Origin of the sequence: Pseudomonas sp. Z4-20 (assembly GCF_051131955.1) — a bacterium.
Classification (GTDB): Bacteria; Pseudomonadota; Gammaproteobacteria; order Pseudomonadales; family Pseudomonadaceae; genus Aquipseudomonas; species Aquipseudomonas marvdashtae.
The window spans coordinates 5,550,001-5,605,971 of sequence record NZ_CP071641.1; the positions used below are offsets into that span (position 1 = coordinate 5,550,001).

General features: G+C 58.6%; 58 protein-coding genes and 1 rRNA gene (2 of these 59 cut by a window edge). 27 read left to right on the forward strand and 32 right to left on the reverse strand.

From position 1 onward, the window contains the following. The 3 genes from J3P82_RS25195 to J3P82_RS25205 all read right to left on the reverse strand — a co-directional run. A 16S ribosomal RNA gene (locus tag J3P82_RS25195) occupies positions 1-740 on the reverse strand; it reaches 797 nt to the left of the window's first position. Positions 741-1,369: 629 nt separating this feature from the next. Further along, a complete protein-coding gene (locus J3P82_RS25200; protein ID WP_434559486.1) occupies positions 1,370-2,590 on the reverse strand; it encodes a CaiB/BaiF CoA transferase family protein in 1,221 nt (406 codons plus the stop codon). A 13-nt stretch (positions 2,591-2,603) separates the two neighbouring features. Then, entirely contained in the window at positions 2,604-3,785 is a 1,182-nt protein-coding gene (locus J3P82_RS25205; RefSeq protein ID WP_434559488.1) for an acyl-CoA dehydrogenase, read from the reverse strand. A 158-nt stretch (positions 3,786-3,943) separates the two neighbouring features. On the opposite strand from J3P82_RS25205, the gene J3P82_RS25210 reads away from it, so the two are divergent. The 10 genes from J3P82_RS25210 to J3P82_RS25255 all read left to right on the forward strand — a co-directional run bounded on the left by J3P82_RS25210 (position 3,944) and on the right by J3P82_RS25255 (position 13,768). Then, entirely contained in the window at positions 3,944-4,843 is a 900-nt protein-coding gene (locus J3P82_RS25210; RefSeq protein WP_434559490.1) for a LysR family transcriptional regulator, read from the forward strand. Positions 4,844-5,271: 428 nt separating this feature from the next. Further along, positions 5,272-6,393, forward strand: a complete 1,122-nt coding sequence (locus J3P82_RS25215) for a Re/Si-specific NAD(P)(+) transhydrogenase subunit alpha (protein ID WP_434559492.1) — start codon at positions 5,272-5,274, stop codon at positions 6,391-6,393. Positions 6,394-6,408: 15 nt separating this feature from the next. Next, entirely contained in the window at positions 6,409-6,732 is a 324-nt protein-coding gene (locus tag J3P82_RS25220) for an NAD(P) transhydrogenase subunit alpha (RefSeq protein WP_003187010.1), read from the forward strand. Further along, positions 6,732-8,168, forward strand: coding sequence for an NAD(P)(+) transhydrogenase (Re/Si-specific) subunit beta (locus tag J3P82_RS25225; RefSeq protein WP_434559494.1), 1,437 nt, complete (start codon positions 6,732-6,734; stop codon positions 8,166-8,168). The genes J3P82_RS25220 and J3P82_RS25225 overlap by 1 nt, the downstream gene beginning before the upstream one ends. A gap of 197 nt (positions 8,169-8,365) precedes the next feature. Continuing rightward, a complete protein-coding gene (locus J3P82_RS25230; protein WP_434559496.1) occupies positions 8,366-9,859 on the forward strand; it encodes an acetyl-CoA hydrolase/transferase family protein in 1,494 nt (497 codons plus the stop codon). Positions 9,860-10,179: 320 nt separating this feature from the next. Then, a complete protein-coding gene (locus tag J3P82_RS25235) occupies positions 10,180-10,395 on the forward strand; it encodes a DUF1127 domain-containing protein (RefSeq protein ID WP_434559498.1) in 216 nt (71 codons plus the stop codon). A gap of 337 nt (positions 10,396-10,732) precedes the next feature. Then, positions 10,733-11,050, forward strand: a complete 318-nt coding sequence (locus tag J3P82_RS25240) for a DUF2388 domain-containing protein (RefSeq protein WP_434559500.1) — start codon at positions 10,733-10,735, stop codon at positions 11,048-11,050. 104 nt (positions 11,051-11,154) lie between these two features. Continuing rightward, positions 11,155-11,463 (forward strand): DUF2388 domain-containing protein, encoded by a 309-nt coding sequence (locus J3P82_RS25245; protein ID WP_434559502.1) that lies wholly within the window; start codon positions 11,155-11,157, stop codon positions 11,461-11,463. Positions 11,464-11,489: 26 nt separating this feature from the next. Then, positions 11,490-11,810, forward strand: a complete 321-nt coding sequence (locus J3P82_RS25250) for a DUF2388 domain-containing protein (protein WP_186708198.1) — start codon at positions 11,490-11,492, stop codon at positions 11,808-11,810. Continuing rightward, a complete protein-coding gene (locus tag J3P82_RS25255; protein ID WP_434559504.1) occupies positions 11,807-13,768 on the forward strand; it encodes a DUF4105 domain-containing protein in 1,962 nt (653 codons plus the stop codon). Before J3P82_RS25250 ends, J3P82_RS25255 begins: the two co-directional genes overlap by 4 nt. A gap of 73 nt (positions 13,769-13,841) precedes the next feature. Here J3P82_RS25255 and trpA read toward each other — a convergent pair whose 3' ends face one another. Together trpA and trpB are read right to left on the reverse strand one after the other, a co-directional pair. After that, complete coding sequence (trpA, locus tag J3P82_RS25260; RefSeq protein WP_434559506.1) at positions 13,842-14,654, reverse strand: tryptophan synthase subunit alpha; 813 nt, start codon at positions 14,652-14,654, stop codon at positions 13,842-13,844. Next, positions 14,654-15,886, reverse strand: coding sequence for a tryptophan synthase subunit beta (gene trpB, locus J3P82_RS25265; RefSeq protein WP_434559508.1), 1,233 nt, complete (start codon positions 15,884-15,886; stop codon positions 14,654-14,656). Before trpB ends, trpA begins: the two co-directional genes overlap by 1 nt. A 112-nt stretch (positions 15,887-15,998) precedes the next feature. On the opposite strand from trpB, the gene J3P82_RS25270 reads away from it, so the two are divergent. Continuing rightward, entirely contained in the window at positions 15,999-16,916 is a 918-nt protein-coding gene (locus J3P82_RS25270) for a LysR family transcriptional regulator (protein ID WP_434559510.1), read from the forward strand. Here the strand turns inward: J3P82_RS25270 and J3P82_RS25275 are convergent. Continuing rightward, positions 16,889-17,215 (reverse strand): DUF883 family protein, encoded by a 327-nt coding sequence (locus J3P82_RS25275; protein ID WP_186611411.1) that lies wholly within the window; start codon positions 17,213-17,215, stop codon positions 16,889-16,891. The genes J3P82_RS25270 and J3P82_RS25275 overlap by 28 nt on opposite strands. 156 nt (positions 17,216-17,371) lie before the next feature. On the opposite strand from J3P82_RS25275, the gene J3P82_RS25280 reads away from it, so the two are divergent. Both J3P82_RS25280 and J3P82_RS25285 read left to right on the forward strand, forming a co-directional pair. Further along, positions 17,372-17,587: a dodecin gene (locus tag J3P82_RS25280; RefSeq protein ID WP_003177209.1), complete on the forward strand. Its 216-nt coding sequence runs from the start codon at positions 17,372-17,374 to the stop codon at positions 17,585-17,587. Between the two features lie 115 nt (positions 17,588-17,702). Continuing rightward, a complete protein-coding gene (locus tag J3P82_RS25285) occupies positions 17,703-17,927 on the forward strand; it encodes a DUF1161 domain-containing protein (protein WP_434559512.1) in 225 nt (74 codons plus the stop codon). A gap of 55 nt (positions 17,928-17,982) precedes the next feature. Here J3P82_RS25285 and J3P82_RS25290 read toward each other — a convergent pair whose 3' ends face one another. After that, positions 17,983-18,984: an LLM class flavin-dependent oxidoreductase gene (locus J3P82_RS25290; protein ID WP_434559514.1), complete on the reverse strand. Its 1,002-nt coding sequence runs from the start codon at positions 18,982-18,984 to the stop codon at positions 17,983-17,985. Between the two features lie 236 nt (positions 18,985-19,220). Between J3P82_RS25290 and J3P82_RS25295 the strand changes: the two genes are divergently transcribed. Together J3P82_RS25295 and J3P82_RS25300 are read left to right on the forward strand one after the other, a co-directional pair. Continuing rightward, positions 19,221-19,652 (forward strand): OsmC family protein, encoded by a 432-nt coding sequence (locus J3P82_RS25295; protein ID WP_434559516.1) that lies wholly within the window; start codon positions 19,221-19,223, stop codon positions 19,650-19,652. A gap of 138 nt (positions 19,653-19,790) precedes the next feature. Next, positions 19,791-20,024: a DUF1161 domain-containing protein gene (locus tag J3P82_RS25300; protein ID WP_434559518.1), complete on the forward strand. Its 234-nt coding sequence runs from the start codon at positions 19,791-19,793 to the stop codon at positions 20,022-20,024. A 6-nt stretch (positions 20,025-20,030) separates the two neighbouring features. On the opposite strand, the gene J3P82_RS25305 is transcribed toward J3P82_RS25300, so the two are convergent. Further along, the gene (locus tag J3P82_RS25305; RefSeq protein WP_434559520.1) at positions 20,031-20,456 is read right to left on the reverse strand and encodes a hypothetical protein; all 426 of its coding nucleotides are present in this window, start codon (positions 20,454-20,456) and stop codon (positions 20,031-20,033) included. A gap of 40 nt (positions 20,457-20,496) precedes the next feature. Continuing rightward, a complete protein-coding gene (locus J3P82_RS25310) occupies positions 20,497-20,910 on the reverse strand; it encodes a hypothetical protein (RefSeq protein ID WP_186633032.1) in 414 nt (137 codons plus the stop codon). Positions 20,911-20,968: 58 nt separating this feature from the next. Between J3P82_RS25310 and J3P82_RS25315 the strand changes: the two genes are divergently transcribed. Together J3P82_RS25315 and J3P82_RS25320 are read left to right on the forward strand one after the other, a co-directional pair. Beyond that, complete coding sequence (locus J3P82_RS25315) at positions 20,969-22,060, forward strand: aminopeptidase (protein WP_434559522.1); 1,092 nt, start codon at positions 20,969-20,971, stop codon at positions 22,058-22,060. 493 nt (positions 22,061-22,553) lie between these two features. After that, entirely contained in the window at positions 22,554-23,336 is a 783-nt protein-coding gene (locus J3P82_RS25320) for a S1 family peptidase (RefSeq protein WP_434559524.1), read from the forward strand. A gap of 147 nt (positions 23,337-23,483) precedes the next feature. On the opposite strand, the gene J3P82_RS25325 is transcribed toward J3P82_RS25320, so the two are convergent. Both J3P82_RS25325 and J3P82_RS25330 read right to left on the reverse strand, forming a co-directional pair. Further along, entirely contained in the window at positions 23,484-24,191 is a 708-nt protein-coding gene (locus J3P82_RS25325; RefSeq protein ID WP_434559526.1) for a hypothetical protein, read from the reverse strand. Then, positions 24,188-25,798: an RNA-directed DNA polymerase gene (locus J3P82_RS25330; RefSeq protein ID WP_434559528.1), complete on the reverse strand. Its 1,611-nt coding sequence runs from the start codon at positions 25,796-25,798 to the stop codon at positions 24,188-24,190. Before J3P82_RS25330 ends, J3P82_RS25325 begins: the two co-directional genes overlap by 4 nt. 1,165 nt (positions 25,799-26,963) lie before the next feature. Between J3P82_RS25330 and J3P82_RS25335 the strand changes: the two genes are divergently transcribed. After that, positions 26,964-27,326, forward strand: a complete 363-nt coding sequence (locus J3P82_RS25335; protein ID WP_434559530.1) for a DUF6124 family protein — start codon at positions 26,964-26,966, stop codon at positions 27,324-27,326. Positions 27,327-27,462: 136 nt separating this feature from the next. On the opposite strand, the gene J3P82_RS25340 is transcribed toward J3P82_RS25335, so the two are convergent. Genes J3P82_RS25340 through J3P82_RS25350 form a run of 3 tightly spaced genes read right to left on the reverse strand, consistent with a single transcriptional unit; the run spans position 27,463 to position 29,748 of the window. Beyond that, complete coding sequence (locus tag J3P82_RS25340) at positions 27,463-27,996, reverse strand: hypothetical protein (RefSeq protein ID WP_434559532.1); 534 nt, start codon at positions 27,994-27,996, stop codon at positions 27,463-27,465. After that, on the reverse strand, positions 27,993-29,288 hold the full coding sequence (locus tag J3P82_RS25345; protein WP_434559534.1) for a PAAR domain-containing protein: 1,296 nt from the start codon (positions 29,286-29,288) through the stop codon (positions 27,993-27,995). The genes J3P82_RS25340 and J3P82_RS25345 overlap by 4 nt, the downstream gene beginning before the upstream one ends. A gap of 25 nt (positions 29,289-29,313) precedes the next feature. Then, positions 29,314-29,748: a DcrB-related protein gene (locus J3P82_RS25350; RefSeq protein ID WP_434559536.1), complete on the reverse strand. Its 435-nt coding sequence runs from the start codon at positions 29,746-29,748 to the stop codon at positions 29,314-29,316. A gap of 647 nt (positions 29,749-30,395) precedes the next feature. On the opposite strand from J3P82_RS25350, the gene J3P82_RS25355 reads away from it, so the two are divergent. After that, a complete protein-coding gene (locus J3P82_RS25355) occupies positions 30,396-30,758 on the forward strand; it encodes a DUF6124 family protein (protein WP_434559538.1) in 363 nt (120 codons plus the stop codon). A 59-nt stretch (positions 30,759-30,817) separates the two neighbouring features. On the opposite strand, the gene J3P82_RS25360 is transcribed toward J3P82_RS25355, so the two are convergent. The 4 genes from J3P82_RS25360 to J3P82_RS25375 all read right to left on the reverse strand — a co-directional run bounded on the left by J3P82_RS25360 (position 30,818) and on the right by J3P82_RS25375 (position 33,982). Continuing rightward, positions 30,818-32,040, reverse strand: a protein-coding gene (locus J3P82_RS25360) for an IS3 family transposase (RefSeq protein WP_434557930.1) whose coding sequence is annotated in 2 segments (ribosomal slippage) — positions 30,818-31,689 and positions 31,689-32,040 — 1,224 coding nt in all. Because the reading frame shifts where the segments join, the coding sequence is not laid out codon by codon here. A 135-nt stretch (positions 32,041-32,175) separates the two neighbouring features. Continuing rightward, positions 32,176-32,451 carry an HU family DNA-binding protein gene (locus J3P82_RS25365; protein ID WP_003213368.1) on the reverse strand — a complete coding sequence of 92 codons (276 nt, stop codon included), beginning with the start codon at positions 32,449-32,451 and terminating at the stop codon, positions 32,176-32,178. 191 nt (positions 32,452-32,642) lie between these two features. Then, positions 32,643-33,791, reverse strand: coding sequence for an NAD(P)/FAD-dependent oxidoreductase (locus tag J3P82_RS25370; RefSeq protein ID WP_434559540.1), 1,149 nt, complete (start codon positions 33,789-33,791; stop codon positions 32,643-32,645). 23 nt (positions 33,792-33,814) lie between these two features. Continuing rightward, complete coding sequence (locus J3P82_RS25375) at positions 33,815-33,982, reverse strand: rubredoxin (protein WP_003437744.1); 168 nt, start codon at positions 33,980-33,982, stop codon at positions 33,815-33,817. A gap of 176 nt (positions 33,983-34,158) precedes the next feature. On the opposite strand from J3P82_RS25375, the gene J3P82_RS25380 reads away from it, so the two are divergent. Both J3P82_RS25380 and ubiA read left to right on the forward strand, forming a co-directional pair. Beyond that, the gene (locus J3P82_RS25380) at positions 34,159-34,722 is read left to right on the forward strand and encodes a chorismate--pyruvate lyase family protein (RefSeq protein ID WP_434559542.1); all 564 of its coding nucleotides are present in this window, start codon (positions 34,159-34,161) and stop codon (positions 34,720-34,722) included. Continuing rightward, positions 34,722-35,612: a 4-hydroxybenzoate octaprenyltransferase gene (gene ubiA, locus J3P82_RS25385; protein ID WP_434559544.1), complete on the forward strand. Its 891-nt coding sequence runs from the start codon at positions 34,722-34,724 to the stop codon at positions 35,610-35,612. The genes J3P82_RS25380 and ubiA overlap by 1 nt, the downstream gene beginning before the upstream one ends. A gap of 155 nt (positions 35,613-35,767) precedes the next feature. Here ubiA and J3P82_RS25390 read toward each other — a convergent pair whose 3' ends face one another. Then, positions 35,768-36,151: a COG4315 family predicted lipoprotein gene (locus tag J3P82_RS25390; RefSeq protein ID WP_434559546.1), complete on the reverse strand. Its 384-nt coding sequence runs from the start codon at positions 36,149-36,151 to the stop codon at positions 35,768-35,770. Between the two features lie 152 nt (positions 36,152-36,303). On the opposite strand from J3P82_RS25390, the gene phoB reads away from it, so the two are divergent. The 3 genes from phoB to J3P82_RS25405 all read left to right on the forward strand — a co-directional run bounded on the left by phoB (position 36,304) and on the right by J3P82_RS25405 (position 39,875). Continuing rightward, positions 36,304-36,993 carry a phosphate regulon transcriptional regulator PhoB gene (gene phoB, locus J3P82_RS25395; RefSeq protein ID WP_003177195.1) on the forward strand — a complete coding sequence of 230 codons (690 nt, stop codon included), beginning with the start codon at positions 36,304-36,306 and terminating at the stop codon, positions 36,991-36,993. A gap of 132 nt (positions 36,994-37,125) precedes the next feature. After that, entirely contained in the window at positions 37,126-38,412 is a 1,287-nt protein-coding gene (phoR, locus tag J3P82_RS25400) for a phosphate regulon sensor histidine kinase PhoR (protein ID WP_434563961.1), read from the forward strand. Positions 38,413-38,534: 122 nt separating this feature from the next. Further along, positions 38,535-39,875, forward strand: a complete 1,341-nt coding sequence (locus J3P82_RS25405; RefSeq protein WP_434559548.1) for a hemolysin family protein — start codon at positions 38,535-38,537, stop codon at positions 39,873-39,875. 58 nt (positions 39,876-39,933) lie between these two features. On the opposite strand, the gene J3P82_RS25410 is transcribed toward J3P82_RS25405, so the two are convergent. From J3P82_RS25410 to J3P82_RS25445, 8 genes are all read right to left on the reverse strand, one after another. Further along, on the reverse strand, positions 39,934-40,830 hold the full coding sequence (locus tag J3P82_RS25410; RefSeq protein WP_434559550.1) for a peptidoglycan DD-metalloendopeptidase family protein: 897 nt from the start codon (positions 40,828-40,830) through the stop codon (positions 39,934-39,936). Between the two features lie 149 nt (positions 40,831-40,979). Then, positions 40,980-41,930: a response regulator gene (locus J3P82_RS25415; protein WP_434559552.1), complete on the reverse strand. Its 951-nt coding sequence runs from the start codon at positions 41,928-41,930 to the stop codon at positions 40,980-40,982. 166 nt (positions 41,931-42,096) lie between these two features. After that, on the reverse strand, positions 42,097-42,858 hold the full coding sequence (gene phoU / locus J3P82_RS25420; RefSeq protein ID WP_030139132.1) for a phosphate signaling complex protein PhoU: 762 nt from the start codon (positions 42,856-42,858) through the stop codon (positions 42,097-42,099). A gap of 114 nt (positions 42,859-42,972) precedes the next feature. Next, positions 42,973-43,806 (reverse strand): phosphate ABC transporter ATP-binding protein PstB, encoded by an 834-nt coding sequence (pstB, locus tag J3P82_RS25425; RefSeq protein WP_039593593.1) that lies wholly within the window; start codon positions 43,804-43,806, stop codon positions 42,973-42,975. 93 nt (positions 43,807-43,899) lie between these two features. Continuing rightward, complete coding sequence (gene pstA, locus J3P82_RS25430) at positions 43,900-45,570, reverse strand: phosphate ABC transporter permease PstA (RefSeq protein ID WP_434559554.1); 1,671 nt, start codon at positions 45,568-45,570, stop codon at positions 43,900-43,902. 15 nt (positions 45,571-45,585) lie between these two features. Next, positions 45,586-47,619, reverse strand: coding sequence for an ABC transporter permease subunit (locus J3P82_RS25435; protein ID WP_434563963.1), 2,034 nt, complete (start codon positions 47,617-47,619; stop codon positions 45,586-45,588). 407 nt (positions 47,620-48,026) lie between these two features. Then, the gene (locus tag J3P82_RS25440; protein WP_434559556.1) at positions 48,027-49,025 is read right to left on the reverse strand and encodes a phosphate ABC transporter substrate-binding protein PstS family protein; all 999 of its coding nucleotides are present in this window, start codon (positions 49,023-49,025) and stop codon (positions 48,027-48,029) included. Between the two features lie 167 nt (positions 49,026-49,192). Further along, positions 49,193-50,491, reverse strand: a complete 1,299-nt coding sequence (locus J3P82_RS25445; protein WP_434559558.1) for an MFS transporter — start codon at positions 50,489-50,491, stop codon at positions 49,193-49,195. A gap of 373 nt (positions 50,492-50,864) precedes the next feature. On the opposite strand from J3P82_RS25445, the gene J3P82_RS25450 reads away from it, so the two are divergent. Next, complete coding sequence (locus J3P82_RS25450) at positions 50,865-51,269, forward strand: acyl-CoA thioesterase (protein WP_030139126.1); 405 nt, start codon at positions 50,865-50,867, stop codon at positions 51,267-51,269. A 57-nt stretch (positions 51,270-51,326) separates the two neighbouring features. After that, on the forward strand, positions 51,327-52,226 hold the full coding sequence (locus tag J3P82_RS25455; RefSeq protein ID WP_434559560.1) for a D-hexose-6-phosphate mutarotase: 900 nt from the start codon (positions 51,327-51,329) through the stop codon (positions 52,224-52,226). 59 nt (positions 52,227-52,285) lie between these two features. Here J3P82_RS25455 and J3P82_RS25460 read toward each other — a convergent pair whose 3' ends face one another. The 4 genes from J3P82_RS25460 to purE form a co-directional block, all read right to left on the reverse strand. Further along, positions 52,286-52,822: a DUF3299 domain-containing protein gene (locus tag J3P82_RS25460; RefSeq protein WP_434559562.1), complete on the reverse strand. Its 537-nt coding sequence runs from the start codon at positions 52,820-52,822 to the stop codon at positions 52,286-52,288. An 88-nt stretch (positions 52,823-52,910) separates the two neighbouring features. Continuing rightward, positions 52,911-53,156, reverse strand: a complete 246-nt coding sequence (locus tag J3P82_RS25465; RefSeq protein ID WP_186633148.1) for a GlsB/YeaQ/YmgE family stress response membrane protein — start codon at positions 53,154-53,156, stop codon at positions 52,911-52,913. Positions 53,157-53,258: 102 nt separating this feature from the next. Beyond that, positions 53,259-54,344: a 5-(carboxyamino)imidazole ribonucleotide synthase gene (locus J3P82_RS25470; protein ID WP_434559564.1), complete on the reverse strand. Its 1,086-nt coding sequence runs from the start codon at positions 54,342-54,344 to the stop codon at positions 53,259-53,261. Positions 54,345-54,356: 12 nt separating this feature from the next. After that, positions 54,357-54,848 (reverse strand): 5-(carboxyamino)imidazole ribonucleotide mutase, encoded by a 492-nt coding sequence (gene purE / locus J3P82_RS25475; protein WP_003187060.1) that lies wholly within the window; start codon positions 54,846-54,848, stop codon positions 54,357-54,359. A 350-nt stretch (positions 54,849-55,198) separates the two neighbouring features. On the opposite strand from purE, the gene J3P82_RS25480 reads away from it, so the two are divergent. Then, complete coding sequence (locus J3P82_RS25480; protein WP_434559566.1) at positions 55,199-55,768, forward strand: hypothetical protein; 570 nt, start codon at positions 55,199-55,201, stop codon at positions 55,766-55,768. 42 nt (positions 55,769-55,810) lie between these two features. Here J3P82_RS25480 and J3P82_RS25485 read toward each other — a convergent pair whose 3' ends face one another. Next, positions 55,811-55,971, reverse strand: the 3' end of a protein-coding gene (locus tag J3P82_RS25485) for a LysR substrate-binding domain-containing protein (RefSeq protein WP_434559568.1). It continues 751 nt past the right edge of the window; the window shows 161 of its 912 coding nt (coding positions 752-912); its start codon lies off the right edge, out of view; the stop codon is at positions 55,811-55,813.

Sequence of the window (55,971 nt, forward strand, 5' to 3'; positions counted from 1 at the left end):
CAGTCCAGGTGGTCGCCTTCGCCACTGGTGTTCCTTCCTATATCTACGCATTTCACCGCTACACAGGAAATTCCACCACCCTCTACCATACTCTAGCTCGACAGTTTTGAATGCAGTTCCCAGGTTGAGCCCGGGGATTTCACATCCAACTTAACGAACCACCTACGCGCGCTTTACGCCCAGTAATTCCGATTAACGCTTGCACCCTCTGTATTACCGCGGCTGCTGGCACAGAGTTAGCCGGTGCTTATTCTGTCGGTAACGTCAAGACACCAACGTATTAGGTTAATGCCCTTCCTCCCAACTTAAAGTGCTTTACAATCCGAAGACCTTCTTCACACACGCGGCATGGCTGGATCAGGCTTTCGCCCATTGTCCAATATTCCCCACTGCTGCCTCCCGTAGGAGTCTGGACCGTGTCTCAGTTCCAGTGTGACTGATCATCCTCTCAGACCAGTTACGGATCGTCGCCTTGGTGAGCCATTACCCCACCAACTAGCTAATCCGACCTAGGCTCATCTGATAGCGCAAGGCCCGAAGGTCCCCTGCTTTCTCCCGTAGGACGTATGCGGTATTAGCGTCCGTTTCCGAGCGTTATCCCCCACTACCAGGCAGATTCCTAGGCATTACTCACCCGTCCGCCGCTCTCAAGAGGTGCAAGCACCTCTCTACCGCTCGACTTGCATGTGTTAGGCCTGCCGCCAGCGTTCAATCTGAGCCATGATCAAACTCTTCAGTTCAAACATCTTTGGGTTTTGAGAAAACCCTAAACTTGGCTCAGCAATCGTTGGTTACATCTTTGATTTCTCGCGGAGTAACTTGTGATGCTGATAATCTGTTGACTAGCAGTCTGACTCCACAAGCACCCACACGAATTGCTTGATTCAGTTGTTAAAGAGCGGTTGGTTGAGTCTTTCGTCTCAACCGAGGCGCGCATTCTACAGCGCCTTGCGTATCTGTCAAGCGGTTATTTTTAGAAGTTTTCAAAGTTTCCTTATCAACTTCAACCACTTGCGCTTCCGATCTCTCGTTAGCGGGAGGCGAATTCTACAGCGTTAGTCGCTGCTGTCAACACCTCTTTTTCTCCGCTTTCGACCGAGAAGATCGAACCGCCGATAGAGCCAAACAACGCCGCTCTACCCGCTCCTTCCGTGCCTCGATGAACTGAAGCACGCTCACATCGAAACCTACTTAACTCGTTGAAACTCAAGGAGTTTTCCGTTTCGACTGCGCCGGAAGTGGGGCGAATTATAGACACCCAGGATTTGCCGTCAACCCTTTATTTCGCTTTAATTTCAATGAGCTGCCTGAGCTCCCGAAAACCGTGGACGCCTGCCTAGATAAGCAGCACCGTCTATATAGAAGGAAATCATAGAATGCCTGCGTCCTTGAAAGCCGTGACGGTCGCCGTGTCCATCCCCAGTACTCGCTGGAGCACTTCCAGCGTGTGCTCACCTAATAATGGAGGCGCACTTCGGTATTCGACAGGCGTTTCGGACAGACGAATCGGGCTGGCGACTTGCGGTACCCTGCCCGCCAGCGCGTGAGGCAGTTCTATTGCCAACCCGCGAGCTTTCACCTGAGGATCAGCAAACATTTGAGCCAAATCGTTGATCGGCCCGCACGGCACGCCAGCCTGCTCAAGCTGAATAACCCATTCAGCCGTCGTCTTGAATACCGTCGCCTGGCGAATCAACGGAATCAATTGTGCCCGATTCGCCACCCGCATCTTGTTTGTCGCAAACCGAGGGTCATCGGCCCATTGTGGCTGACCGGCAACCTCAGCGAATTTTCGAAACTGGCCGTCATTACCCACCGTAAGAATGAAGTCACCGTCGGCAGTAGGAAAATCCTGATAAGGCACAATGTTCGGATGCGCATTTCCCAACCGCTTCGGCGCAATACCTGTAGTCAGGTAGTTCATCGCCTGGTTAGCCAAGCAAGCCACTTGAACATCCAGCAATGCCATATCGATATGTTGCCCTCCACCCACATTATCGCGGTGAGCCAATGCTGCGAGGATGGCAACGGTTGAATACAGGCCTGTAAGAATGTCGGTCAGCGCAACGCCAACTTTCACCGGTCCAGCGCCTTCGTCTCCCTCCGGCCGGCCGGTCAGGCTCATCAAGCCTCCCAGCCCCTGGATCATGAAATCATACCCGGCCCTTTTGGCGTACGGTCCCGTCTGGCCAAACCCAGTAATCGAGCAATAGATCAAATGCGGGTTGATCAGTTTCAGCGAGTCGTAATCCAGGCCATAGGCCGCAAGCCCACCCACCTTAAAGTTTTCGATCAGGATGTCGGACTTGGCCGCCAACTCTTGGATCAGCTTCTGCCCCTCGGGACGCGTGAAATCGATAGTGACGGATTGCTTGTTGCGATTGGCCGACAGGTAATAGGCCGCCTCGGTCGTATTCTCGCCGTGGACGTCCTTCAAGAAGGGCGGGCCCCATGCGCGTGTATCGTCGCCATTGCCGGGGCGCTCGACCTTGATGACGTCAGCCCCCAGGTCCGCCAGGATCTGCCCAGCCCAAGGCCCGGCCAGCACCCTGGATAAATCCAATACCCGCAGATGCGAAAGCGCGCCCATGGTCGTTTTCCTATTAATAGAACGCCTGGATACCGGTTTGCGCACGCCCCAGGATCAGCGCATGAACGTCATGGGTGCCCTCGTAGGTGTTCACGACTTCCAGATTCACGAGATGACGAGCAATGCCGAACTCGTCGGAGATACCGTTACCGCCGAGCATATCCCGCGCCATACGCGCAATATCCAGGGACTTGCCGCAAGAGTTGCGCTTCATGATCGAGGTGATTTCAACCGCAGCCGTGCCCTCATCTTTCATACGCCCCAAACGCAAGCATCCTTGCAGAGCGAGAGTGATTTCGGTCTGCATATCGGCCAGTTTCTTCTGGATCAACTGGTTGGCCGCCAGCGGGCGTCCGAACTGTTGCCGGTCAAGCGTGTACTGGCGAGCGGTGTGCCAGCAGAACTCGGCTGCGCCCAACGCCCCCCAGGAAATGCCATAACGCGCCGAATTCAAACAAGTGAATGGCCCTTTCAAGCCACGCACATCTGGAAATATGTTCTCTTCCGGGACGAATACGTTATCCATGACGATCTCACCAGTGATCGAAGCCCGTAGACCGACCTTGCCATGAATGGCCGGGGCACTCAGGCCCTTCCAGCCCTTTTCCAGAACGAAGCCGCGGATATCACCCGCGTCATCCTTACCCCAGACCACAAAGACGTCGGCGATTGGACTGTTAGTGATCCACATCTTGCTACCCGTCAAGCTGTAGCCACCGTCCACCTTGCGTGCGCGAGTGATCATCGCGCCTGGGTCGGAACCATGATTCGGCTCTGTCAGACCAAAGCAGCCGATCCATTCCCCGGAGGCCAGCTTCGGCAGATACTTTTGCTTCTGTGCCTCGGTGCCGAACTCATTGATGGGCACCATGACCAAGGAGGACTGCACGCTCATCATCGAACGGTACCCGGAATCGACACGCTCCACTTCTCGGGCAATCAGGCCGTAGCTGACATAGTTCAAGCCGCTGCCGCCGTATTGCTCGGGGATGGTTGCCCCCAGCAGGCCTACCTCACCCATTTCACGAAAGATCGCCGGATCGGTTTTTTCATGGCGGAACGCTTCCAGCACTCGCGGCGCGAGCTTCTGCTGGGCGAATTGTTCGGCCGTGTCGCGAATCATGCGCTCTTCTTCAGTGAGCTGCTGGTCCAGCAAGAGCGGATCGATCCAGTTGAAACTCGCGTTACCAGCCATGAAAAAGTCCTCGCCAATGAAATGAAAAGTCGTGGACTGATCCTAGGCGCGGTTTCCTACGAGAGCAAACGAGGATTACGCATGCGCTTGTGCTAATTTCTCACTCCGTAAGGGCTTCTGAGGCCAATTCAAGCCCACCATGAGTGAGGTTGCCGTACATGCGCCGCAAAATCCCCAGCACCGCAGCCTTGATCAGTTTCGAGGCCGCCGCCCGCTACGAGAGCTTTACCAAGGCTGCGCAAGAACTATCACTTACCCAGGGGGCCATCTGCCGACAGGTCGCCAGCCTGGAGGATTTCCTGGGCGTTGAGTTGTTCCGACGTTCGAGGCGTGGCGTCAAACTGACCGAGGCAGGCCTTTCCTATAGTCGCCGGGTTGCGACCCAGTTGGACGCGGTCGAACGCGACACCCTTTCAGTCATGGGGCATACAGGCGCGAACGTTATCGAGCTAGCAGTCGTTCCAACGTTCGGCACCCAGTGGCTATTGCCGCGCCTGAAGGACTTTCAGAAGCAGCACCCTGAAGTCACGGTCAACCTGACCAACTGCACGCGCCCCTTTCTCTTTGCTTACACCGAGTTTGACGCGGCCATCTATTTCGGCGATGCCGATTGGTCCGGTACCCAATCACACAAGCTGATGGGTGAAAACCCGATGCCGGTATGCAGCCCCACCCTACTGGGCAACCGGAAGATGCTGACGCCGGCCACCATTGCCGAATTGCCATTGCTCCAGCAAACCACGCGCCCCTATGCCTGGCGCCAATGGTTCAATTCACAAGAGCTAACCATCCCACGCGACCTGACAGGCCCGCGTTATGAACTATTCTCCATGCTGGCCCAAGCGGCCATGCACGACATGGGTATCGCGCTGATCCCACCGTTTTTAATTCAGAGAGAATTGGCCGAAGGACGTCTGGTCATCGCCAACCGCAACGGATTGTCGAGCATCAAGGCTTATTACCTGATGATCCCGGAACGAAAAGTGGAATCCGCTTCCCTCCAGGCTTTTCGCGACTGGCTGGTCCATCAAGCCAACAACTATCTACCTGAAAGTTAAGGGAAAATTCTTATGCTGACCTCGTAGTCAGTTATATCGCAGCGCTACAGATATACGTTTATGTCGCATAAAGCCAAACTGTCATCAATTAGGAACATTCGTCCCACAAGCGTCTAAATACGTGGCGTTGAGCCATATTGTGCACCGCATGACCGCTTATTCAACTGGCCAATGGAAAAGTATGACTTTTTATAGAACGCTCAATATTTACGGGGCTTTCAAGGAACAAACCCCAGGGGTTGCGACATTCGGTCACAGGGTGACTTGTAGTTAATTTTCCGTCACCCGTCATAATCCCTTGAAGGGCTGTATTTTCGCCTGCAAAATGCCGCGCCCCGCCTTCCAGCGGGATCGTGCTGATCGGCCGCCCCAGCCGCACCATCCGAAGTGCCTGGGTTTACTCAATAAGATCACGCAGGAGATTTGACGTGCACATTGGTGTTCCCCTCGAAACCCAAACGGGTGAAACACGGGTTGCTGCTACCCCGGAAACCATCAAGAAGTTGATCGGCCAAGGCCATAAAGTCACTGTCCAAAGCGGCGCGGGCATCAAGGCCAGCGTTATCGACGGTGCCTATGAGGCAGCGGGCGCAACCATTGGCAGCGCCAGTGATGCGTTTGGCGCTGAGCTGATCCTCAAAGTGGTTGCCCCTAGCGACAGCGAACTGACGCTGTTCAAGAGCGGCACCGTTCTGGTGGGCATGCTCAATCCATTCAACAACGAAACCATTGCCAAGCTGGCCGAACGCGGCATCACCGCCTTTGCCCTTGAGGCCGCGCCACGGACTTCCCGAGCCCAAAGCCTGGACGTGCTGTCGTCTCAAGCGAACATTGCCGGTTACAAAGCCGTGCTGCTGGCCGCCCACCACTATCCGCGCTTCATGCCGATGCTGATGACCGCCGCTGGCACCGTGAAAGCGGCGCGCGTGCTGATCCTTGGCGCGGGCGTGGCCGGGTTGCAGGCGATTGCCACCGCCAAGCGCCTGGGTGCGGTGATCGAGGCTTCGGATGTGCGTCCGGCGGTGAAGGAGCAAATCGAATCCCTCGGCGCCAAGTTTGTCGACGTGCCTTACGAGACCGATGAAGAGCGTGAATGCGCCGTCGGCGTCGGTGGCTACGCCCGCCCCATGCCGGCCAGCTGGATGCAGCGCCAGGCCCAAGCCGTACACGAGCGCGCCAAGCAGGCTGACATTGTCATCACCACTGCATTGATTCCGGGCCGCAAGGCACCGACTTTGCTCAGTGCCGAAACCGTCGCGCAGATGAAGCCCGGCTCGGTGGTCATCGACCTCGCGGCAGCCCAGGGCGGTAACTGCCCGCTGACCGTGGCCGATCAGGTCGTGATTGAGAATGGCGTGACCATTTGCGGCCCGACCAACCTGGCCGGTGAAGTCGCGGCCGATGCTTCGGCGCTGTACGCCCGTAACCTGCTGGACTTCCTGAAGCTGGTCTTCACCAAGGAAGGTCAGTTCGACGTGAACCTGGAAGACGACATCGTCGCCGCGTGCCTGATGTGCCGCGACGGCCAAGTCATCCGCAAAAACGCCTAAGCAGGGATTCAGACAATGGAAGAGCTTATTTCCCCCGGTATCTACAACCTGATCATCTTCGTGCTGGCGATTTATGTCGGCTACCACGTGGTCTGGAACGTTACACCCGCGCTGCACACACCATTGATGGCGGTGACCAACGCCATTTCGGCGATCGTGATCGTCGGCGCCATGCTCGCCGCCGCGCTGACCGTAACGCCTCTGGGCAAGACCATGGGCACCCTCGCCGTGGCCCTGGCCGCCGTGAACGTGTTCGGTGGCTTCCTGGTGACACGCCGCATGCTTGAGATGTTCAAGAAAAAAGCCCCGAAAGCCGTAAAAGAAGAGGCGCCCAAGTAATGAGCATGAACCTGGTAACGACGCTCTACCTGATCGCGTCGATCTGCTTCATCCAGGCCCTCAAAGGCCTGTCGCACCCCACCACTTCCCGCCGAGGCAACCTGTTCGGCATGCTCGGCATGGCGCTGGCGGTGATCACCACTGTGGGCCTCATCTATAAGCTCGGTGCTGAGCTGGCCACTGCTGGCATCGGCTACGTCATCGTCGGCCTGCTGGTCGGCGGTACCGCCGGCTCGATCATGGCCAAGCGCGTCGAGATGACCAAGATGCCGGAGCTGGTGGCGTTCATGCACAGCATGATCGGCCTGGCGGCGGTGTTCATTGCCATCGCGGCGGTCGTCGAGCCGCAATCCCTGGGCATCGTCAAGCAACTGGGGGATCCGATTCCGGCGGGTAACCGCCTGGAGCTGTTCCTCGGTGCCGCCATTGGTGCAATCACTTTCTCCGGTTCGGTGATCGCGTTCGGCAAGCTCTCGGGCAAGTACAAGTTCCGCCTGTTCCAGGGCGCACCGGTACAGTTTGGTGGCCAGCACAAGCTCAACCTGATCCTGGGTCTGGCAACGCTGGGCCTAGGCCTGATGTTCATGTTCACCGGCAACCTCGGCGCATTCGCCTTGATGCTGGCCCTGGCCTTTGTCCTGGGCGTGCTGATCATCATCCCGATCGGCGGCGCGGACATGCCGGTGGTGGTCTCCATGCTCAACAGCTATTCCGGTTGGGCCGCAGCGGGTATCGGCTTCTCGCTGAACAACTCGATGCTGATCATTGCCGGTTCGCTGGTGGGTTCGAGCGGCGCGATCCTCTCGTACATCATGTGCAAGGCGATGAACCGTTCGTTCTTCAACGTACTGCTCGGCGGCTTCGGCAACACGCCGGACGCGGCTGGCCCGGCAGGCTCGAAAGAAGCCCGGCCGGTGAAATCCGGTTCGGCTGACGACGCGACCTTTTTGCTGACCAACGCCGACACGGTGATCATCGTGCCGGGCTACGGCCTGGCGGTAGCTCGGGCACAGCATGCGCTGAAAGAGCTGACCGAGAAGCTGACCCACCGCGGCGTCACCGTGAAATACGCGATCCACCCGGTGGCCGGACGCATGCCTGGGCATATGAACGTCCTGCTGGCCGAGGCCGAAGTGCCTTACGATCAGGTGTTCGAGATGGAAGACATCAACTCCGAGTTCGGCCAGGCTGATGTGGTGTTGGTGCTGGGCGCCAACGACGTGGTCAACCCGGCGGCGAAGAACGATCCGAAGTCGCCGATTGCCGGCATGCCGATCCTCGAAGCCTTCAAGGCCAAGACCATCATCGTCAACAAGCGCTCGATGGCCAGCGGCTATGCCGGTTTGGACAACGAACTGTTCTACCTCGACAAGACCATGATGGTGTTCGGTGACGCCAAAAAGGTGATCGAGGACATGGTCAAAGCGGTGGAATAATTCTCCCGTTTCGCCAAAAACGCCCCGCCTTGTCGGGGCGTTTTGATTTGTATCAAGGCAAAGCATTACCGATCCGGTAACAATGTTTTGCCTGAAACCCCCGTAATAGACGCCTTAAATGCGACTTTTGTAGCGGGTCGGGCAAAGCGCAAATTCTCTAGACTGCGCATCCAGCTTCCAGCCCGAGACGACCCTCCATGTACCGTGATCGCATCCGCCTGCCTTCGTTGTTGAATAAAGTGATGAGCGCTGCCGAAGCCGCCTTGTTGATCGAGGACGGCATGACCGTCGGCATGAGCGGCTTTACCCGCGCCGGAGAAGCCAAAGCAGTGCCCCACGCCCTGGCTGAGCGTGCCAAGGTCACCCCGCTTAAAATCAGCTTGATGACCGGGGCGAGCCTGGGCAACGACCTCGATAAGGAGCTCACCGAAGCCGGTGTGCTCGCGCGACGCATGCCGTTCCAGGTCGACAGCACGTTGCGTAAGGCAATCAACGCAGGCGAGGTGATGTTCATCGACCAGCATCTCTCGGAAACCGTCGAGCAACTGCGCAACGGCCAGCTCAAACTGCCCGATATTGCCGTGATCGAAGCAGTGGCCATCACCGAGCAAGGGCATATCGTACCGACCACATCGGTGGGTAACTCAGCCAGCTTCGCCATCTTCGCCCGGCAAGTGATCATCGAGATCAACCTGGCTCACAACCCAAATCTTGAGGGGTTGCACGACATCTATATCCCGACCTATCGCCCCACTCGCACACCGATCCCCTTGGTGAAAGTTGACGACCGTATTGGCAGCACCGCGATCCCGATCCCGCCGGAAAAAATTGCCGCCATTGTCATAACCAACCAAGGGGACTCGCCTTCGACAGTCGCCCCGCCAGACAGCGACACCCAGGCCATCGCCGATCACCTGATCGACTTCTTCAAGCAGGAGGTTTCGGCCGGGCGCATGACCAACAAGCTCGGGCCGCTGCAGGCCGGGATCGGCAACATCGCCAACGCCGTGATGTGCGGGCTGATCGATTCGCCGTTCGAAGACTTGACCATGTATTCCGAGGTTTTGCAGGACTCGACGTTTGACTTGATTGACGCCGGCAAGCTGAGTTTCGCCTCTGGCAGCTCGATCACGCTGTCGGGTCGACGCAATGCCGACGTGTTCGGAAACCTGGAAAGGTACAAGGACAAACTGGTGCTGCGTCCGCAGGAGATCTCCAACCATCCCGAGGTAGTGCGCCGCCTGGGCATTATCGGCATCAACACCGCGCTGGAATTCGACCTATACGGCAATGTGAACTCAACCCATGTCTGCGGCACGCGGATGATGAACGGCATCGGCGGCTCGGGGGACTTCGCCCGCAATGCTCACTTGGCGATCTTCGTCACCAAGTCGATCGCCAAGGGCGGTGCCATTTCCAGTGTCGTGCCGATGGTCAGCCATGTGGACCATACCGAACACGACGTCGATATCCTGGTGACCGAGATCGGCCTGGCCGACCTGCGGGGCCTGGCGCCACGGGAGCGGGCACGCGTGATCATCGACAATTGCGTGCACCCTTCCTATCGTCAGGCCTTGAACGACTATTTCGACGCCGCGTGCGCATTGGGTGGGCATACGCCGCATATCCTGCGCGATGCACTGAGTTGGCACCTGAACCTCGAAGAAACCGGGCGCATGTTGGCGATCTGATACAGCTGGAAAAACAACTGCTGCACATACAGTTATGATTGGAGCCCACCGCTCACGCGTCACCCGACAAAAACTGTACTTCTGTACTGGTGTTTTCCTACAGTCTTTTCCCAGAAAACCACGACTTAACCGCACAAATGCACCATAATCGCGCAGACAAGTACAGTTGCCTCGTTATTGACCAGTACACCACTCTTTAACAGTTAACTGGTCTCTCACAATACAAATGAACTGTATCTACAGTCGCTGGCCAAACGAGCAGATCATGGGCACCAGTTAAACCACTACCTAATCCCGCCACAAGCGGAAGGATGTCAACCATGGAACGTACACTCAGTTCCGAGCTGTTTTTCGAAGACAAAGCTGAAAACAACCAGGCTTCCATGCCTCTTCGCGTTATCGCCAACCTGATGTTGTGGCAGCGCCGCATTGCCAGCCGCCATCAACTGGCTCGTCTGGACTCGCGCCTGCTGGCTGATGCCGGTATCAGCGAAGCCCAACGTTACGAAGAGCTGAGCAAGCCGTTCTGGCGCTAACTCAGCGTCGCTGGCCCTGACCCACCGGGTCCACCGCCAGCACCGAATTGAACAAACAAGACCCGTCGCGGGAAACCGCGACGGGTCTTGTCGTTTATGGGGCAGATTTCAGTCGATCCACTAAACCATAACAGTTGAATATTTTTTATGTATTATTAGGTACAGTTTATCTACACCGCAGCCGGTGCGAGCCGCATGCGGTATAACGGGGTTATTCCCAGCTGTCAGCCAAGGCGTTCTGTCCTAATATCAATACAACGTGGCGAAGCGAGTCGAGCCTGCGTCTCTTCTTCCAGCTACCTGCACCTGCATTACCTCAATTCCCAAGGAGTTCATCATGATCCGTCTTCGCCTGCTCAGCACCGTTGCCCTGCTGGCCGTCGCCGCCCACTCCAACGCCAGCAGCTTCATCGTTACCACAGACTCCATTGTCGGTGCGCTCAAGGCCACGTCCGACGTCACCTCCGATGCAACCTCATCACTGCGGGACAACAAGATCGTCCAGGCCGCCCGAGATGACGCCGCCAGCTTCGTGGCCAGCGAAGGCGCCATCCGTGGTGTGAAGCTAGAAAGTGCGCTGGACTATATTCGCCAGCAGGCCCCCCAGATCAACGCCACCGACGCCCAACTGGCCCAGGCCATTCTGGTGATCTGAAGCAATGAAACGTCGGGCGCCTTATGGTGTTCCGATGTTTCAGCACTGGCTCTGGCCCGCAGGTTTGCGCTAGCCTTCAGGCTCGCCATCAACCGTCGAGTCCCATGCGTTTTTATCCAAATCCGTTTATCGCGTCTTGCCTAGTGGTTTTTTGCTGGCCTGTTCCGGCCCACGCCTTCGATGTGACCACCCAGCAAGTGGTGGCTAGCGGCTACGCCACATCCTTGGTGACCTCTGCGCCCTTCGACAATAAACTGGTCGTCGCCGCCCGTGATGACGCTGCGGTATTCGTTGCCAGCGATGGACAGCTGAGAGGTGCACGGTTGGAATCGGCCCTGGACTACATGCGCCGGACCCAGCCAAAACTTCACGCCAGCGACCTTGAACTGGCACAGGCAATTCTCGTCCAATAGTTATCTTCATTTTCCGGAGTCGTTCCATGCGTAGCCCGCTGATTGCTGCCGCCCTAGGCCTGCTGGTGTTGGCCGATGTGGCCCAGGCACAAACCCTGGTAGCCACCAGTAACATCATCGTTCGCGCTTCCCAGCGCACGATCGATTTCACTTCCGACACCACCACATCCATCCGTGATTCGAAGATCGTTCGTGAAGCCCACGACGACGCGGCCAGCTTCGTCGCCAGCAACGGCGAAATTCGTGGCGCTCATCTCGAGGCCGCCTTCGATACCTTGCGTACACGCGTGCCGGAAGCGCGCGACGCCAGTGACCAGGTTCTCGCCGAAGCCATCCTCGCATTGTGAGGCGGCTCGCCGCCTGGCTAACGGCCGGGGTCGCGCTGCTTATCGGCAGCACCGCCCAGGCCGGCCTGCAACTACACCTTAACGCCGACGGCTTGACGCCGGCGCAGCAGCAGGCCAGCCAGGCACTGCTCGACGAAGCCATGCAGGCATTGCCGCCACGCTTCATCGAGCGACTGGACCGCCGCATCGATGTTGGCTGGACTGACCAGATGCCCGCCAACGCCTACGGCCAGGCCTCCCTGGTGTCACAGCTGGACCTGAACCGAAACCTGCTGGACACCCTCACCGACGGCAGCGCCGCCACACAGAAGACCCAGCGCCCCCACGGCACGGTACGGCGGGAAATGCTCGCTACGGTCCTGCACGAACTGACCCACATTTATGACCGCTCGCGTCTATGGCCGGATGCCGAGCGTACCCTGATCCAGCGTTGCACCCGACGCAACAGCAGCGCCGGGTTGATTGGCCTGCCCGATGAATGCCGAGGCCAGAACGATCGCCGCTTTACACTGAGCGACGATCCTCGCTTGCTCGACCTGGCGGGTTGGCCGCAATACGTCGGCCGGCGCGGTGAACGGGAGCAGCACAATCGTCAAGTCGTCCGCAGCCCGGACCTTTACGAGACGAGCAGCCCCAAGGAGTTCGTCGCGGTCAACATGGAGTACTTTCTCCTGGACTCCAGCTATGCCTGCCGACGTCCCGCGCTGTATCGCTATTATCAGGAACACTTTGGTTGGGCCCCCGCCGCCAAGGACATCTGCGCAAAATCGTTCGCCTTCCTCAATGCCGGCAACGACTTCGCCAAGACGCCACTGGGCAAGGTCGATCCGGAACGGGTCTATGCCATTGACTACCTGTTGGCCGAAGCCAACCAGAACTGGGTCAGCCGCTGGGGCCACAGCATGCTCCGCCTGGTCATTTGCGCACCGGACCGGCCGCGTGGCCCGGACTGCCGCCTGGACCTGGACCAACACCTGGTGCTGTCCTACCGCGCCTTTGTGGGCGACGTGCAGTTGTCGAGTTGGGACGGGCTGGTGGGCAAATACCCGTCGCGCCTGTTCGTGCTACCGCTCGCCCAAGTGATCGATGAATACACCAAGACCGAATTGCGCAGCCTGGCGTCTGTACCGCTGAACCTGTCGCGCACTGAGATAGAGGAAACGGTCGAACACGCCGCCGAAATGCACTGGAGCTACGACGGCAGTTATTACTTCCTTTCCAATAACTGCGCCGTGGAAAGCCTGAAGCTACTGCGCAGCGGCAGCAACAACGAACAGCTCAAGGGCCTGGACAGCATCATGCCCAACGGCCTGCTGGAAGTGCTCAAGGGCCGAGGCCTGGCGGATACCAGCGTGCTGGATGATCCCAAGGAAGCCTTGCGCCTGGGCTACCGCTTCGACTCATTCCGTGACCGGTACCAGGCAATGTTCGAGGTGCTGAAGAAGCATCTGCCCATCAAGCAACAAACGGTGGAGGACTGGCTGGCCTTGGATGCCGCCGAGCGCCGCGTCTGGTTCGAACAGGCCGACCTGCGCACCAGCGCAGCGTTGTTGTTGCTGGAACAGGCCAGCTATCGTCGACAATTGTTGTTGGCACAGGATGAAGTCAAACAACGCTACCTCGGAGCCCGTGAACTGCAGAACGGCGGCATGGAACGGGCTAACGCGACGTTGCAGCAAATTCTAGCCAACAGCGGCTTCCTGAGCCGTCCGGCTGAACTGCTAGGCACCAGCGGCTACGGATTGCCGCAACCCAGCGAGTGGCAGCGCCTGGAATCAGAAAGCAGCTTGCGTCAGAAACAGCTGCAAACGCTGACAGGTGATCTGGACAAGGAAGTCCGGGCGTTGCTGGAACCGAGCCGCGCCGCTGAAATTGCTGCAAGCGAGGCCAATGTGAAAGCGATTGGCGAGCATTTGCGCAAGCTGCACAAGGCCGGAGGCGGGTTGGAGCTACCCTGAAGAAAACACTCCTGCAGTAACAAAAAGGGGTTCAGAACCCAGTTCTGAACCCCTTTTTTGATGCTGATCCCAATCAGTCGACACGCGCTTTGCGCACGCCATCAGCCAAGGCAGCACACAGACTCAACACCCCATCAATCGCTTGCTCCGGCGTATCGGCGCTGGCGATATGATCGATCAGCGCCGAACCCACCACCACCCCATCAGCCAGTCGTGCGATGGCCGCCGCCTGCTCCGGCGTGCGGATGCCGAACCCGATGCTGATCGGCAAATCGGTATGGCGACGCAGGCGTGCGACAGCCTCTTCGACATGTTCCAGCGTCGCAGCACCGGCACCGGTTACGCCCGCCACCGACACGTAGTACACGAAACCCGAACTGCCGTTGAGCACAGTCGGCAAGCGCACGTCATCGGTAGTCGGCGTGGTCAGGCGGATGAAGTCCAGCCCTGCCGCCTGGGCCGGTTCGCACAACTCACTGTTGTGCTCGGGCGGCATGTCCACGACGATCAGGCCGTCGACACCGGAGTCCAGCGCCTCGCCAATGAAACGCTGCACGCCATAACGATGGATCGGGTTGTAATAACCCATCAGCACCAACGGCGTATCTGTATTGTCCTTGCGGAACTCACGAACCATCTGCAGGGTTTTCGCCAGGTTTTGCTGGGCGCCCAAGGCCCGGATGTTAGCCAACTGGATCGCCGGGCCGTCGGCCATCGGGTCGGTGAATGGCATGCCCAACTCGATCACATCAGCGCCAGCGGCAGGAAGTCCCTTGAGAATCGCCAGCGAGGTGTCGTAGTCCGGGTCGCCACCGGTGACAAACGTCACCAGGGCCGCGCGGTTCTGTTCCTTGAGTTCGGCAAAACGGGTTTGCAGGCGGCTCATCAGTGTTTCTCCTGCTGGGACTGTTCCATGTGGTGCATCACGGTTTGCATATCTTTATCGCCACGGCCGGACAGGTTGACCACCATCAGGTGATCCTTTGGCAAGTTCGGTGCGCGCTTGAACACTTCAGCCAGGGCATGGGCGCTTTCCAGCGCAGGGATAATCCCTTCCAGGCGGCAGCATTTGTGGAACGCTTCCAGGGCTTCGGCGTCAGTGACCGAGGTGTATTGGACGCGACCAATGTCGTGCAACCAGGCATGCTCCGGGCCGATACCGGGATAGTCGAGGCCTGCAGAGATCGAATGGGCGTCGATGATCTGACCGTCGTCATCCTGCAACAGGAAGGTACGGTTGCCGTGCAGCACGCCCGGCACGCCGCCGTTCAGGCTCGCCGCGTGCTTGCCGGTCTCGATGCCATAGCCGGCAGCTTCGACACCAATGATCTCGACACTCTTGTCATCCAGGAATGGATGGAACAGGCCCATGGCATTGGAACCGCCGCCGATGCACGCCACCAGGCTGTCCGGCAACCGACCTTCCTGGGCTTGCAGTTGATCGCGGGTTTCCTTGCCGATCACGGCCTGGAAGTCGCGGACCATAGCCGGGTACGGATGCGGACCTGCCACAGTGCCGATCAAATAGAACGTGCTATCGACGTTGGTCACCCAGTCGCGCAGCGCCTCGTTCATCGCATCCTTCAGGGTGCCGGTACCGGCGACCACCGGGATGACTTCGGCACCGAGCAGCTTCATGCGGAACACGTTGGCCTGCTGGCGCTCGATGTCAGTGGTGCCCATGTAGATAACGCAGTCCAGGCCGAAACGCGCCGCGACGGTGGCAGTGGCCACGCCGTGCATGCCGGCGCCGGTCTCGGCAATGATGCGTTTTTTACCCATGCGCCGCGCCAGCAGGATCTGGCCGATGCAGTTGTTGATCTTGTGCGCGCCGGTGTGGTTCAGCTCTTCACGCTTGAGATAGATTTTCGCGCCGCCACAATATTCGGTCAGGCGTTCGGCAAAATATAGCGGGCTCGGACGACCGACGTAGTCGCGCTGGAAGTAGGCCAATTGCTCGATGAACGCAGGATCTTCCTTCGCCACGTCGTATTCGCGGGCCAGATCAAGAATCAGCGGCATCAAGGTTTCGGCCACATAGCGGCCACCGAACGCGCCGAACATACCGTTCGCATCAGGGCCGCTACTGAGGTTGAAAGAGGTCGTAGACTGGGTCATCGGGCGCTCCAGGCGAATGCGTAGAAAGACAATGAGGCTCACTCTACCCCTGACATCTCGCCCTGAAAACCGATAAGATCGCCGCAACCTGTCAGGAAAACTCACAGATACCATGAGCCACGACTTACCGCCGCTTAACGCCCTGCGTGCCTTCGAGGCCACCGCCCGCCTGAACAGCGTAAGCCAAGCGGCAGAACAGCTGCATGTAACCCACGGCGCCGTCAGCCGGCAACTGAAGGTGCTCGAAGAGCACTTGGGCGTCAGCCTGTTCGTCAAGGATGGACGTGGCCTTAAACTCACAGATGCAGGGTTGCGCCTACGTGACGCCAGTGCCGATGCGTTCGAGCGCCTGCGCACCGTTTGCGCAGAGCTGACGCAAAGCACAGCGGACGCTCCGTTCGTGTTGGGCTGCTCGGGAAGCTTGCTGGCGCGCTGGTTCATTCCTCGCCTGGGCAGGCTCAATGCCGACCTGCCGGATTTGCGCTTGCACTTGTCCGCCGGAGAGGGCGACCTGGACCCCAGGCGCCCGGGGCTCGACGCATTGCTGGTGTTCGCCGAGCCGCCCTGGCCGGCCGACATGCAAGTGTATGAACTGGTCAGCGAGCGAATCGGCCCGGTCATCAGCCCTCGTTACGCCGGATTCGTCCACTTGCAAGATGCACCGGCCAGTGCGCTGCTCGGCGAACCGCTGTTGCACACCACTTCGCGCCCCCAGGCCTGGCCGACCTGGGCACGGCAAAATGCCCTTGAACCCCAGGCGTTGAAGTTCGGGCAAGGTTTCGAGCATTTGTATTATTTGCTGGAGGCTGCCGTAGCCGGGCTTGGCGTGGCCATTGCCCCCGAGCCGCTGGTCGCCGAAGACCTGCGTGCCGGGCGCCTGGCCGCGCCGTGGGGTTTCAGTGAAACTTCGGCGCGGCTGGCGTTATGGCTGCCCAAGCGCGCCGCCGATGGGCGCGCCCGGCAATTGGCGCAATGGCTCAGGCAAGAGCTGAACCCATCGATTCAGTCACCGCGCTTGCACAGCAAGTAGGCGGCCAACAAACCCAGCGCCCCGACCGCGACACCGGCGGTGGTCCAAGGGTGTTCTTGAGCGTAGTCGCGTGTGGCGATCCCCGTTTCGCGGGTTTTCACCTTGACCTCCTCATAGGCATCGCTCAGCAGATGCCGGGAATGTTTCAGTGCGCTTTCGGCATTTGCCTTCAGCGACTTGAGGGTCTTACGCGACTCGTCCGAGGCGTCGTCCTTCAGGCTTTCCAACGACTTGAGCAGACTCTCGATTTCCGCTTCCATGCTTTGCAACGAGGCTTTGCGTAACGAAGTGCTGGCCATAGTGGCTCTCTCCTGCAGTGGTTGAGTAGCGTGTGAGAGTTGGGACTCCGACCGTTTGGGAAAGTGCAGTAAATCTGAACTTTCGCAGCGTAAACGGCGACACAAGTAAGGCGAAAAATCGCTGCTAGGCTGTTAAAAACAACCAAGGAGAACGTCATGAGTGATCATCACACGTACAAAAAAGTCGAACTGGTCGGCTCGTCCCCCACCAGCATTGAAGACGCCATCAACAATGCCTTGGCCGAGGCCAGCAAAAGCCTCAAGCATCTGGAGTGGTTTGAAGTCACGGAAACCCGCGGTCACATCGAAAACGGCCGGGCCGCGCATTTCCAGGTGACCATCAAGGTCGGCTTCCGGATCGCCAATAGCTGACGCTCGGTGAACTTTGCACACTGGCGGAGTGCCATAGGGAATGGCGATGCGCTATCGAACGAGCGCGTCGCCCTGTCTCATACCTTTCCTATGATCCGACCAAGGAGTGCAAGCGATGAAAAAGTTGATGGTGGCCCTGGGTTTACTAAGCCTTGCAGGGACCGCGTTCGCGGCCGGCAAGCCCTGCGAAGAACTCAAAAGCGAAATCGCAGCGAAGCTCGATGCCAAAGGCGTGTCGGGTTATTCGCTGGAAGTTGTCGATAAAGGCGCAGCGGCTGACGCAAAAGTCGTCGGCACCTGCGAAGGCGGCTCGAAGGAAATCGTCTACAAACGCGGCTGATTACGCGTCCAAATCAAAGCCGACGCACCTGCGTCGGCTTTTTTGTGGCTGTGATTCAGCCCTTCATGACTTGCGCCAGCAGCTCATATGAGTGCAGGCGGTCGGCATGCTCGTACAGGTCGCTGGTGAAAATCAGCTCATCGGCCTGGGTTTGCTCAATCAGCACGTCCAACTTGGCGCGGATCTTCTGCGGGCCGCCAACCATGGCCAGGCCGAGGAAGTCGCCCACCGCTTCTTTCTCATGGGGCAGCCAGAGGCCGTTCATGGTTTCGACGGGCGGGCGTTGCACCAGGCTCTGGCCGCGCATCAACGCGAGGATCCGCTGGTACACCGAAGTCGCGAGGTAATCGGCCTGCTCGTCGGTATCCGCCGCCACCAGCGGCACGCCGAGCATGACATAGGGCTTGTCGAGCACCGCCGACGGCTTGAAGTGGCTGCGATAGACGCGAATTGCCTCGTGCATGAAACGCGGTGCGAAATGCGAGGCGAAGGCGTACGGCAAACCGCGCTCACCGGCCAGCTGCGCGCTGAACAAACTTGAACCCAACAACCACACCGGCACGTTGGTCCCGGTGCCGGGCATGGCGATGATGCGTTGGTCCGGCGTCCGCGGGCCGAGGTAGCGCATCAATTCGGTCACGTCTTCCGGGAAATCATCGGCGCTGCCGGAACGTTCACGGCGCAGCGCCCGGGCGGTCATCTGGTCGGAGCCGGGCGCGCGTCCCAGCCCAAGGTCGATCCGGCCAGGAAAGAGGCTCTCAAGCGTGCCGAACTGCTCGGCGATCACCAACGGCGCGTGATTCGGCAGCATTACCCCGCCGGAGCCAACGCGAATGGTCGAAGTGCCCCCTGCCAGATAGCCCAGCAGAACCGCCGTCGCCGAGCTGGCGATGCCGTCCATATTGTGGTGCTCGGCCACCCAGAAGCGGGTGTAGCCGAATTTTTCCACGTGCTGCGCCAAGTCCAGGGAGTTTCGCAAGGACTGGCCGGCGTTGCCGTCAGCACGGACGGGCACAAGGTCAAGGGTAGAAAATTTAACTTCGGACAGCTGTTTCATGGGCCGGCATCTCCAACGGCATATGAGCTTTCCTACGGACGAAAGCCTGCCGTTTCTATAGGTGTGCTACATGCAATGTGGGCATATACCCGATTTTCAATAGCAGCGAAGAATTTTCCTACTAAATTAGTCGGCTAATCGACCGGATGAACTTTATCGGTCGGTCTATCCTCACAATCCTGGCACTGAAAAATACCCAGGCGCGAACCCTCGCGCCGGATCAAGAGGAGGCACACATGGCTATCGTCAAGAAAGCATCGGCTCACTGGGAAGGTGACCTGAAGACCGGAATCGGCTCGATCTCCACGGAAACCGGCGTGTTGCGTGAAGCGCCCTATGGCTTCAAGGCACGTTTTGAAGGTGGCAAGGGCACCAACCCCGAGGAATTGATCGGCGCGGCCCACGCGGGCTGTTTCTCCATGGCATTTTCGATGATCCTCGGCGACGCCGGGCTCAAGGCCGACAGCATCGACACCAACGCCGAAGTCACGCTGGACCAGGTTGAGGGCGGCTTTGCGATTACCGCGGTGAAGCTGATTCTCAAGGCCAGGATTCCCGGCGCCAGCCAGGAACAATTCGAGGAATTGAGCAACAAGGCCAAGGAAGGTTGCCCGGTTTCCAAGGTGCTCAACGCCAAGATCACCCTGGAGGCATCGCTGGTAAGTTGATGAACTGAAAAGATCGCAGCCCCCAATAGGTTGCGATCTTCCTCATGGGCGATCTATTTACCCGAAAGCAATTGTGATCGAATGCAGGTCTGCAGTTTCAGCGCACAGGCAGTGCGCGCTGTATTGAGGAATTCCAGCATGAAACGATTCGCCCTGGCAGTCATCGGTTGCGCATTGGCCACATCGGCCCTCGCGGCGCCTAAATCCTGCGAGGAACTGAAAGCAGAGATCGAAGCGAAAATCCAGGCCAACAACGTGCTGTCATACACCTTGGAAATCGTCACCAATGACGAAGCGCACGATCAGAACATGGTGGTGGGCAGTTGCGAAAACGGCACGAAGAAGATCATCTACCAGAAGAACGACCGGTAGAGCGCTCTACGGAACGCAATTGACTTGTCGCTCTTCGGCCACGATTTGACGCTTGGCGTCATAGAGCCGGGCGCTGGGGGTGAACGCCAGGTTGCGTCCCTCCAGTCGATAGCGCTGGCCAGCCTCGAAATGGTCGTAACGCACGAGCATATAGCACAGCCGCTCTTGCGGTTCGGCTTGCATGCCCAACCCGCCACCGCTGAACACCTCGAAGTCGAAGCGAACTCTCAGTTCGTGGCTGCCCGGCGAAACCTGAAAGAACCTTCCGTCTCGCAACCGCTGGCCATCCAGGCTTTCAGCCATCAACATTTTGCCGCCCGGCATGGGTGTGGCGAAATCGATCCACGCCATGTTCGGGTCGACCTGGGGCAGCGGGCTCGTTGCGCAACCGCTCAAGGAGACCAGGGCCAGTAACAGCAGGGGTAAGCGCATGGTGAGATTCCCGGAGATCAGGCATTGAGCATAGCGCCAATCACGTTTGTTGGCAGCCCGCCGGCGTCCCTTGCCCAACCACTTTGCGCTGCTGGTCATACAGCTTGGCCCACGGACGGAAACCGATACTGCCGGCCTGCAGTTGATAACGCTGGCCCGCGTTGAAGTCCTTGAATTTCACGTTCAGCCGGCAATCACGCCACAGCGGCTCTGCATCCGGGCCGATGTTGCCCGGCTCCACGGCAAATTGATAACGCACCGTCAGCTCATGGCTGCCGGGTTGCACTTCGAAATAACGCCGGTCGATGGATTCCTTGTCGTCGACCTCCAACGCTTGCAACGCCGTGTTCTGATGGTCTGCAAGATCGATCCACGCTTGGGACGGATCAGGATCGGGCAAACCGGCACAACCGGTCAGCAGCAACAGGCCACTCGTCAGCATCAACACGCGCATAGCGAAGCTCCGGGCAAGCGGGATAGTCTTGGGGCAGACTTTCCCAGGGTGATTCCAATTGATCAGGCAGCGTTCACGCCATCGGTTACTCGACCGTGTTTTCCGAATTTTGTTTCCCGCCCTCGTGCTTTTGTTACTCAACGGTTGCTCCAGCGTCAGCTACTACGGCCAGCTCGCCAGCGGACAACTGCGACTGCTGCAAGCCCGGGAACCGATCGACCGGGTCATCGCCGACCCCGCCCGCGACCCGACATTGCGCGCCCATCTGGCCCAGGCACGGGAAGCCCGGGCGTTCGCCAGTGCCCACCTGCACCTGCCCGACAACAAAAGCTATCGCCTGTATGCGGACATTGATCGCCCCTTCGTCGTCTGGAATGTCTTCGCCACCCCGGAATTCTCCCTGGCACCGCAAAACCATTGCTTCCCCATCGCCGGTTGCGTCGCGTATCGCGGCTACTACAGCCAAAGCGCCGCCCGAGGCGAGGCCGCGTTGCAGCGCTTGCGGGGTATGGATGTATCGATTGGCGGCGTGGAGGCTTATTCGACCCTGGGCTGGTTCAACGACCCGATCCTGAGTTCGATGCTGCACTGGGGCGACGAGCGCCTGGCGACGCTGATCTTTCATGAGCTGGCGCACCAGCGGTTCTACGTAAAGGACGACACGGAATTCAACGAGTCCTTTGCCACCTTCGTCGAGCAGGAAGGCACCCGGCAATGGCGTGCCCATCGCGGACTGGCGCCGGACAACGGCAACAAGGTGCGCCAACGCGACCAATTCATCCAACTGATCCTCGATACCCGCCAGCGGCTGGAAACCCTCTACGCCCAACCGCTGCCGGCCGATCAGATGCGCCAGCGCAAGGCTGCGGAATTCCAACGCTTGCGCGCCGACTACGCGCAAATGCGCGATACCCAGTGGGCCGGCGACAAGCGCTACGACGCGTGGATCTACACGCCACTGAACAACGCACGGCTACTGCCCTTCGGCCTGTATGACCAATGGGTGCCGGCGTTTGCGGCGTTGTTCGAACGTGAGGGTGGGGATTGGGTTGCGTTTTATGCGGCGGTGGAAAAGCTCGGACGGTTGCCAATCGACGAGCGCAAGGCGACGTTGAAGGCATTGTCTGAGCGAAAGAGTGGTGGCGGTTGAACGGACGGGGCGCGAGCCGCGCCTTTACCACCACAATGAACCACCCGCCCAAACCTCACGCAACTGCGCCGCATTGAGGCTGCGCCGTTCGGGATTGAAGGCCAGCGTCGTACGCAACGACGGCCAACAGTGCCTGGGCAGGCTGCGCGGTGCCTTGAGTTGGCGCTCCAGCCCGGTATCGCGCGCCTGGTTTGACGGTAAACGCCGGTAGGGATGTTTCCCGCGTGCTATCTAGTAGGTGCTCAAACCACCTGTCGATCGTATAAATCGTTAAACCTGGCTCTCGTGACGGGCCGCAATCGGCCAGAAGCAGCCGGTGGACAACATCGTAGTAGACGCGTAGCTTCGCAAGTGGCCCTTGTCGAACCTTCGGAAAAATCTTCAGATGTCTTTGAGATGGGGTATGAGCCTAGACTCACCGGCAAAGAGCGCAAACCGATGCCACTTCGGTTTTCACACGAAGCTGGTTTCTAAATACAGTTAGGTGTCTCGAATGCAGCAAACCGAACCCAACCTAGAAAGCTATCGCTATTGGGCAAGATTACAATTTAATAAGTATAAGAGTTGCGTCGCGTACATTGAAAGCGTCGACGATAAAGGCGATAAAGGCATCGGCACTTGTTTCCATGTCGGGGAGGGAGTGTTCGTTACTGCACGACATGTCGTTGAGCATAGAACCGATTTACGAATCGGCTTTGATGATGACTCAATAACAATGGATTTGATGCAAAGATCCGAATACCGGAGCAAAGAAAATCTGGGAAATATTTGCATTACAGTAGGTCCGTACTTTCACCCAGACGACAATGTTGACATTGCATGTTTTAGCATCGATATTTTTCCTGCAGAGTCAATTCCACTTGGTGGTCATCTTAACGATTGGCTAGGTCAATATGAGTTAGTACTGCACAAAACCTTAATTCTCGGCTATCCCCCCATCCCTCTATCGGCTCGGCCGGTGTTGGTGGCTAGTCTTGGTGAGATAAATGCACTTACTGATTTATATTTAAGCAAGCATCCACATTTCCTAATATCGACCATGGCTCGCGGCGGGTTCAGTGGAGGTCCTGCCCTTGTCGCATATAACGAATTAAATATAGACGGCGGCACTGCGGCCCTAGGTGTTATTACCCAATCACTTACCGCAAACGACGGAGTCTTAGAAACTGGCTATATGGCGGTACTGACTGTCGAGCCAATTTACACGTGTCTAGAAGCACATGGCATGCTGCCAAAAGCTCAGGAGATAATTTTTGACGAGAGGGACTTCTTTTAAGAGGATAATTATCCTCCTTCTGCCGCTTCCTCCCAGTAGTCACAGACAGGAATCGGCCAGAGGCTAACGTTTGTAAACGTCTAAAATAGATGGGCGATTCACATATTCACCTGATCGTGCAACACTCTTAGGCAGATCAGTAATACTTCATCTAGAGATCGCAAGCTGAGTCATACTGCCCGCAATGTTCGACAGCACATCACTCGCACGCATACCGCTTAGCTCTACGCATAGCCTGTCTAAAGTGCGCTCCCAGTAATATCCATTCCGAGGATTGAACAGACCAACTTTTGAAAAATTTAATTCCCCCTTCGAAAAAGCTAAGCTGGAATATATTAAAAGCTGCTTAACATCGCTCACCCTAAAACCTCTGTCTCCTGCCTTGATTTCATAAAGGCAGTCTTTATATATCAAATCTCCTTCGCAAGCAGATACCACGCCACAGCCAGAGAATTTCGGCCTAGTATGAAAGTCCTTACTGTCAGGGAAGGTCAGCATTAAATTGCGAGTCAAACCAAAGATTTCTTTCTTGCACAAATCGTCAAGAAATAATGCAACCGACCCTTGATCCTTCGTGATTCTTAAGATATATCCAGCAACGCTCTCGATACATTCCTGGGCAACTGACAGTATCACTTCGCTCTTAGGCTGCACGCCAGCGACTCTAGCCCGGCTGAAGGTTTCGAATGCTAATTCGTTTAGAAATCCTCTTAAATTTACCGGGGCCACATTATCAATCGGCAATAATTGGCGAACAACTTTTAAATTTTCCCGACGCCAATAAGTATCGGCGAGAGGTATGATTTCGTGCCATAACGATGTAAAGCTGGAAGAAAAGTGCTGTTCAGATATCATACCGGGACTCTCCAGCCTTGAGGGTTCTTTTGCTTTGAGTCTGCTGCCCAGGTGAGTATTAGCTTCTCAAAATCATTCAGATCATGCTTTACAGAGTCACGCCAATGCTTTCCCTCATCCTCAAGTATATAAGAACTAATCAACATGGCTCTACGTTCCCAGACCGTTAGCGTAGAATAACTTTTTCGGCAGTTTGATATCCAATGATCCGCGCCTCGATGCGCCATCATTAATATGATGTCCCGCTTTATCATCATACTTAAAGGCTGCTTATAAAGTAATGACAGCAGCCTTTCCGATTCTTCTGAAAAATCACCGGAAAGCACTCTAAGCGTGTACGACAAATTTGTTGGCACTTGGGTTATATAAGATCTAGAAGAAATAAGCCCCCTTAGCTTTAAAAAAAGCTCTTCTTTTACATTAGGCTCCAGTGTGTCAAGCAGTCCGCGACACAGGAGCATTACCGCTGGATATATAGGGTATAAAAGATCCAGGCTATTTATAAGGGATTTAACAGCGTCATTTTGTACAGCCGGCTTCAAATGCTTCAATGCAGATATCAGTCTTCTGGAGAGTCCTTCGTCAATACGACTTTTAGAAAGCTCCCGACCTAGCATGCCAACAATATCAAATTTTGATAGTTCAGCCTTGAGTTGCTCATAGTCGCTTTCGGCAGTTTGGGAGTAAGGATCGAAATAGACGCGAAGACGTCTAAATGCTCGTTCCTCTGTATCGCGCTCAGCTTCATGCTCCTCGGGGGCTGAAAATTCGGAGGTGGATAAAAACTCCTTTGAAGTCATTATTCTTGTTTTTGTTTTTTGTAGCGACAAGCCTTCATTCGTTAAAAGCAGGTCATTAAGCGAAATCAATGCAGAATATGCTTCTTCCTTATTTTTGGCAAAAATAACAAAGTCGTCCACAAAACGACAAAAAGTTATTGACTCGCTTACTAGGAGTCGATCAACTCTGTTCAATAGAAGCTCACTGAGTATCCTCGCAGCAGCTCCTCCTACGGGTAAACCATATGAAACATTATCAGATATCGATTGGAGTATTGTCATGATGCGTTTTATGATATCGCCATTGCTGGTGGCTTTCTTAAGTGCATTCTCCAATCGATGGTGATAGATTCTTGGGTAAAAGTCTGATATGTCGCACCGAAGTACGTAAGTATTGTCATGCGCGTGTGCAACCGATGCATGCTGAAATTTCTGCCATCCAACCTCCTTATCAAATAAGGACCCCGTATCTTTGTCTGGTTTAAATCGATAAGAAAAAACCATATCAGAACCTAACCTTTTGGACTCGATCTGCTCTGCAATCGTTAGCACTAGAGCAAGCAAATATACATTCCAAATCGGATCTATCTGTGTCCCCCATCTGAATCCGCTATACCCGACCACAGACAGATTTTTTGCCGTCAAAATCGGAATGTTTTTTACTGCGGCATCAAAATCCTTATCAATGCTTTCTAGGACGGCGATAACTCCATCAGCTTTGTCATTGAATATGTGATTTTCGATGGGATACGGGAATATATCGGTATCACCAAATTTGGCAACATTTTTTACGGCCAGTCTGAAAGTATCAGTTTTTATGAGTGGCACACTCTTCTCCATGAGTTTGTTATTGAAAGTAAATAAGGTATACCTTCAATGTAGCGATTTATCTGATTGTAACGTTGCTTTTCCCACAAAAAAACGAAACAAACTAAGCCTCATTTTGCTAGCACGGGAAGGGAAAGCAGCTTTCCCCCTTGTCAAGGCAGACGGCTTCGCCCCATGTACATAACATAGGAGGGGCATTATTCCCATTACTTAATTGCAGATGCCGGGGCATCCAAATGTCCCTAGACGCATAATTGAATTTCCTCTGGTTTGACAGTCGCTGTGACCGGCTAGTTTGAGCCGTAAGCAGCTCTGGGCTGAATGTCTTCTTCTCGCCGTTTTCCGCCGGTCGCGAGAGGCAGAAAACGACCCGAAGCGGTCGTAACGCAGGTTCCAAATCGGGGCTTGAATGGATCAATCCAGCCAGGCCGAAGTCCTGCCTCGTATTCTTTGCGTACGTAGGCGAGCGACTCTGCGCATCCCATTTCCGCCTCGATAGCGCCTATGCATCCCCAGCAATCTCCGCCGCAATTGCCTGATAGCGGACCTGCTGGGTTGTCGAGTAAGCGTCTACAGATCGTGCAGTATTCCGGCTTATTGCTGTTCGTCATAATCCCGCTTCCCAAACATCCGGTCTTGGCCGCAAGGAGGCCCGAGGACCTTTCGAAACAGAGTTATGCGCCGCAACATATGGCATAACAATACTGTTACTTCTGTTTCTAACAATCTGAGGTGTGGCAACCGAGGCGAGGCTCTGCCTTCTTACTTTAGACGTGCGGGAGCAAGCCTCCGCGCCTTGATTCAGCAAAGCCCTACAGCATTGTTTAACTCCCAACCGCCACGCCTCCGCCGAGCTACGAATCCTTGCGCCTTTGCCTACAACTACGCCAGAATCCGCCGGCTTGTGCGCCTTGCCCCCGGGGCCTATTGTCTTCCTGCCACTGCCCATCAGTGGTCGGGTTTAGTAGCCCTGGTTGGAAATACATAACGGTTGCATGAGTCTCATCAGTCAGGCCTTGCCTGCACTCGATGGTGGCTGTGCGCATGGCGCCTTCGGGCGCGCCGGGCTTTTATGTGTTTTCCACCGGTCTACTAACTTGCGCACAGCTGCCACCCCTTCGTTTAGTAGCGAGATGGTTGCGGCCTACTAGAAGGAATAATGCATATGTTCAAAATAACTCCAAACCCTCCAAAAGCAGATCCCAACTCTCCGTACCTCGACGGCCTCAACGCCAAAAAGCTCGACGAAGCCGCCCAGCGCGCATTGGATTATTACCTGGCGCCCAAACCGGAAAAGCCCGAAGAAACCCCTCAACCCGGCCAGCTATTCACTGTCGTACAAGACATGGACAACGAATGCCTACTGGCCAACCTCAGCGAAACCCTGGCCTCCGCAGACGCGATGGTCAGCACCCTGGCCTTCGACCTGGATGGCGCGCACCGCCACTTTCTCCTAGGCATCCAGCAATTGATCGAGCTGAGCACGTTGCTGGCGAACCGGGCGCTGCAAAACGTTGACCCGCGTTAACCGTTACATGTAACCCGTTCTGGCGAGGAAGCAATCCCTTGCCACGAATCAACGAGCGTCGACATCTGTAACCCAACTCCCCTGCAGGTTGTCGACGCCGACGGTCAGCTCAGACCGTTAAATCCATTGGCGTTCGTCAAATATTCCCCGGCACAAAATCCGGCCCACCCAACTTGTCCCGCACCATCACCGCCGACCGCATCAGCGGCGTCCACATGCAGTCCGGGCTGTTCCACGCCGCGCCGGCCCAGCGGGTGTCGGCGACCAGTTCAGCCTTGTGGTTTTCCAGCAGTCGCTTGAGCGCTACGGCGACGCTGCCCATGTCCACGTCGAACAGATCGCCATACGGGCCGAGCGGCTGTTGGCGCTGTTTGTCCTGGCAGAAGCGGTAATACCAGACCCAATCGGCGGCGATGTAGATCGCCCGCGTGCGGTCTGGGTACGTCGCCAGCATCGTCAGCAGGGCCGCCACGAAACGCGGGGGAAAGCTGGCGTCGTGGGTCTGGCGCCAGTACGGCATGATCAGTTGGTCGAACGCGGCCACGACGTTTTGTGGCTCGTCGTTGTCAGTCTTGGCTTCGAGAAAGTAGAACGGCTCGCCCACCAGGAATTTGTCCAACTCGTCATTGGCCAGCGCCAACAGCAGCACGTTGTCTTGCGGATTACTCATGGGATTCTCACAACGTCTTGGGCCTTCATCAGTGCGTTGATGTCATTGCCGTGGAAGATCGGTACGTTGTCCAGCACCGCTTCGCGCATGCCGCCCGGATGGGTCAGGCCACCGGGGCGCCAGAGCGAGTTCACGCCGCCTTCGTTACCGGTCGGCATCAACACCTTGGGTTTGTCCAGGCTCAGCATGTAGATGTCCTTGCCCACCAGCGATCCCGGATCGTACCCCAGGGCTGACTCCAGCACCGAAACGTCGCCGGTTTTCTTGTACTCGGTTACCACCGCGCTGAGGTCGGATTTTGCCATGACGAATTTGTTCGGGTTGAACGAGCCATATTTCGGGTTGGCGATGTCGTCGGTGGTGAAAAGGAAACTGCCGCCCTCGTCCTCGAAGGTCTTGAGGTGCTTGTCGATATACGGGCCTTCGAGGTAGTCGCTCGGTGGCGGCCGACTGCCCTTGGGAATCGCCATGATATCGGCGTCGGTGGTGCCCGGCTTGTACGCCGCGACGCGAGGTTTGGGCGCTGCGCCGAGGCGGGCCATTTTCGGCCCCAGCCCCAGCAGCGCCATACCCGCGATGCCCTGGAGCAAGTCGCGATAACCCGGCCCGAGGCGATCACCCAAATCGCCCAGCAAGGCCATGCCGCCCATCATGGCGCCGCCAATCACCACGAAGCCTGCAAACGCCGCCGCGCCGGCCATCGCCGCCAGTACGGCCGCCGCGCCCATGGCGACCAGCCCCAAGGCTTCGAGGCCGGTGTGCAGCCACCCTTCGATGTCGAGGACAAACGCCACCGAGATCGTCGGCCCGCCAATAAACGTATTGGGGCTGCCGGTCTTGATGTGGGCGCCGCAGACCATTTTGCTCTGCAAGCGCGCCGCTGGCTTGCCGTTGATATAGACGGTGGCGCTGCCCTCGGCGATCAGCACCGGGAACGGCCAGATCGGATGGTTCATCGGCAGGCCCGTACACCCCGCCGACACGTCGACGCCGGCGCGCATGGCGTTGCGCCGGTTGATGTGGACGTTGAGGCTGCCCATGATCAACGCGCCCGTCGTGGGCTCGGGCAAATTGAAAATGGTGTTCAGGCCTTTGAGTATCTGGAACATCGACAAGCCGCCGGCGGCAATCGAGCCCGCCATGATCGCCAGCGCCACGCCCCCGGTCGCGACCGTGGCCGCCACCACCGCCGCGCCGATCAACGCACCGGCAACGGCGCCCGCCACCATCGCGGCGACACCGAAACCGTGGGCTATTTCGTCGCCGAGGCGCGCAGCGGCCAGCATATCCATCGCGTTAGGGTCTTCCGGAGATTGATCAGGCGGTCGCGGACAAGACCTTGAAGGAATGCATGGCGGCTTTCCAGGCGGGTTCGTGATGCACCAGATCACCCGGCGTCGTGGTCAACGTGGTGATCAGCCCTACGGGTTGGCGATCGATGAACACCTGGCGCAGCATCAGCTCTCGCCCTTCGCGCTGCCAGGTGTAATCGAGCAGCACGGCGGCATGTTCGTGGAGGAAAAAATCCCAACGCTTGATCAGCTTGAACCCAGGCAGTTGCTGCTCGGCGCTGGCCAGTTGTTGATCGACATAATCGTTGAACGGCGTATCGCCTCGGCTCGGGTCGCGACTGATGACAAAGCTGGCTTCCTTGGCGCCGCCGACGGCTGGCAACTTGAAGATGTTGATGCTCTGGTCCTGCCAGGTGTCAGGGATGTCGAGATCGGCTTCGTGGAGGCGATAGAGCGTCATGATCCGGGTCGTTTTCCAGGCAAGAGGGAGGCTTGAACGAGCGGCAGATCTTCAAGCAATGGAGGGTAACAATCAAGGTGCCTGAAGAGGCCGTTTTCGAGGCCATGACGCCGGTCTCAATTTTGCCGCCCGAGTTCCACCAGCAACCCCGGATCCGTGGCGAGGGAGCTTGCTCCTGCTGGGTGGCAAAGCCGCCCCAAAAGGCCCGGCGCGTTCCTACAGACAAACCGCATCAACCGGCCTACGACGGCTGCGCCGCCGAGCGGGAGCAAGCTCCCTCGCCACGAATCGGGGGCATCCGTCAGAACAAAATTCATCCTGAGTCTCCCTCTTCCGCCAAGCTACGCATCCTTGCGCCTTTGCCTACAACTACGCCAGAATCCGCCGGCTTGTGCGCCTTGCCCCCGGGGGCCTATCGTCTTCCTGCCACTGCCCATCAGTGGTCGGGTTTAGTAGCCCGGTAATAGCAACGGCTGCATGAGTCTCATCAGTCAGGCATTGCCTGCACTCGATGGTGGTTGTGCGCAAGGCGCCTTCGGGCGCGCCGGGTTCCGTTGCCTCTACCGGTCTACTAACTTGCGCACAGCTGCCTCCTTTCGTTTAGTAGCGAGACGGTTGCGGCCTACTAAATCAGAGGTAGCGTAACGATGTTCAAAATAACTCCGAATCCTCCAAAAGCAGATCCCAACTCTCCGTACCTCGACGGCCTCAACGCCAAGAAACTCGACGAAGCCGCCAAGCGCGCGCTGGATTATTACCTGGCGCCCAAACCGGAAAAGCCCGAAGAACCCCCTCAATCCGGCCAGCTGTTCACTGTCGTACAAGACATGGACAACGAATGCCTGCTGGCCAACCTCAGCGAAACCCTGGCCTCCGCTGACGCGATGGTCAGCACCCTGGCCTTCGACCTGGATGGCGCGCACCGCCACTTTCTCCTAGGCATCCAGCAACTGACCGAGCTGAGTTCGTTACTGGCGAACCGAGTGTTGAACAACGTCGATCCGCGCTAACCGCTGCGCCACGATTTACTCAGTGTCTAGTCCTGAAATAGGTTTACACCTGTTTCATCTCAAAGCGCCCGATGCACCGCATCGGGCGTTTTGTATTTCAGAGCCAAATGAGGTCGCTTACGGTTATAAATTTCTATCGACTCCTCGACCATGCGCTTGGCTTGGGCAAGGTCTTTGGGACGGTGTAAAAGAAACTCCGTTTTCAGAATCCCATTCACCCGTTCCGCTAGGGCGTTCTGGTAGCAGTCATAGCCATCAGTCATCGAGCATTTGATGCCGTGCTTGGCATGCAGCCTCTGGTAGAGATCAGAACAGTATTGCGAGCCCCGATCAGAGTGATGTACCAGCGGCTGATTGCTTCTTCGATGCCGAAGGGCTTTGGTCATTGCCTGGATGACTGACTCGGTATGCAGGCTTTCATGCACATGATGGCCGACTATTTTGCGCGAGAACGCATCAGTGACCAGGCTCACATAAGCGACGCTTTGTTCGGTAGGCAAGTAGGTTATATCTGCTACCCATACCTGTTCAGGACCCGTGGCAGTGACTTGGTCAGGGCCGGGTTTGAGCCGATTCGGATGTCGACGGAAGCGATGATGACTATCGGTAGTCTTGTGATAAGCGCGTTTGCGTAGGACCAGTTGTCGATGGTCTCGCAAGATAGCGAACAACCGATCTCGACCTACCGTTCGCGTCAGTTCAGGTTCGGCTTGCATAAGGCCATGCAGCTTACGAGTGCCCAACCGGGGCATTTCAAGACGAGTCTCCAATACAAATCCCAGCACTCTTTGCGTATGTCTGGCTTGTGCGTCGTAAGCTCGATTGCGCTTGTAGTAGGCCTGCCGAGAGATGCCTAGAAACTGGCAAGCCCTGGTAATGCTCAGGCCTTCGATTTGCCCTTGGGTGAGGACTTGCCGGATCGCTTTTTTACGACAGAAACACCGTAATCGTTTTTCAGCACGTCAACGACAGCTTCAAAAAATTGGGCTTTCTGGTTGGCAAGGGCCAGCTTTTCTTCCAGCTCCTTGATTCGCTGCTCTGGTGTCAGCGGCAAATTTGGCTCGGCCATCGGTCGGTTCCTCTGGGCACGGATGGAGGCGCCTTGACTCCAGTCCTGCCGTCCATGCTTGCGTAACCACACCAACACAGTCGACCGACCCTGAATCCCATAACGCCGTTGAGCCTCTTTATAACTCAGTTCGCCCTTTTCAACTTGATCGACGACCGCCAATTTAAAGCCCAGCGTGTAGTCACGCTGACTGCGCCTTTTTCCTGATTCCATTGGTTCCTCCTGAGGATAGGTCAGAAGGTGTAAACCTTATTCAGGACGAGACACAGGCACAAAAAAAGGCATATCGATTCATCGGTATGCCTTTTTGTCGCCGCTTTCTTCCCTCGACAGAGGTACTCCCCGCAATTACGGGTTAACGCTGTCCTTCAACGACTTGCCTGGCTTGAACGCAACGGTGTTGCTGGCCTTGATCTTCACTGGCTCGCCGGTTTGTGGGTTCTTGCCGGTGCGGGCGCCGCGGTGGCGTTGCAGGAAGGTGCCGAAGCCGACGAGCGTGACGCTGTCCTTGCGGTGCAGGGCGCCGGTGATTTCTTCGAGGACGGCGTTGAGGACGCGGTTGGCTTGTTCTTTGGTGAGGTCTGCTTTTTCCGCGATGGCGGCAGCGAGTTCTGGTTTACGCATGAATGAAGCCCCTTTGACGGTTTTTTTGTTGTTATGTCCGTGCTGTTCTCTTCGGAACAACCCCTAAGGCGCCGCAGGCTCTACTCTGCGGCAGACGGGAGTGAGGATGGCACGGGGCCGCAACCGGCGCCAGTGTCCGACGGGCCTTTGTCGCTTCAAAAGCAGGGTATTTACGACAGAACGACCGGCGTTTACGCCAGTAGTGCCGGAAGCTGCTTGTTCAGCGCCAGTTTCTCCATGGCCGCCGCGCCCGTTAGGGCATAACCCAGCAGGTTGCCTTGGGCGTCGCGGCACAAGGCCTTGATGTCGGCGCCCTGCCCTTCGACGCTCCACACGCCTTCGCTACCCCGTGGTGGCGGCGAGACCACCAACGGGCAAACCGGGGTCTTCACCGTGATCGGCATGGCGCCGTAGCTGACAGCGGTCGGGTTGCCGGCCAGGGTCTGGGCCAGGGCGCGAGCGCAGCTCATCAGCGGCATAACGTAGAGCAGGTTCAGGCCATCGACTTCGGCGCAGTCGCCCAGGGCGTAGATGTTGGCGTGAGACGTTTTCAGCTGACGATCAACCACCACGCCGCGATTGATCACCAGCCCGGCGGCCGCTGCCAGGTCGATGCGTGGGCGCAGGCCGATGGCCGAGACGACGAGATCGCAAGCGATCACTTGGCCGTCCGACAGGTGCGCCTCCAATCCGTCGGCCACCCGTTGCAGGCGATTGAGCACCGGCCCCAAGTGGAAACGCGCGCCCAGGCTTTCCAAACCCGCTTGCACCGCTGCGGCGGCGGCCGGGTGCAACAGCGTCGGCATGACTTGTTCGCATGGCGCTACCAGCTGCACTTCGTAGCCGCCCAGGATCAGGTCGTTGGCGAATTCGCAGCCGATCAGGCCGGCGCCGAGCAGCAACACCCGGCGCTTGCCAGCGGCGGCGGCGCGAAAGCGTGCGTAGTCTTCGAGATCGTTGATGGGGAAGATCAAGTCCGCCGCGTCGCCCTGCACGGGCACGCGCACGGTTTCGGCGCCCCAGGCCAGGACCAGGTCGCGATAGCTCACCGCTTCCTCGCCGATCCACAGGCGCTTGTGGCCCGGGTCGATGCCGCTGATGCGCGTGTGGGTGCGGACCTCGGCCTTGAGCTGCTCGGCCATGGCGCCTGGCTCGGCCATGCTCAGGCCGTCGGCGTCTTTGTTCTTGCCGAAACCCGTGGAGAGCATCGGCTTGGAGTAGGAACGACCATCGTCCGCGGTAATCAGCAGCAACGGGGTTTCGCTGTCGAGCTTGCGAAACTCCCGGGCCAGGTTGTAGCCAGCCAGGCCGGTACCGACGATGACGACAGGTGCGCTCATGTTGCTCTCCCTTTGAGGAACGATCAGTTGATTTCGATCATCTCGAAATCCATTTTGCCGACGCCGCAGTCCGGGCACAGCCAATCTTCTGGTACGTCTTGCCACAGAGTGCCGGGCGCGATGCCATCGTCCGGCCAGCCGTCAGCTTCGTTGTAGATCAGGCCGCAGACGATACATTGCCACTTCTTCATTCCAATATTTCCTCAAGATGTCAGGCCTTGGCCGGTATTTTCCGGCTCAGGGCGGTTTTGTACTGATCGTTCGCAACAGATGCAAGCAGGATCCGCGCGGCGGCGGGTCCGCTCAGGCAAAATCACCGACCGACATGGTAAGCTCGCGGCCTCATTTGCTGCCAATCAAGACCTCTGTGCCGCATACAAATTCGAAATTTCCTACACTCCAATGGCTGCCCCAGCACCTGCTGTCGCCCCGTCCAGATGCTTGCGTGCTGGACTGGCTGTTCGACGACGGATCCCTGACCCGACGCCTGGCCGGCCTGTCGGACGAGCATTTCAGCGTGACGCCGTTGTTCGAGGGCTGGCAGCCGTTGCGCGCCGACGAATGCGCCGCGCTGGATCTGGCCGACGGCAGCGAGGGCTGGGTGCGCGAGGTGTACCTGCGCGGCCACGGCGAGCCTTGGGTATTCGCCCGTAGCGTGGCGGCGCGCAGCGCCTTGCAGGGCGACGGTTTGCAAATGGATGAACTCGGTAGCCGCTCCCTGGGTGAGCTGCTGTTTTGCGACCAGGCGTTCCAGCGCCGGGCTATCGAGGTGTGTCACTACCCGAGCGAATGGTTGCCACCCCAGGTTCGCGCCAGCGCGCTGTGGGGCCGTCGCTCGCGTTTCGATCGCGGTGCGCTGAGCGTGCTGGTGGCGGAGATTTTCCTGCCGCGCCTGTGGACCGTTGCGCGCGCCTATTCGGAGAACTGCTGATGTACGTGCAATTGCTCAAATCCTTGAACCGCCTGAACCCGCGAGCCTGGGACTTCGTGCAACTGACCCGCATGGACAAGCCCATCGGCATCTATCTGCTGCTGTGGCCCACATTGTGGGCGTTGTGGATTGCCGGCGAAGGCTCGCCCTCCCTGGCCAACATCGTGATTTTCGTGCTCGGCGTGGTGCTGACCCGCGCCGGCGGTTGCGTGATCAACGACTGGGCCGACCGCAAGGTGGACGGCCACGTCAAACGCACCGAACAGCGTCCGCTGGTGAGCGGCAAGATCAGTTCGAAAGAAGCGCTGGTGTTCTTTGCGGTGCTGATGGGCGTGAGCTTCCTGCTGGTGCTGTGCACCAATGCGCCGACGATTCTGTTGTCCTTGGGCGGCTTGGCCCTGGCGTTCAGTTATCCGTTCATGAAGCGCTACACCTATTACCCGCAAGTGGTTTTAGGCGCGGCGTTTTCCTGGGGCATGCCGATGGCGTTCACCGCCGAAACCGGCCATCTGCCGGCCGCCGCGTGGTTGTTGTACATCGCCAACCTGCTGTGGACGGTGGGCTACGACACTTACTACGCGATGACCGACCGGGACGATGACCTGAAGATCGGCGTGAAGTCCACGGCCATCCTGTTTGGCGATGCCGACCGGGCGATCATTCTGACGCTGCAAGGCCTGGCGCTGGGTTGTCTGTTGCTGGCTGGGGCTCAATTCAACCTGGGCGGCTGGTTCCACCTGGGGTTACTGGCCGCTGCGGGATGTTTCGCCTGGGAGTTCTGGTACACCCGTGGCAAGGACCGGATGCGTTGCTTCAAGGCGTTTTTGCACAACCATTGGGCCGGGTTGGCGATTTTCGTGGGGATTGTGCTGGATTACGGGTTGCGCTGAGTTCTGTGGCCGAGCGCTGGGTTTGGGATGAAGAAGAACCCTGTGGCGAGGGAGCTTGCTCCCGCTCGGTTGCGTAGCGACCGCAAGATTTTTGGGGCCGCTTCGCAACCCAGCGGGAGCAAGCTCCCTCGCCACGAAGAGCGGTTTGGTGCTGGTCAGTCGGGCTTGGCTATTTTCCAGACGCCACCCTTGCCGTCGCCCGTCTTGTCGCCGGCCTTCTTGTCGCCGACGAAGGTGTACAGCGGATCGCCGTCATAGGCCCACTGCGAGGCCCCGTCATCGCGAGTGATCACGGTCCATTCCCCTGACGGAGTGGCGGTGCTTTCGGCCTTGAGCGGTGGCCAATTCTCGGCGCATTTGTCGTTGCACATTGATTTGCTGTCGTCGTCCTTGTCATAGGTGTAAAGGGTCATGCCCTTGTGATCGACCAGCACGCCATCCTTGACCATTGCCGGTTCGCCAGCCGCAAACGCCATCGCCGGCAACATCAGCGCAGCCACCAGCCCCAGCGCCTTGATGGATTGAGTGTAATAAGCCATGGAAACCTTCCTTCGCAGTTGTCAGGATTCGGACTGAAAAGCGTAGTCCAAGATCCCCTTCGCTGCCGCTCAAGGAAATAACTGTCACACGACTGCAATAATTCCGTTATCTAATGCGGCGCAAGACAGTTAAATGACAAGAGGATTACCCCATGGTTGGCAGGAGCATTCTGATCGTCGACGACGAGGCGCCCATTCGCGAGATGATCGCCGTTGCGTTGGAGATGGCCGGCTATGACTGCATGGAAGCAGAGAACTCTCAACAGGCCCACGCCATCATCGTCGACCGCAAGCCCGACCTGATCCTGCTGGACTGGATGCTGCCTGGCACTTCCGGCATCGAGCTGGCGCGGCGCCTCAAGCGCGACGAGCTGACCGGTGATATCCCGATCATCATGCTCACCGCCAAGGGCGAAGAAGACAACAAGATCCAGGGCCTGGAAGTCGGCGCCGACGACTACATCACCAAGCCGTTTTCCCCTCGGGAGCTGGTGGCGCGCCTCAAGGCCGTGCTGCGGCGTGCCGGTCCGACCGATGGCGAAGCGCCGATCGAAGTCGGTGGCTTGCTGCTGGACCCGATCAGCCACCGCGTAACCATCGACGGCAAGCCTGCCGAGATGGGCCCGACCGAATACCGCCTGCTGCAATTCTTCATGACCCACCAGGAGCGCGCCTACACCCGCGGCCAACTGCTGGACCAGGTGTGGGGCGGCAATGTGTATGTCGAGGAACGCACCGTGGACGTACACATCCGACGCCTGCGCAAAGCCCTCGGCGATGCCTACGAGAATCTGGTACAAACCGTGCGCGGCACCGGTTATCGTTTTTCGACAAAGGCTTAACGACAGTTGCAAGCTACAAGCGGCAAGCTGAGCCGCGCTTGGCTTTTAACTTGTCGCTTAAAGCTTGGAGCTTGAAGCTGCCCTAGGGATTTTTCCGTGAATCAAAACTGGCATGGCACCCTGATCCGCCACATGTTGTTGCTGGTGACCGGTTGCCTGTTGATCGGCCTGATCACAGGCTATTACGGCTGGAGCCTGGCCGTGGGCCTGGCGCTTTACCTGGCCTGGACTCTCAAGCAACTGCTGCGCCTACACGAGTGGCTGCGCCTGCACCAGCCTGACGAGGCCCCGCCCGACGGCTACGGCCTTTGGGGCGAAGTGTTCGACAGCATCTATCACCTGCAACGGCGCGACCAACGCGTGCGCGGGCGCCTGCAGGCGGTGATCGACCGCGTCCAGGAATCCACAGCCGCGCTGAAAGACGCGGTGATCATGCTCGACAGCGACGGCAACCTGGAATGGTGGAACCGCGCCGCCGAAACCCTGCTAGGCCTCAAGACGCCACAGGACAGCGGCCAGCCAGTGACCAACCTGGTGCGTCATCCGCGCTTCAAGGAATATTTCGAACAGGACAACTACGCCGAGCCGTTGGAAATTCCCTCGCCGACCAACGATCGCTTGCGCATCCAGCTGTATATCACCCGCTACGGCAACAACGAGCATTTGATGCTCGTGCGGGACGTGACGCGCATTCATCAGTTGGAACAGATGCGTAAAGACTTTATTGCCAACGTGTCCCATGAGCTGCGCACGCCGTTGACGGTAATCTGCGGCTATCTGGAAACCCTGCTCGATAACGTCGAGGAGGTGAACCCACGCTGGAGCCGCGCCCTGCAACAAATGCAGCAGCAAGGCGGGCGCATGCAGACCCTGCTCAACGACTTGCTGCTGCTGGCGAAGCTGGAAGCCACCGACTACCCGTCGGACAACCAGCCGGTGCCCATCGAGGAACTGCTGCAAATCATTGTGGAGGACGCCCAGGAGCTGTCCGGCCCCAAGCAGCAGGCCATCACCCTGGAAGCCGATCCGACCGTGCAGCTCAAAGGCAGCGAGGCGGAATTGCGCAGCGCTTTTTCCAACCTCGTGTTCAACGCGGTCAAATACACGCCGGAACAGGGGCGAATCCAGGTCCGCTGGTGGGGTGATGAACAAGGCGCGCACCTGAGCGTGCGCGATTCAGGCATCGGCATCGACAGCAAGCACCTGCCGCGCCTGACCGAACGTTTCTACCGGGTCGACTCCAGCCGCAACTCCAACACCGGCGGCACCGGGTTGGGGCTGGCGATTGTGAAACACGTCTTGCTGCGTCACCGCGGGCGCATGGAAATCAGCAGCGTGCCGGGGCATGGCAGCACGTTCACGTGCCATTTCGCCCCGGCGCAGGTGGTTCGCGGACGCGTCCCCAGCCGCGACGAGTGACACCGGCCAGCGCTCCCCACTAGGCAATCGCCGGGTCAGCCGCTACATTGGCTGACTTGTGCCTGCCTTTTCAGGCACTGTTTTTCACTCTTACGAACATACGGAACCTGCAAAACTCCATCATGGACCCTTCCCCTGGCTTGTCCCTCGTCACACTCTTCGCCGAATTCGGCATGATTCTTTTTGCTCTGATCCTGGTCCTGCTCAACGGTTTTTTCGTTGCGGCCGAATTTGCCATGGTCAAGCTCCGCTCGACCCGAGTCGAGGCCATCGCCGAGCAGAACGGCTGGCGCGGGCACATCCTGCGCACCGTCCACAGCCAGCTCGATGCCTACCTGTCAGCCTGCCAACTGGGGATCACCCTGGCTTCGCTGGGCCTGGGCTGGGTCGGCGAACCGGCGTTCGCACATATCCTCGAGCCGCTGCTGGGCGCTGTCGGCGTCGAGTCGCCGGAAGTGATCAAGGGTGTATCGTTCTTCACCGCGTTCTTCATCATTTCCTATTTGCACATCGTGGTCGGTGAACTGGCGCCCAAGTCATGGGCGATCCGCAAACCCGAGCTGCTGTCGCTGTGGACCGCCGTGCCCCTGTACCTGTTCTACTGGGCCATGTACCCGGCGATCTATCTGCTCAATGCCAGCGCCAACGCGATCCTGCGCATCGCCGGCCAAGGCGAGCCTGGCCCGCATCACGAACACCATTACAGTCGCGAGGAGCTGAAGCTGATCCTGCACTCCAGCCGAGGCCAGGACCCGAGCGACCAAGGCATGCGCGTGCTGGCTTCGGCCGTGGAAATGGGCGAGCTTGAAGTGGTCGACTGGGCCAACTCTCGGGAAGACCTGGTGACGCTGGAGTTCAACGCGCCGCTCAAGGAAATCCTGGCAATGTTCCGCCGTCACAAGTTCAGCCGTTACCCGGTCTATGACAGCGAGCGCCAGGAGTTCGTCGGCCTGCTGCACATCAAGGACCTGCTGCTGGAACTGGCGGCCCTGGATCACATTCCCGAGTCGTTCAACCTGGCCGAACTGACCCGTCCACTGGAGCGCGTGTCGCGGCACCTTCCGCTGTCGCAGTTGCTGGAGCAGTTCCGCAAGGGCGGCTCGCACTTCGCCGTGGTCGAGGAAGCCGATGGCAACATCATCGGCTACCTGACCATGGAGGACGTGCTGGAAGTGCTGGTGGGCGATATCCAGGACGAACACCGCAAGGCCGAGCGCGGCATCCTCGCCTATCAACCGGGCAAACTGCTGGTACGCGGCGACACGCCACTGTTCAAGGTGGAACGCCTGCTGGGCATCGACCTGGACCACATCGAGGCGGAAACCCTGGCAGGGTTGGTCTATGAAACCCTGAAACGGGTGCCGGAAGAGGAAGAAGTGCTGGAAGTCGAAGGCCTGCGGATCATCATCAAGAAGATGAAAGGACCGAAGATCATCCTGGCGAAGGTGTTGATGCTCGATTGACTGAGCCCCTTGTGGCGAGGGAGCTTGCTCCCTCGCCACGAAAAGCCCCCGCAAGCCTCTACTGCTTGCCCACCGCAAAGTTGGGCAACTCGCCTACCGGTTGGTTGAACTGGTAGGGAATCGAGACCAGCCCCAACCCGGTGTTGCGTTGCACCACGAAGTGCAGGTGCGGGCCGGAGCTGTTGCCGGTGTTGCCCGACAGCGCCAAGGGTGTGCCGACCACGACCCGCTGCCCTTCCTGTACGCTCACCGAGCCTTTTTGCAAATGCAGGTACACGCCCATGGTCCCGTCGTCGTGCAGCACACGCACGAAATTGCCGGATGGGTCGGTGCCGCGTCCGGTCTGCTCGTTTTCGGTCTTGACCACCACGCCGCCCCGGGCCGCGATGATCGGCGTACCCTCGGGCATGGCGATGTCCATGGCGTAGCGGTTCTTGGGTCCGTAGTGGCTGTATTGGCCGTTGGCGCCCTGGCTCAGTCGAAACGGCCCGCCTCGCCAAGGCAACGGGTACCGATACGCCTGCGCCGCGCCCGCCGGGTCGCCCAGGGAGTATTCGAATCTTGGGGTATACGCCAGCGGCCTTCCGGGCCGGGTGGCCGTCAGCAGCGCCAGGCGCAGATTGCTGCGCGCCGGCAGCACACGCCGAATCGGCCGGCTCGGCGCTCCACTGACGTTGCGCAGACCGGCAAAGCTCAGCTCGATTTCAACCGGGGCGTATAAGTCGTTGCGCACGAACACCGCGTCCGCGTCGTTCTGCTTCCTGATGTCGAGAAACACCTGCCGCTCCAGGCGCTCGACCATGCGATCACGGAACACGAACACCTGGGAGCCCTTGGTGGGGCGGTCGCTGTAGGAGACCACGCCATTGGCATCGGTGGATTTATAAATAGTCATGGCCAGGGCCGGGGTGACGGCCAGGACAAGACCACAGGCGAACAGCAGCGGCACGAGCATGGGCAAGAATTCTGTCGAAATGAAGGCCTGCAAAGCAGCCTAGCAGCTGGGATGGACCAGCGTAGTCGACGGATGTTTCAAAATCGGTTCAGCGATCGGTGTTGCTGATCGTTCCCAGGCGGAGCATGGGAACGATCTACATGGCCGAATCAGGCGCCCGGTACGAAATGCTTCTGCGCGGTGCCGCGGGCGATCAGGCGGGAGATGTAGTCGAGCTTCTGCGGGTCTTTGTCGACGAAGCGGAAGGTCAGTTGCAGCCACTCGCTGTCGGGGGTTTGTTCGTGAGCGACTATGGCGTGCAGGTAACCGTTGAGACGAGCGGTTTCGGCGTTGTCGCCCTGCTCCATGTCCAGCACGGCGCTTTCAAGGACCTGTGGCAGGATGTCGGTGCGCTTGACCACCAACAGCGCTTCCTTGAGGCTCAGGGCCTTGATCACGCATTGCTGGGTGCCGCTGGACAGGCGCAACTGGCCTTGGCCGCGATTGCTCGACGACGCCGATGCGGCAGGTGCCTTCACCGGCGGGCTGTTGAGCAAACCACGGGCCGGGGCGGCAGCGGCTGCGGGAGCCGGGGCGGCTGGCTTGGCAAAAGGATTCACCGCAGGCGCCGAAGCAACAGCTGCAACCGCAGGCTTACCACCCGTCAGGGCACTGAGGGAATCATTGCCGAAGGCCGAGTTCATCTTGGTCGGGGCGCTGTTCATCAAGGATTCGAGCTTGCCGGCCTTGTGCATCGCCTGTTTGACCTTGGTGAGAAGTTGCTCGTTGGTGAAGGGCTTGCTGACATAGCCGGAAACGCCGGCCTGGATCGCCTGGACTACGTTTTCCTTGTCGCCACGGCTGGTCACCATGACGAACGGCATGCCCTTGAGGTTGTCTTGCTGGCGGCACCAGGTCAACAGTTCCAGGCCGGACATCTCCGGCATTTCCCAGTCGCACAGCACCAAGTCAAACGCTTCACGGGCCAGCAGGGCCTGGGCTTTCTTGCCGTTCACCGCGTCTTCGATGCGGATGCCTGGGAAGTAGTTGCGCAGGCACTTCTTCACCAAGTCACGAATGAACGAAGCATCGTCCACGACCAACACACTGACCTTACTCATCCAGATACACCTCTAAAAAATCCCGGCAAGCATACCGCTTTACTGATGGCACACTGCCAAAAACCTTCAGTCACGCCGGGACTTTCGTTCGCGGGGTGCTGCTTTCGATTAAAAAAACCGCAAAAAAAAAGCCCGACCAGAAGGCCGGGCGCTTTTCTTGGCAATCTTACTTATCGTCAGTTTCGCCGGGAACATTAGCGGTTTCGGACGGTGTGCCCTCAACTTCCTCCTTCATCCGCTTGAGGCCCATATGGCGCACATCGGTGCCACGCACCAGGTAGATCACCAGTTCCGAGATGTTGCGCGCATGATCGCCGATACGCTCCAACGAGCGCAGCACCCAGATGATGCTCAACACCCGCGAGATCGAGCGCGGATCTTCCATCATGTAGGTCGCCAGTTCGCGCAGGGCGGTCTTGTATTCGCGGTCGATGATTTTGTCGTACTGGGCCACCGACAGCGCAAGGTCGGCGTCGAAACGGGCGAAGGCGTCCAGCGCATCGCGGACCATGTTGCGCACCTGGTCACCGATGTGGCGGACTTCGACGTAACCGCGTGGCGCTTCGCCTTCTTCGCACAACTGAATGGCCCGGCGGGCGATCTTGGTGGCTTCGTCGCCGATGCGCTCAAGGTCGATCACCGACTTGGAGATGCTGATGATCAGGCGCAGGTCGGACGCAGCCGGCTGTCGACGGGCCAGGATGCGCAGGCACTCTTCGTCGATGTTGCGTTCCATCTGGTTGATCTGGTCGTCGATCTCGCGCACTTGCTGGGCCAGGCCGGAGTCAGCCTCGATCAGCGCGGTCACCGCGTCGTTGACCTGTTTTTCCACCAGCCCGCCCATGGCCAGCAGGTGGCTGCGCACCTCTTCCAGCTCGGCGTTGAACTGCGCGGAAATGTGATGAGTGAGACCTTCCTTCGAAATCATGGTTTTGCTCCGCAAAAGCTGTGAGCTGCAAGCTTCAAGCTGCAAGCTGATATGTGTCGTGACTCGGATCGCTTTTTACTTGCCGCTTGCAGCTTGACGCTTGCGGCTCTACGGCTAGCCGTAGCGGCCTGTAATGTAATCCTCGGTCTGCTTCATGGCCGGATTGGTGAACAGGGTATCGGTGTCGCCGAACTCCACCAGCTTGCCCATGTACATAAACGCGGTGTAGTCCGATACCCGAGCCGCCTGTTGCATGTTGTGGGTCACGATGACGATGGTGAACTTGGACTTGAGCTCATAGATCAGCTCTTCGACCTTCAATGTCGAGATCGGGTCGAGGGCCGAGCACGGTTCGTCGAGCAACAGCACTTCCGGTTCCACGGCGATGGTGCGGGCGATCACCAGACGTTGCTGCTGGCCGCCGGACAGACCCAAGGCCGATTCGTGCAGGCGGTCCTTGACCTCGTCCCACAGCGCCGCGCCCTTGAGCGCCCATTCCACGGCTTCATCGAGGATGCGCTTCTTGTTGATGCCTTGGATGCGCAGGCCGTAGACGACGTTTTCGTAGATGGTCTTCGGGAACGGGTTGGGCTTCTGGAACACCATGCCCACCCGGCGACGCAGCTCGGCGACGTCTTCGCCCTTACGGTAGATGTTATTGCCGTAGAGGTTGATTTCACCTTCGACGCGGCAACCGTCCACCAGGTCGTTCATGCGGTTGAAGGTGCGCAGCAACGTCGACTTGCCGCAACCCGACGGGCCGATGAACGCGGTAACGCGCTGTTTCGGAATGTTCAGGCTGACGTCATAAAGCGCCTGTTTCTGGCCGTAGAAGAGGTTCAGCCCGGGTACTTCAATGGCGACGGTTTCCTGAGCCAGGTTCAGGCTCTGCTTGTCGCGGCCCAGGGCCGACATGTTGATGCCGTGTGTATGCGCTTCGTGTTGCATGATCTCACTCCGTTCGTAGCTGCAAGCTTTGAGCTGCAAGCTGCAAGTTTGAGCAAAAGCGGCTTGTAGCTTGCCGCTTGTGGCTAAGGCTTTTTAGCTATCCAACGCTTTGTATTTTTCGCGCAGGTGGTTACGGATCCACACCGCTGACAGGTTCAACGTGGCGATCACCAGCACCAGCAGCAGCGCCGTGGCGTACACCAACGGTCGGGCCGCTTCGACGTTCGGGCTCTGGAAGCCGACGTCATAGATATGGAAGCCCAGGTGCATGATTTTCTGGTCCAGGTGCAAATACGGGTAGTTGCCGTCCAGCGGCAGCGACGGCGCGAGTTTCACCACGCCCACCAGCATCAACGGCGCGACTTCGCCAGCGGCACGGGCCACGGCCAGGATCATGCCGGTCATCATCGCCGGGCTCGCCATCGGCAGGACGATTTTCCACAGGGTCTCGGCCTTGGTTGCGCCAAGGGCCAGCGAACCTTCACGCACGGTGCGCGGAATCCGCGCCAGGCCTTCTTCGGTGGCGACGATCACTACCGGCACCGCCAGCAGCGCCAGCGTCAGGGAGGCCCAGAGCAGGCCCGGCGTGCCGAAGGTCGGTGCCGGCAAGGCTTCAGGGAAGAACAGCCGGTCAACCGAGCCGCCCAGCACGTAGACGAAGAAACCCAGGCCGAACACGCCGTAGACGATGGCCGGAACGCCCGCCAGGTTGTTCACGGCAATGCGGATCAAGCGGGTCATCGGCCCCTGGCGGGCATATTCACGCAGGTACACCGCCGCTAGCACGCCGAACGGCGTCACGATCATCGCCATGATCAGGGTCATCATCACGGTGCCGAAAATCGCCGGGAAGATCCCGCCTTCGGTGTTCGCTTCGCGAGGGTCGTCGCTGAGGAATTCCCAGACCTTGCTGAAGTAGAAACCGATCTTGGTGAACGTGCCCATGCCGTTTGGCTGGTAGGCGTGTACCACTTTGCCGATTTCGATCTCCACTTCCTTGCCGTTGGCATCGCGTGCCGTCAGGCTGTCGCGATTGAACTGCGCGTGCAGGTCGGCCAGGCGCGCTTCGATGTCCTTGTAGCGGGCGTTGAGTTCGGCGCGCTCGCTTTCCAAATCGGCTTGTGCGGTGGCGTCGAGCTTGCCCTCCAATTCCAGTTTGCGACCGTGCAGGCGAATGCGCTCGAGCCCGGCGTTGATCGCGCCGATGTCGACTTTTTCCAGGGTCTTGAGTTCGTCGGCCAGTTGGTTCACCCGTTCGATACGGGTCTGCAGCTGCGGCCAGGCGGCCTCGCCTTCGGCGATGACCTTGCCTTGTTCCTTGACGTTGACCAAGTAACCGTAGAAGTTGCCCCACTCGCGGCGCTCGAGGGCCATCAGTTCCGGCGGCATCGTTTGGTTGGTCAGCCAGTCGCCGACGATCCAGGTGAAGTCGGTGCCGTTGAGGTCGCGGTTGCCGACCTTCACCAGCTCGCGGGTCATGAACTCGGGGCCTTCGTCCGGCACCGGCAGACCGGCGCTTTTCAGGCGTTCGCGAGGCACTTCTTCTTTCTGCACAACTTCGCCGACCACCAACTGCGCAGGCATGCCCGGCACGGTGTAGCTGGCGTGGATCAGGTCCGCCGGCCAGAAGTGGCCCAGGCCACGCACGGCAATCACCGCCAACAGGCCAATGGTCATGATGACCGCGATGGACACCGCGCCACCGCTGATCCAGACGCCCGGGGCGCCGCTCTTGAACCATCCTTTCAGGGAGTTCTGTTTCACAGACTTCTACCTTTCTTAAAGCGACGAATATTTCTTGCGCAGACGCTGACGGATCAGCTCGGCGAGGGTGTTCATGACGAAGGTGAACAACAGCAGCACCAAGGCCGACAGGAACAGCACGCGGTAATGGCTGCCGCCGACTTCCGACTCGGGCATCTCCACCGCGACGTTGGCCGCCAGGGTGCGCAGGCCTTCGAACAGGTTCATTTCCATGACCGGGGTGTTGCCGGTGGCCATCAGCACGATCATCGTCTCGCCCACCGCCCGGCCCATGCCGATCATCAGCGCCGAGAAGATGCCCGGGCTGGCGGTGAGGATGACCACGCGGGTCATGGTCTGCCATGGGGTGGCGCCCAGGGCCAGCGAGCCCAGGGTCAGGCCGCGAGGCACACTGAACACGGCGTCTTCGGCGATGGAATAGATGTTCGGGATCACCGCGAAGCCCATCGCCAGGCCGACCACCAGGGCGTTGCGCTGGTCGTAGGTGATACCCAGGTCATGGGAGATCCACATGCGCATGTCGCCGCCAAAGAACCACGCTTCCATGTATGGGCTCATGTATAGCGAGAGCCAGCCGACGAACAGGATCACCGGGATCAGCAAGGCGCTTTCCCAGCCGTCCGGCACCCGCAGGCGAATGGATTCCGGCAGGCGGCTGAAAGCGAAACCGGCGACCAGGATGCCGATCGGCAGCAACATCAGCAGGCTGAAGATGCCCGGCAGATGCCCTTCGACGTACGGCGCCAGGAACAGACCGGCGAAGAAACCGAGGATCACCGTCGGCATCGCTTCCATCAGCTCGATCACCGGCTTGACCTTGCGGCGCATGCCCGGGGCCATGAAGTAGGCGGTGTAGATCGCTGCGGCAACCGCCAGCGGCGCGGCCAGAAGCATCGCGTAGAACGCCGCTTTCAGGGTGCCGAAGGTCAGCGGCGACAGGCTCAGCTTGGGTTCGAAGTCGGTGTTGGCGGCGGTCGATTGCCAGACGTACTTGGGCTCATCGTAGTTTTCGTACCAGACCTTGCTCCACAAGGCGCTCCAGGAAACTTCCGGGTGCGGGTTTTCCAGCAGCAAGGGCTGCAGTTTGCCGCCCTGCTCCACGATCAACCGGTTGGCCCGTGGCGACATGCCAAACAAGCCTTGACCATCGACGACCTGATCCACCAGCAAGGTGCGGTGGGCGGTGCTGTGGAACACGCCGAGCTTGCCGGCGGCATCAAGGGCCACGAAGCCTTTGCGACGTTCCTCGGCGCTGATTTCAACGATCGGCGCGGAGCCCATCTGGAAGGTACGGATCTGCTTCAGGCGCTGCTCGCCGTCCGGATCGCGCGCCATGAACCACTGGGCCAAGCCACCTTTGGAGTCCCCGAAGATCAGCGAGATACCGCCTACCAGTTGAGCCGTGGCGGTGATCTGGGCTTCGGCGTTTTCCAGCAGCTTGTAGCGACCGTTGAGGCTCTTGTCCCGCAGGCTGAATACGTCAGCCTGGGCGCGACCGTTGATTACATACAGCCACTGTTGGCGCGGGTCGACGAAAATGTTCTTCACCGGCTCGGTCATCTGCGGCAGGTCGATACGCGTCTGCTCGCTGGTGATTTCACCGGTCATCATGTTTTCTTCGCTGGTGAGCGACAGCACCTGCAACTGGGCGCCGCTGGAGCCGGCCAGCAACAGGGTCGAATCGGTGGCGTTGAGGCTGACGTGCTCCAGGGCAGCGCCCTGCTCGTTCAAGGCGATCGGCGCTTCACCGTAAGGGTATTCGATGGCCGGCGAAATGGTTTTCTTGCCGTCGGGATAGCTGACTTTATAAGTGTGGCGCACCACCAGGGCCTGGCCATTGGAAAGACCGATCGCTACCAACGGGCTGCCGGGCTGGTCCTCGCCGATGGACGTCACGCTGGCGCCGGCCGGGATCGGCAGGTCGACGCGACGCAGTTCGGCACCGTTGTCGAGCTCGAAAAACAGCGCCTGGCCTTTGTCGGAAATCCGCATGGCAACTTGGTTCTGTTCTTCGATGGCGATCATCAAAGGTTTGCCGGCGTCCTGCATCCAGGCAGGCGTGATCGAGTCCTTGGCCGTGAGGTCCGCACCTTGGAACAGCGGGAGCACCACATAAGCCAGGAAGAAGAAAATCAGGGTAATTGCCGCTAGGACGGCGAGGCCGCCAACCAGCACGTACCAGCGTGTCAGGCGATCCTTGAGCGCGCGGATGCGACGCTTGCGTTGCAGCTCAGGCGTATTGAAGTCAATGCGCTTGGGAGGGGAAGTCGTAGTCATTGTGGAGTTGGCCAGATCATTCATGCGCACACCCTAGCGATCCTGTATGACAGAAAGATGACAGTGAAGTGACGCAACAAATCCGCCGCCAACGGGACGCTGGCAGCGGACAGGAAAATTAGGCCGTGGGAGCGGTCTTCCCTCCCACAGCAGCCCGGGCGTTGGCCCGGACTCAGGCGTTACTGCTTCGCGACGTTGCCGCCTGCTTGCAGACCGAGGTCAGCCAGTGCCTTGGCGGCGACTTTGGCTGGAACCGGGATGTAGCCGTCCTTGACCACGACTTCCTGGCCTTGCTTGGACAGGATCAGCTTCACGAACTCGGCTTCCAGCGGGGCCAGAGGCTTGTTCGGTGCCTTGTTGACGTAAACGTAGAGGAAACGCGACAGCGGGTATTTGCCGTTCAGGGCGTTTTCTTCGGTGTCTTCGATGAACTCGCCGCCTTCTTTCTTGGCCAGGGCAACGGTTTTCACGCTGGCGGTCTTGTAGCCGATGCCCGAATAGCCGATGCCGTTGAGCGAGCTGCTGATCGACTGCACAACCGAAGCCGAACCCGGCTGTTCGTTGACGTTAGGCTTGTAGTCGCCTTTGCACAGGGCTTCTTCCTTGAAGTAGCCGTAGGTGCCGGACACCGAGTTACGGCCAAACAGCTGGACTGGCTTGTTGGCCAAGTCACCGGTCACACCCAGGTCGCCCCAGGTCTTGACGTCAGCCTTGGCGCCGCACAGGCGAGTCGAGGAGAAGATGGCATCGACTTGAGCCATGGTCAGGTGCTTGATCGGGTTGTCCTTGTGGACGAATACGGCCAGGGCGTCCACGGCAACCGGGATAGCGGTAGGCTTGTAGCCATACTTGGTTTCGAAGGCCTGCAGTTCGTTGTCCTTCATCTTGCGGCTCATCGGGCCCAGGTTGGCGGTGCCTTCGGTGAGTGCGGGCGGCGCGGTGGAGGAACCGGCGGCCTGAATCTGGATGTTTACGTTCGGGTATTCTTTCTTGTAGTTCTCAGCCCACAAGGTCATCAGGTTGGCCAGGGTATCGGAGCCGACGCTGGACAGGTTGCCCGACACACCAGTGGTCTTGGTGTAGCTCGGGATCGCAGGGTCAACAGCGGCAACCGCGTTGGCAGTCGCAACGCCAGCAGCGACAACAGTCATTGCCACCATCAAACGCTTCAGTTTCATGCCTTACTCCTAGCAGATAGGGTGTGTTAAGTCGGCCAAGTATCGGTAAGCCGTGTGAACACTCTATTGCTGAAATATGACAATTGGATGAAAGGCCAGCATCGGGTTTCGTCGGATGTCTTGGCGAGGGACTTTATCCCCTCGCCACAAAGGTTGTTCGGCGTCGCTTAGCGACCCTTCTTCCAAAGATAACCACCCACCACCATCCCGATCCCGCAGATGATCGCCACGTAATACGCCGGCCCCATCGGGCTTTCTTTCAACAGCAGGGTCACGATCATCGGTGTCAATCCGCCGAAGATTGCGTAGGCCAGGTTGTAGGAAAACGACAGGCCGCTGAAGCGCACCACGGCCGGGAAGGCGTTGACCATGACGTAGGGCACTGCGCCGATAGTACCCACCAGCAAGCCACTCAAGGCATAGAGCGGGAACAACCACTCGGGGTGCTCGAACAGGCTGTGGTAGAAGGTCCAGAACGTGACGAGCAGCAAACCGCTGCCGAAGACAAACACCCGCCCCGCACCGAAACGGTCTGCCAGCACACCCGCGCCGATGCAACCCAGGCTCAAGAATACGATCGCCAGGCTGTTGGCCTGCAATGCCGTGGTCGGGCTGAAGTGATACACAGTCTGCAGCACGGTCGGCGTCATCAGGATGACGACGATGACACCGGCTGACAGCAGCCAGGTCAGCAGCATCGAAATGGCGATGGCACCGCGGTGGTCGCGCAGCACGGCCCGCAGCGGTACCTCTTCGGCCAGGGCCTTGCGCAGTTGCAGCTCGGCGAAAACCGGGGTTTCGTGCAGCCAGCGGCGCAGGTACACCGAGAACAAGCCGAACACACCGCCCAGCAGGAACGGGATCCGCCAGGCGTAATCCGCCACTTCCACCGGCGTATAAAGGCTATTGATAGCGGTGGCGACCAGCGAACCCAACAGAATTCCCGTCGTCAGGCCACAGGTCAGGGTGCCGCAAGCATAGCCGATGTGGCGCGCTGGCACGTGTTCGGAGACGAATACCCAGGCCCCAGGCACCTCGCCGCCGATGGCCGCGCCCTGAATCACCCGCATCAGCAACAAGAGGATCGGCGCCCACATGCCGATCTGCGCATATGTCGGCAGCAAGCCCATGATCAGGGTCGGCACCGCCATCATGAAAATGCTCAGGGTGAACATTTTCTTGCGGCCCAGCAGGTCACCGAAGTGGGCCATGACGATCCCGCCCAGCGGCCGGGCCAGGTAACCGGCGGCAAAAATGCCAAACGTTTGCATCAGGCGCAGCCATTCCGGCATCTCGGCGGGAAAGAACAGCTTGCCGACCACGGTGGCAAAGAACACGAAAATGATGAAATCGTAGAACTCCAGCGCGCCGCCCAAGGCAGAAAGCGACAGGGTCTTGTAGTCATTACGGGTCAGCGGACGGGCGGGTTGTGCAGGCATCGCCGTGCTCGAAGGCGCAGTGGTCATGGCAAGGGCTTCTCTTATAGTCGGTTCTGCGGCCCCGACAACGCGCAATGGGAGCCTGGGCAGGTCCGGCACGATAGCAAATTGTTAGAAAAAGCACATAGAGGTGCGTAATAGACAGTCGAAATCAGAACCCAGTAGTCGTCTCGACGTCTATCGCCCGATATACTCGCAACCTTGCGACACTCTGTAAGGGGTTGCTGTGCGAAAACGTCGTTGGTGATGTAGTCAAATCAGCCGGTTTCGCAGAGTTTCCCTTTGGCACGCCTTTACGAAAAACGTGACGAACGTGGCATGTTCGGGCTGAATCGTTTTTTCAAAGACGGCTATTCACCTGAAAGACAAGACAGAGTTACGGGTCAGAGGCCCCTTCGGCATGATAGAGCTCGAACAAGAAGATCCAATTCCGCAAGGCGACCTGGCCTTGCAAATCACCGCGCTTCCTCGCGACACCAACGGCTTTGGCGATATTTTTGGCGGCTGGCTGGTGTCCCAGATGGACCTCGCCGGCACCGCGATGGCCAGCAAGGTTGCCGGCGGACGCGTGGCGACCGTGGCCATCGATCGCATGGCCTTCCTGGTGCCGGTGGCCGTCGGCGCGCAGCTGTCGTTCTATACCCAGGCCCTGGAAATTGGCCGCAGCTCGATCCAGATGATGGTTGAAGTCTGGAGCGACGACCCGCTGTCCAGCGAATGGCGCAAGGTCACCGAAGCGGTGTTTGTATTCGTCGCGATTGATGGCAGTGGTCGCACCCGCTCGGTTCCGCCACGCGCCCGTTAAACACGGCGACCGTTTTGCGGTCCATTGCAGTTCATGTTCCTGAACGAGATTTGCCAGATGCCTACGCCTAACGTCGAAGCCGTCAAACTGGATGAACTGAACGGTTGGCGCATCCGCCACGGTCAGGCCGAGTTGCTGGTGGCCCAGCAAGGCGCGCATGTCCTCAGCTATCAAGTGGACGGCCAGCCGCCGCTGATCTGGCTCAACGACCAGGCCACGTTCAAGACCGGCAAGAGCATCCGCGCCGGCGTTCCAGTGTGCTGGCCGTGGTTCGGTAACCTGACCCGCAACCCTGACAGTGTCCAGGCGATGCGCGTCAGCAACGAACCGGCCACGGCCCACGGCTTGGTGCGGGCGATGGATTGGGAACTCAAGGGCATCGAAGCCGAGGGCGAAAGCCTGAAGATCGAATTCGTCTTGCCCTACCCGGAAAACGGCCTCTCGGGCTGGCCCCACCACGTGGACCTTACGCTGGCGATCGTGATGGACGAGCAACTGCACATCCGCCTCACCAGCCACAACCGTGGCAGCGAAACCGTCAGCCTCAGCCAGGCGCTGCACAGTTATTTCGCTGTCAGCGATGTGCGCAATGTGCATGTCGACGGTGTGGATGGCTTGAGCTACATCGAGACCCTGGACGATTGGAAGACCCACGCCCAGGCCGGCGATCTGCATTTTGCCGGCGAAACCGACCGGATCTATCTCGATACTCCGCCGACGCTGAGCATCGTTGACCCACACTGGCAGCGACGCATCGAACTGACCAGCAGCGGCTCACGCTCGGCGGTAATCTGGAACCCCTGGACCGAACGGGCCAAGGCCTTCAGCGACATGGCCGACGATGGCTGGCAGCGCATGCTGTGCATCGAGACCGCGAACGTGATGGACGATGTAGTGACGCTATTGCCGGATGCCAGTCATACCCTTGGCGTAAGCATCCGCAGCAAGCAGCTCTAAGCCAGGCCAATTCATGTAGGAGCGAGCCTGCTCGCTCCTACAGTGAGCGTATTACAGGCCTACAGATCCGCCTCCTGCACCACCCTCACTTTTTGCGCCTCCATCGCATAGGCTGCGCTCGCCAAGTCGTTATCGACCTTTTCGATCTTCAGCGTGCCGGTCACCCACAGCGGTGCGTAGATATCGTCCAGCTTCACACCCTTGGGATAACGCACCAGCACCAACTGATTGGGCGGCGGAGGCGGGACGTGGATGCAGGCCCCCGGATAAGGCACGAGGAAAAACAGCGTGCTGCGGCCCTTGGCGTCGGTTTCCAGCGGCACCGGATAACCGCCCAGGCGGATGTGCTTGTCGTTCATCGACGCCACGGTCTTTGCCGAGTACATCACCGCCGGCAAGCCTTTGCTTTGCTTCAGGCCACCCTTTTCGGTGAACGTGCCGTTGGCTTCGGGGGAGTTGTGGTCAATCTCGGGCATGGCCTCGAGAGCTTTCTGGTCCGATTTGGGCATCAGTTCGAGCCAGTCGGTTTCGGGCAGCTCGGCGGCGTGGGCCAAGCCACTGCCCAGCAGAAGGAGGATAAATACTAGACGGCGCATGAAGTGGCTCGGCAATGAGTGATAAATGAAACGCCGGGCAGTTTAGCCCTCTAAGCGCGCCGCGCAGAGAGGGCTTTGTCACGTTTGATCAGTTTCTTTTGATCAGGCCGTAGATCACCAGCAACACCACGGCGCCCACCAGGGCACCGAGGAAACCAGCGCCTTCGCCGGCCTGATAGATACCCAAGGCCTGGCCGCCGTACGTGGCCGCCAACGAACCGCCGATACCGAGCAGGATGGTCATGATCCAGCCCATGCTGTCATCGCCCGGTTTGAGGAAGCGCGCCAGCAGGCCGACGATCAAGCCGATTAAGATGGTTCCGATGATTCCCATGGCATTTCCCTCTGGTTGAATAGCTATGCCAAAGCCTAGTCAGACTTTGGCACCTTGCCATGAGAGAAGCCGGCCGACGAATGGTTCAAAGAATGTTTCGGATTAATGCTCGGCGATCAACGTCTCGACCTTGATGATCTGCTGGGCCAGCGTGGCCCGGTCGGCGCAACGCAGGTTGGCATGACCGACCTTGCGACCCACTTTGAAGGCCTTGCCATAGTGATGCAGGTGGCAGTCGGCAATCGCCAGGACCTTCTCGGTATCCGGCACTTTGCCAATGAAGTTCAGCATCGCGCTTTCACCGACCTTGGCCGTCGAGCCCAGCGGCAGCCCGGCCACCGCCCGCAGGTGGTTTTCGAACTGGCTGCACTCGGCGCCTTCGGTGGTCCAGTGCCCGGAGTTATGCACGCGCGGGGCGATTTCGTTGGCCTTGAGGCCACCGTCCACTTCGAAGAATTCGAACGCCATGACACCCACATAGTCGAGCTGCTTGAGCACTCGGCTGGAGTAATCTTCGGCCAAGGCTTGCAGCGGATGGTCGGTGCTGGCGACGGACAGCTTGAGGATGCCGTCTTTGTGGGTGTTGTGCACCAGCGGGTAGAAGCGCAGTTCACCGTCACGAGCACGCACGGCGATCAGCGAGACTTCACCGGTGAACGGCACGAAACCTTCCAGCAGGCAGCCAACGCTGCCCAGTTCGGCAAAAGTACCGGCGACGTCTTCGGGGTTGCGCAGGACCTTCTGACCCTTGCCGTCGTAACCCAGGGTACGGGTCTTGAGCACGGCCGGCAGGCCAATGGACGCGACCGCGGCGTCCAGGTCGGCCTGGGACTGAATGTCAGCGAAGGCTGGTGTCGGGATGCCCAGGTCCTTGAACATGTTCTTTTCGAACCAACGATCGCGGGCGATGCGCAGGGCTTCGGCGCTCGGGTAGACCGGGACGAACTGGGACAGGAAGGCAACGGTCTCGGCCGGGACGCTTTCGAATTCGAAAGTCACCAGGTCGACTTCATCGGCCAGCTGGCGCAGGTGATCCTGGTCGCCGTAATCGGCCCGCAGGTGTTCACCCAGGGCAGCGGCGCAGGCGTCCGGCGCCGGATCCAGGAAAGCGAAGTTCATCCCCAGCGGCGTACCCGCCAAGGCCAACATGCGACCCAACTGGCCGCCACCGATTACACCGATCTTCATTCGTCAACAACCTCAGGCAATGCGTGGGTCTGGATTGTCCAGGACGCTGTCTGTCTGCTCAGCGCGGAATTTTTTCAGCACGGTATGAAACTGCGGATGCTTGGCCCCCAGGATACTCGCCGACAACAGCGCCGCGTTGATCGCGCCGGCCTTGCCGATGGCCAGGGTGGCAACCGGGATGCCAGCCGGCATCTGTACGATCGACAGCAGCGAATCGACACCCGAGAGCATCGACGACTGCACCGGCACGCCCAGCACCGGCAGGTGCGTCTTGGCCGCACACATGCCCGGCAGATGGGCCGCGCCACCGGCTCCGGCGATGATCACCTCGATGCCACGGGACTCGGCCTCTTCGGCGTACTGGAACAGCAGGTCCGGGGTACGGTGGGCGGACACCACTTTCACCTCGTAAGGGATGCCGAGCTTTTCCAGCATATCGGCGGTGTGGCTAAGGGTGGACCAATCGGACTTGGAGCCCATGATCACGCCAACCAGTGCACTCATCGTCGTGCCTCTTCTCTCTGGGCGCCCGCAGGCGCGTCAAAAAACAACAAGCCACGCGGGAAAACCAGCGTGGCTTGTTGTACGAATTATGGCCGATCCGGACCGGCCAAAGGCCGCGCAGTATACCGCAATGGAGCGGATAAACAGCCCCTGTCGCGACCACCTGTCACACACTGAAAAAGCCCCACTTCCTGACTTGAAAGTCAGCGCGCCGCGTTTCTATTCGTTACTACACATTCTGAAGTGCAACCAACGTTCAACCCATGCTTAAAAAGCTTTATAAAAACAGCGCACTGATCGCATGAACAAGTTGCCGAGAACTACGCCCACCGAACAAGGATGTTCAACTAATGAAAAACCAAATCACGATACTGGTCTGTCTACATGAAGACTTGAAAAGCTACGGCAAAGACAAACTTTACTCCGACTACTTTGTTTGGCTTAAGTCAGAACTGGAATATATTTCGCAGCGTGAAACTGTCATCCTCTTGAATCGGAGCCGGTTGCCCATTGAATTATCCACGTTCGACTACCAAGGCCAAGACGTGGGCGCAATTTTGAATTCATGGAAAAATGTCGCTGCGGATTGGCATTACACACGCGTCCGGTCGGGCAACTATGATCCGAGAATCACCAAAACGCTCCTGTTAACCAGAAACAACCTGAACAGGACGGTCGGCGGCGTTGCTCACCAAGGAGGAAGTTTCGCTATTTCATCTATTACATCCTTTCGCTTCCCTGCCCATGAGATAGGTCATATGTTCCACGCCACTCATGAGGATAGCGCCGTTGAGTATGACGGCTGGTGGCATGACTCGATCATGCTGACGGATAACTTCTCACACTTGCGTGGCAACACGTATCGTTACTCCGAAAAGAACAGGGACAACATGCGGCAGTATTTTAACCAGCTCAGATGAGCCCATCAGTCAGGTCTTGGTTGGCGGTGCAATGATTATTTATCAACCTATGGCGCTTGCCATACCGCCATCAAGCTTGCGCCACAGCAACCGCACATTGGCCTTGCGCACCAGGGCGCAGCGGTACAGGCGGATCTCCAGCGGCACGTGCCATTGCGTCCCGCCGCAGATCACCAGCTCCCCACGCTCCAGCTCGGCGCGTA

Coding starts and splice junctions, on each gene's coding strand:
- J3P82_RS25200 (WP_434559486.1), bottom strand. CDS start 2,590: ATGGGCGCGCTTTCGCATCTGCGGGTATTGGATTTATCCAGGGTGCTG.
- J3P82_RS25205 (WP_434559488.1), bottom strand. CDS start 3,785: ATGGCTGGTAACGCGAGTTTCAACTGGATCGATCCGCTCTTGCTGGAC.
- J3P82_RS25210 (WP_434559490.1), top strand. CDS start 3,944: ATGCGCCGCAAAATCCCCAGCACCGCAGCCTTGATCAGTTTCGAGGCC.
- J3P82_RS25220 (WP_003187010.1), top strand. CDS start 6,409: ATGGAAGAGCTTATTTCCCCCGGTATCTACAACCTGATCATCTTCGTG.
- J3P82_RS25225 (WP_434559494.1), top strand. CDS start 6,732: ATGAGCATGAACCTGGTAACGACGCTCTACCTGATCGCGTCGATCTGC.
- J3P82_RS25230 (WP_434559496.1), top strand. CDS start 8,366: ATGTACCGTGATCGCATCCGCCTGCCTTCGTTGTTGAATAAAGTGATG.
- J3P82_RS25235 (WP_434559498.1), top strand. CDS start 10,180: ATGGAACGTACACTCAGTTCCGAGCTGTTTTTCGAAGACAAAGCTGAA.
- J3P82_RS25240 (WP_434559500.1), top strand. CDS start 10,733: ATGATCCGTCTTCGCCTGCTCAGCACCGTTGCCCTGCTGGCCGTCGCC.
- J3P82_RS25245 (WP_434559502.1), top strand. CDS start 11,155: ATGCGTTTTTATCCAAATCCGTTTATCGCGTCTTGCCTAGTGGTTTTT.
- J3P82_RS25250 (WP_186708198.1), top strand. CDS start 11,490: ATGCGTAGCCCGCTGATTGCTGCCGCCCTAGGCCTGCTGGTGTTGGCC.
- trpA (WP_434559506.1), bottom strand. CDS start 14,654: ATGAGCCGCCTGCAAACCCGTTTTGCCGAACTCAAGGAACAGAACCGC.
- trpB (WP_434559508.1), bottom strand. CDS start 15,886: ATGACCCAGTCTACGACCTCTTTCAACCTCAGTAGCGGCCCTGATGCG.
- J3P82_RS25270 (WP_434559510.1), top strand. CDS start 15,999: ATGAGCCACGACTTACCGCCGCTTAACGCCCTGCGTGCCTTCGAGGCC.
- J3P82_RS25275 (WP_186611411.1), bottom strand. CDS start 17,215: ATGGCCAGCACTTCGTTACGCAAAGCCTCGTTGCAAAGCATGGAAGCG.
- J3P82_RS25280 (WP_003177209.1), top strand. CDS start 17,372: ATGAGTGATCATCACACGTACAAAAAAGTCGAACTGGTCGGCTCGTCC.
- J3P82_RS25285 (WP_434559512.1), top strand. CDS start 17,703: ATGAAAAAGTTGATGGTGGCCCTGGGTTTACTAAGCCTTGCAGGGACC.
- J3P82_RS25290 (WP_434559514.1), bottom strand. CDS start 18,984: ATGAAACAGCTGTCCGAAGTTAAATTTTCTACCCTTGACCTTGTGCCC.
- J3P82_RS25295 (WP_434559516.1), top strand. CDS start 19,221: ATGGCTATCGTCAAGAAAGCATCGGCTCACTGGGAAGGTGACCTGAAG.
- J3P82_RS25300 (WP_434559518.1), top strand. CDS start 19,791: ATGAAACGATTCGCCCTGGCAGTCATCGGTTGCGCATTGGCCACATCG.
- J3P82_RS25305 (WP_434559520.1), bottom strand. CDS start 20,456: ATGCGCTTACCCCTGCTGTTACTGGCCCTGGTCTCCTTGAGCGGTTGC.
- J3P82_RS25310 (WP_186633032.1), bottom strand. CDS start 20,910: ATGCGCGTGTTGATGCTGACGAGTGGCCTGTTGCTGCTGACCGGTTGT.
- J3P82_RS25320 (WP_434559524.1), top strand. CDS start 22,554: ATGCAGCAAACCGAACCCAACCTAGAAAGCTATCGCTATTGGGCAAGA.
- J3P82_RS25325 (WP_434559526.1), bottom strand. CDS start 24,191: ATGATATCTGAACAGCACTTTTCTTCCAGCTTTACATCGTTATGGCAC.
- J3P82_RS25335 (WP_434559530.1), top strand. CDS start 26,964: ATGTTCAAAATAACTCCAAACCCTCCAAAAGCAGATCCCAACTCTCCG.
- J3P82_RS25340 (WP_434559532.1), bottom strand. CDS start 27,996: ATGAGTAATCCGCAAGACAACGTGCTGCTGTTGGCGCTGGCCAATGAC.
- J3P82_RS25345 (WP_434559534.1), bottom strand. CDS start 29,288: ATGGATATGCTGGCCGCTGCGCGCCTCGGCGACGAAATAGCCCACGGT.
- J3P82_RS25350 (WP_434559536.1), bottom strand. CDS start 29,748: ATGACGCTCTATCGCCTCCACGAAGCCGATCTCGACATCCCTGACACC.
- J3P82_RS25355 (WP_434559538.1), top strand. CDS start 30,396: ATGTTCAAAATAACTCCGAATCCTCCAAAAGCAGATCCCAACTCTCCG.
- J3P82_RS25365 (WP_003213368.1), bottom strand. CDS start 32,451: ATGCGTAAACCAGAACTCGCTGCCGCCATCGCGGAAAAAGCAGACCTC.
- J3P82_RS25370 (WP_434559540.1), bottom strand. CDS start 33,791: ATGAGCGCACCTGTCGTCATCGTCGGTACCGGCCTGGCTGGCTACAAC.
- J3P82_RS25375 (WP_003437744.1), bottom strand. CDS start 33,982: ATGAAGAAGTGGCAATGTATCGTCTGCGGCCTGATCTACAACGAAGCT.
- ubiA (WP_434559544.1), top strand. CDS start 34,722: ATGTACGTGCAATTGCTCAAATCCTTGAACCGCCTGAACCCGCGAGCC.
- J3P82_RS25390 (WP_434559546.1), bottom strand. CDS start 36,151: ATGGCTTATTACACTCAATCCATCAAGGCGCTGGGGCTGGTGGCTGCG.
- phoB (WP_003177195.1), top strand. CDS start 36,304: ATGGTTGGCAGGAGCATTCTGATCGTCGACGACGAGGCGCCCATTCGC.
- phoR (WP_434563961.1), top strand. CDS start 37,126: ATGTTGTTGCTGGTGACCGGTTGCCTGTTGATCGGCCTGATCACAGGC.
- J3P82_RS25405 (WP_434559548.1), top strand. CDS start 38,535: ATGGACCCTTCCCCTGGCTTGTCCCTCGTCACACTCTTCGCCGAATTC.
- J3P82_RS25410 (WP_434559550.1), bottom strand. CDS start 40,830: ATGCTCGTGCCGCTGCTGTTCGCCTGTGGTCTTGTCCTGGCCGTCACC.
- J3P82_RS25415 (WP_434559552.1), bottom strand. CDS start 41,930: ATGAGTAAGGTCAGTGTGTTGGTCGTGGACGATGCTTCGTTCATTCGT.
- phoU (WP_030139132.1), bottom strand. CDS start 42,858: ATGATTTCGAAGGAAGGTCTCACTCATCACATTTCCGCGCAGTTCAAC.
- pstB (WP_039593593.1), bottom strand. CDS start 43,806: ATGCAACACGAAGCGCATACACACGGCATCAACATGTCGGCCCTGGGC.
- J3P82_RS25435 (WP_434563963.1), bottom strand. CDS start 47,619: ATGCAGGACGCCGGCAAACCTTTGATGATCGCCATCGAAGAACAGAAC.
- J3P82_RS25440 (WP_434559556.1), bottom strand. CDS start 49,025: ATGAAACTGAAGCGTTTGATGGTGGCAATGACTGTTGTCGCTGCTGGC.
- J3P82_RS25445 (WP_434559558.1), bottom strand. CDS start 50,491: ATGACCACTGCGCCTTCGAGCACGGCGATGCCTGCACAACCCGCCCGT.
- J3P82_RS25450 (WP_030139126.1), top strand. CDS start 50,865: ATGATAGAGCTCGAACAAGAAGATCCAATTCCGCAAGGCGACCTGGCC.
- J3P82_RS25455 (WP_434559560.1), top strand. CDS start 51,327: ATGCCTACGCCTAACGTCGAAGCCGTCAAACTGGATGAACTGAACGGT.
- J3P82_RS25460 (WP_434559562.1), bottom strand. CDS start 52,822: ATGCGCCGTCTAGTATTTATCCTCCTTCTGCTGGGCAGTGGCTTGGCC.
- J3P82_RS25465 (WP_186633148.1), bottom strand. CDS start 53,156: ATGGGAATCATCGGAACCATCTTAATCGGCTTGATCGTCGGCCTGCTG.
- J3P82_RS25470 (WP_434559564.1), bottom strand. CDS start 54,344: ATGAAGATCGGTGTAATCGGTGGCGGCCAGTTGGGTCGCATGTTGGCC.
- purE (WP_003187060.1), bottom strand. CDS start 54,848: ATGAGTGCACTGGTTGGCGTGATCATGGGCTCCAAGTCCGATTGGTCC.
- J3P82_RS25480 (WP_434559566.1), top strand. CDS start 55,199: ATGAAAAACCAAATCACGATACTGGTCTGTCTACATGAAGACTTGAAA.